The sequence below is a fragment of the Belliella marina genome (assembly GCF_042682445.1).
Taxonomy (GTDB): Bacteria; Bacteroidota; Bacteroidia; order Cytophagales; family Cyclobacteriaceae; genus Belliella; species Belliella marina.
This window is the reverse complement of record NZ_JBHUHR010000038.1, coordinates 218,899-276,569: the sequence shown is the minus strand read 5'-3', so window position 1 is coordinate 276,569 and position 57,671 is coordinate 218,899. Positions and strand designations below refer to the sequence as shown.

The 57,671-nt window shown below is 40.2% G+C and carries 45 protein-coding genes and 1 tRNA gene (1 of these 46 running past the window's edge); 22 read left to right on the top strand and 24 right to left on the bottom strand.

Annotated elements, in window-relative coordinates:
* The 3 genes from ACFSKL_RS13280 to ACFSKL_RS13270 form a co-directional block, all read left to right on the top strand.
* Positions 1–2,622: the end of an amino acid adenylation domain-containing protein gene (locus ACFSKL_RS13280; protein ID WP_376886698.1), read on the top strand. Its footprint begins 3,897 nt before the window's first position; the window shows 2,622 of its 6,519 coding nt (coding positions 3,898–6,519); its start codon lies off the left edge, out of view; it ends in the stop codon at positions 2,620–2,622.
* Between the two features lie 56 nt (positions 2,623–2,678).
* The gene (locus ACFSKL_RS13275; protein ID WP_376886697.1) at positions 2,679–7,865 is read left to right on the top strand and encodes an amino acid adenylation domain-containing protein; all 5,187 of its coding nucleotides are present in this window, start codon (positions 2,679–2,681) and stop codon (positions 7,863–7,865) included.
* Positions 7,866–8,033: 168 nt separating this feature from the next.
* On the top strand, positions 8,034–8,819 hold the full coding sequence (locus tag ACFSKL_RS13270) for a 4'-phosphopantetheinyl transferase family protein (protein WP_376886696.1): 786 nt from the start codon (positions 8,034–8,036) through the stop codon (positions 8,817–8,819).
* Here ACFSKL_RS13270 and ACFSKL_RS13265 read toward each other — a convergent pair.
* Positions 8,809–10,083, bottom strand: coding sequence for a peptidoglycan DD-metalloendopeptidase family protein (locus tag ACFSKL_RS13265; RefSeq protein ID WP_376886695.1), 1,275 nt, complete (start codon positions 10,081–10,083; stop codon positions 8,809–8,811). The two genes, ACFSKL_RS13270 and ACFSKL_RS13265, sit on opposite strands and share 11 nt — an antisense overlap.
* A 1,322-nt stretch (positions 10,084–11,405) precedes the next feature.
* On the opposite strand from ACFSKL_RS13265, the gene aspS reads away from it, so the two are divergent.
* Positions 11,406–13,163: an aspartate--tRNA ligase gene (gene aspS / locus ACFSKL_RS13260; RefSeq protein ID WP_376886694.1), complete on the top strand. Its 1,758-nt coding sequence runs from the start codon at positions 11,406–11,408 to the stop codon at positions 13,161–13,163.
* Between the two features lie 66 nt (positions 13,164–13,229).
* On the opposite strand, the gene ACFSKL_RS13255 is transcribed toward aspS, so the two are convergent.
* Complete coding sequence (locus ACFSKL_RS13255; protein WP_376886693.1) at positions 13,230–13,901, bottom strand: hypothetical protein; 672 nt, start codon at positions 13,899–13,901, stop codon at positions 13,230–13,232.
* A gap of 197 nt (positions 13,902–14,098) precedes the next feature.
* Positions 14,099–14,782 carry a lysoplasmalogenase gene (locus ACFSKL_RS13250; protein ID WP_376886692.1) on the bottom strand — a complete coding sequence of 228 codons (684 nt, stop codon included), beginning with the start codon at positions 14,780–14,782 and terminating at the stop codon, positions 14,099–14,101.
* Positions 14,783–15,140: 358 nt separating this feature from the next.
* Here ACFSKL_RS13250 and ACFSKL_RS13245 point away from each other — a divergent pair, with 358 nt between their 5' ends.
* The 3 genes from ACFSKL_RS13245 (at position 15,141) to ACFSKL_RS13235 (ending at position 20,458) form a co-directional block, all read left to right on the top strand.
* Positions 15,141–18,500, top strand: a complete 3,360-nt coding sequence (locus ACFSKL_RS13245) for a TonB-dependent receptor (RefSeq protein ID WP_376886690.1) — start codon at positions 15,141–15,143, stop codon at positions 18,498–18,500.
* Between the two features lie 141 nt (positions 18,501–18,641).
* Complete coding sequence (locus ACFSKL_RS13240; protein ID WP_376886689.1) at positions 18,642–19,691, top strand: aminotransferase class I/II-fold pyridoxal phosphate-dependent enzyme; 1,050 nt, start codon at positions 18,642–18,644, stop codon at positions 19,689–19,691.
* 386 nt (positions 19,692–20,077) lie between these two features.
* Positions 20,078–20,458, top strand: a complete 381-nt coding sequence (locus tag ACFSKL_RS13235) for a GxxExxY protein (RefSeq protein ID WP_376886688.1) — start codon at positions 20,078–20,080, stop codon at positions 20,456–20,458.
* A 360-nt stretch (positions 20,459–20,818) separates the two neighbouring features.
* Here the strand turns inward: ACFSKL_RS13235 and ACFSKL_RS13230 are convergent, their stop codons facing one another.
* The 7 genes from ACFSKL_RS13230 to ACFSKL_RS13200 form a co-directional block, all read right to left on the bottom strand.
* Complete coding sequence (locus ACFSKL_RS13230; protein WP_376886687.1) at positions 20,819–22,018, bottom strand: CynX/NimT family MFS transporter; 1,200 nt, start codon at positions 22,016–22,018, stop codon at positions 20,819–20,821.
* Between the two features lie 130 nt (positions 22,019–22,148).
* A complete protein-coding gene (gene hemH / locus ACFSKL_RS13225; protein WP_376886686.1) occupies positions 22,149–23,183 on the bottom strand; it encodes a ferrochelatase in 1,035 nt (344 codons plus the stop codon).
* A gap of 277 nt (positions 23,184–23,460) precedes the next feature.
* On the bottom strand, positions 23,461–23,943 hold the full coding sequence (locus ACFSKL_RS13220) for a DUF4252 domain-containing protein (protein WP_376886685.1): 483 nt from the start codon (positions 23,941–23,943) through the stop codon (positions 23,461–23,463).
* Positions 23,944–24,380: 437 nt separating this feature from the next.
* The gene (locus tag ACFSKL_RS13215) at positions 24,381–24,908 is read right to left on the bottom strand and encodes a DUF4252 domain-containing protein (protein ID WP_376886684.1); all 528 of its coding nucleotides are present in this window, start codon (positions 24,906–24,908) and stop codon (positions 24,381–24,383) included.
* Between the two features lie 5 nt (positions 24,909–24,913).
* A complete protein-coding gene (locus ACFSKL_RS13210) occupies positions 24,914–25,345 on the bottom strand; it encodes a hypothetical protein (RefSeq protein ID WP_376886683.1) in 432 nt (143 codons plus the stop codon).
* Positions 25,342–25,830, bottom strand: a complete 489-nt coding sequence (locus ACFSKL_RS13205; RefSeq protein ID WP_376886682.1) for an RNA polymerase sigma factor — start codon at positions 25,828–25,830, stop codon at positions 25,342–25,344. The genes ACFSKL_RS13210 and ACFSKL_RS13205 overlap by 4 nt, the downstream gene beginning before the upstream one ends.
* Before the next feature lie 206 nt (positions 25,831–26,036).
* Positions 26,037–26,109 (bottom strand) — tRNA-Phe (locus ACFSKL_RS13200).
* A 106-nt stretch (positions 26,110–26,215) separates the two neighbouring features.
* Here ACFSKL_RS13200 and ACFSKL_RS13195 point away from each other — a divergent pair.
* From ACFSKL_RS13195 to ACFSKL_RS13175, 5 genes are all read left to right on the top strand, one after another.
* Positions 26,216–27,550, top strand: a complete 1,335-nt coding sequence (locus ACFSKL_RS13195) for a 4Fe-4S dicluster domain-containing protein (RefSeq protein ID WP_376886681.1) — start codon at positions 26,216–26,218, stop codon at positions 27,548–27,550.
* Positions 27,551–27,632: 82 nt separating this feature from the next.
* Entirely contained in the window at positions 27,633–28,424 is a 792-nt protein-coding gene (locus ACFSKL_RS13190; RefSeq protein WP_241413647.1) for a (Fe-S)-binding protein, read from the top strand.
* 411 nt (positions 28,425–28,835) lie between these two features.
* Positions 28,836–30,191: an ATP-binding protein gene (locus ACFSKL_RS13185; protein ID WP_376886680.1), complete on the top strand. Its 1,356-nt coding sequence runs from the start codon at positions 28,836–28,838 to the stop codon at positions 30,189–30,191.
* An 87-nt stretch (positions 30,192–30,278) separates the two neighbouring features.
* Positions 30,279–30,794, top strand: coding sequence for a hypothetical protein (locus ACFSKL_RS13180; protein WP_376886679.1), 516 nt, complete (start codon positions 30,279–30,281; stop codon positions 30,792–30,794).
* A gap of 55 nt (positions 30,795–30,849) precedes the next feature.
* The gene (locus ACFSKL_RS13175; RefSeq protein WP_376886678.1) at positions 30,850–32,772 is read left to right on the top strand and encodes a CHU_0125 family OmpA-like outer membrane integrity protein; all 1,923 of its coding nucleotides are present in this window, start codon (positions 30,850–30,852) and stop codon (positions 32,770–32,772) included.
* A gap of 374 nt (positions 32,773–33,146) precedes the next feature.
* Here the strand turns inward: ACFSKL_RS13175 and ACFSKL_RS13170 are convergent, their stop codons facing one another.
* On the bottom strand, positions 33,147–33,770 hold the full coding sequence (locus ACFSKL_RS13170) for a class I SAM-dependent methyltransferase (RefSeq protein ID WP_376886677.1): 624 nt from the start codon (positions 33,768–33,770) through the stop codon (positions 33,147–33,149).
* Positions 33,757–34,668, bottom strand: a complete 912-nt coding sequence (locus tag ACFSKL_RS13165; protein WP_376886676.1) for a patatin-like phospholipase family protein — start codon at positions 34,666–34,668, stop codon at positions 33,757–33,759. The genes ACFSKL_RS13170 and ACFSKL_RS13165 overlap by 14 nt, the downstream gene beginning before the upstream one ends.
* Before the next feature lie 63 nt (positions 34,669–34,731).
* Here ACFSKL_RS13165 and ACFSKL_RS13160 point away from each other — a divergent pair, with 63 nt between their 5' ends.
* From ACFSKL_RS13160 to ACFSKL_RS13130, 7 genes are all read left to right on the top strand, one after another.
* Positions 34,732–35,154 carry a VOC family protein gene (locus tag ACFSKL_RS13160; protein ID WP_376886675.1) on the top strand — a complete coding sequence of 141 codons (423 nt, stop codon included), beginning with the start codon at positions 34,732–34,734 and terminating at the stop codon, positions 35,152–35,154.
* A gap of 10 nt (positions 35,155–35,164) precedes the next feature.
* Entirely contained in the window at positions 35,165–35,386 is a 222-nt protein-coding gene (locus ACFSKL_RS13155; protein WP_376886674.1) for a hypothetical protein, read from the top strand.
* A 238-nt stretch (positions 35,387–35,624) separates the two neighbouring features.
* Positions 35,625–36,437, top strand: a complete 813-nt coding sequence (locus tag ACFSKL_RS13150) for an alpha/beta fold hydrolase (protein ID WP_376886897.1) — start codon at positions 35,625–35,627, stop codon at positions 36,435–36,437.
* Entirely contained in the window at positions 36,437–37,519 is a 1,083-nt protein-coding gene (locus ACFSKL_RS13145; RefSeq protein WP_376886673.1) for an efflux RND transporter periplasmic adaptor subunit, read from the top strand. The genes ACFSKL_RS13150 and ACFSKL_RS13145 overlap by 1 nt, the downstream gene beginning before the upstream one ends.
* 2 nt (positions 37,520–37,521) lie before the next feature.
* A complete protein-coding gene (locus tag ACFSKL_RS13140) occupies positions 37,522–40,587 on the top strand; it encodes an efflux RND transporter permease subunit (protein ID WP_376886672.1) in 3,066 nt (1,021 codons plus the stop codon).
* On the top strand, positions 40,584–41,930 hold the full coding sequence (locus ACFSKL_RS13135; RefSeq protein ID WP_376886671.1) for a TolC family protein: 1,347 nt from the start codon (positions 40,584–40,586) through the stop codon (positions 41,928–41,930). The genes ACFSKL_RS13140 and ACFSKL_RS13135 overlap by 4 nt, the downstream gene beginning before the upstream one ends.
* Before the next feature lie 299 nt (positions 41,931–42,229).
* The gene (locus tag ACFSKL_RS13130; protein WP_376886670.1) at positions 42,230–43,627 is read left to right on the top strand and encodes an MltF family protein; all 1,398 of its coding nucleotides are present in this window, start codon (positions 42,230–42,232) and stop codon (positions 43,625–43,627) included.
* 28 nt (positions 43,628–43,655) lie between these two features.
* Here ACFSKL_RS13130 and ACFSKL_RS13125 read toward each other — a convergent pair whose 3' ends face one another.
* From ACFSKL_RS13125 to ACFSKL_RS13070, 12 genes are all read right to left on the bottom strand, one after another.
* Positions 43,656–44,555, bottom strand: coding sequence for a T9SS type A sorting domain-containing protein (locus ACFSKL_RS13125; RefSeq protein ID WP_376886669.1), 900 nt, complete (start codon positions 44,553–44,555; stop codon positions 43,656–43,658).
* Between the two features lie 96 nt (positions 44,556–44,651).
* Positions 44,652–45,560 carry a S8 family serine peptidase gene (locus ACFSKL_RS13120; RefSeq protein ID WP_376886668.1) on the bottom strand — a complete coding sequence of 303 codons (909 nt, stop codon included), beginning with the start codon at positions 45,558–45,560 and terminating at the stop codon, positions 44,652–44,654.
* Positions 45,561–45,638: 78 nt separating this feature from the next.
* Positions 45,639–46,091, bottom strand: coding sequence for a hypothetical protein (locus ACFSKL_RS13115; protein ID WP_376886667.1), 453 nt, complete (start codon positions 46,089–46,091; stop codon positions 45,639–45,641).
* Between the two features lie 7 nt (positions 46,092–46,098).
* The gene (locus ACFSKL_RS13110) at positions 46,099–46,569 is read right to left on the bottom strand and encodes a hypothetical protein (RefSeq protein WP_376886666.1); all 471 of its coding nucleotides are present in this window, start codon (positions 46,567–46,569) and stop codon (positions 46,099–46,101) included.
* Positions 46,570–47,013: 444 nt separating this feature from the next.
* On the bottom strand, positions 47,014–47,502 hold the full coding sequence (locus ACFSKL_RS13105; protein WP_376886665.1) for a S8 family serine peptidase: 489 nt from the start codon (positions 47,500–47,502) through the stop codon (positions 47,014–47,016).
* A gap of 314 nt (positions 47,503–47,816) precedes the next feature.
* Positions 47,817–48,317, bottom strand: coding sequence for a hypothetical protein (locus ACFSKL_RS13100; RefSeq protein ID WP_376886664.1), 501 nt, complete (start codon positions 48,315–48,317; stop codon positions 47,817–47,819).
* Positions 48,318–48,939: 622 nt separating this feature from the next.
* The gene (locus tag ACFSKL_RS13095; RefSeq protein ID WP_376886663.1) at positions 48,940–49,362 is read right to left on the bottom strand and encodes an organic hydroperoxide resistance protein; all 423 of its coding nucleotides are present in this window, start codon (positions 49,360–49,362) and stop codon (positions 48,940–48,942) included.
* A gap of 3 nt (positions 49,363–49,365) precedes the next feature.
* Complete coding sequence (locus ACFSKL_RS13090; protein WP_376886662.1) at positions 49,366–49,809, bottom strand: MarR family winged helix-turn-helix transcriptional regulator; 444 nt, start codon at positions 49,807–49,809, stop codon at positions 49,366–49,368.
* A gap of 134 nt (positions 49,810–49,943) precedes the next feature.
* Positions 49,944–50,783 (bottom strand): maleylpyruvate isomerase N-terminal domain-containing protein, encoded by an 840-nt coding sequence (locus tag ACFSKL_RS13085; RefSeq protein WP_376886661.1) that lies wholly within the window; start codon positions 50,781–50,783, stop codon positions 49,944–49,946.
* Positions 50,784–50,862: 79 nt separating this feature from the next.
* Positions 50,863–51,900: an ABC transporter ATP-binding protein gene (locus tag ACFSKL_RS13080; protein WP_376886660.1), complete on the bottom strand. Its 1,038-nt coding sequence runs from the start codon at positions 51,898–51,900 to the stop codon at positions 50,863–50,865.
* 21 nt (positions 51,901–51,921) lie between these two features.
* Positions 51,922–53,559 (bottom strand): ABC transporter permease, encoded by a 1,638-nt coding sequence (locus ACFSKL_RS13075; RefSeq protein ID WP_376886659.1) that lies wholly within the window; start codon positions 53,557–53,559, stop codon positions 51,922–51,924.
* Between the two features lie 9 nt (positions 53,560–53,568).
* The gene (locus tag ACFSKL_RS13070; protein WP_376886658.1) at positions 53,569–54,600 is read right to left on the bottom strand and encodes a Fe(3+) ABC transporter substrate-binding protein; all 1,032 of its coding nucleotides are present in this window, start codon (positions 54,598–54,600) and stop codon (positions 53,569–53,571) included.
* Between the two features lie 141 nt (positions 54,601–54,741).
* Between ACFSKL_RS13070 and ACFSKL_RS13065 the strand changes: the two genes are divergently transcribed.
* From ACFSKL_RS13065 to ACFSKL_RS13055, 3 genes are all read left to right on the top strand, one after another.
* Positions 54,742–55,674: a hydrogen peroxide-inducible genes activator gene (locus ACFSKL_RS13065; RefSeq protein ID WP_376886657.1), complete on the top strand. Its 933-nt coding sequence runs from the start codon at positions 54,742–54,744 to the stop codon at positions 55,672–55,674.
* Between the two features lie 62 nt (positions 55,675–55,736).
* Positions 55,737–56,873 carry a BamA/TamA family outer membrane protein gene (locus tag ACFSKL_RS13060; protein ID WP_376886656.1) on the top strand — a complete coding sequence of 379 codons (1,137 nt, stop codon included), beginning with the start codon at positions 55,737–55,739 and terminating at the stop codon, positions 56,871–56,873.
* Positions 56,874–57,138: 265 nt separating this feature from the next.
* A complete protein-coding gene (locus ACFSKL_RS13055; RefSeq protein ID WP_376886655.1) occupies positions 57,139–57,600 on the top strand; it encodes a transposase in 462 nt (153 codons plus the stop codon).
* Positions 57,601–57,671 lie beyond the last annotated feature (71 nt).

The following is a 57,671-nucleotide window of genomic DNA, read 5'->3' as shown; positions in this document are numbered from 1 at the left end:
GAGGTTATTCAGGAGTTATCATTGAAGCTACAGCTAGGAGGGATACAGTCCAGAATCCTACAAACCAGCCATGCTTTCCATTCCCAAATGATGTCGTCTATTTTGGCGGAATTTGAAGAAGAAGTTTCAAAAATCTCCCTCAATCGCCCAAGACTTCCCATCATGTCTACAGCAACTGGGCAGCTTCTCAAAGATGAGGAAGCCATTGATCCAAAGTATTGGTCAAATCAAATTCTCACGACGGTGCTTTTCTCGGATGCAATAATGTCAATAGAAGAAAATGGTGCTTTCAATTTTCTGGAGGTTGGACCAGGTAATGTACTTAGCTCTTTGGTCAGACAACACAATCTTGGCAGCAATCCTTCGATTATTAATAGTATTTCAATTGGGGAGGAGACACAATCGGAATTCGAATCTTTTTTACACGCTATCGCAAAAGTATGGCAAGCAGGAGTGGAAGTAGATTTTAGTAAAATGTATAAAAGCTTCAGCTTCCAATCTGATCTACCTACCTACGCATTCGATAAGCAAAGATATTGGCTAGACCCACCAATCAAAAAAGAGATCAATAATCAAAACGTATTTAATTCAAATCAATCTGCAGTAAAAATTTCCCCGTCAAATTCAATCAGTAAAATGGAAACACGAGATACTTTTTCACAAAAAATCCAAGAAATAATATTGAATGCTACTGGGGTTCAAATGCCTGATGAAAACACTACTTTTTCAGAAATGGGCTTGGACTCTCTTATTCTTACGCAGCTGGGGTCTAAATTCAGAAATGAATTTGGGATTCAGTTGACATTTAGACAGCTTAATGAGGACTTACAGTCTGTTGGTAAAATTGAGGCTTTTGTAAAAGCAAATATTGCAGAGGAAAACAAGGCTAGGTATATCACTACCGTTGCAGATCAGGTCTCCCCCCGTTCTTCACAGCAATATTCCGCAGAGTCTTTGGTAAACGCTCCCAGTTTTCAACCGGCTGGTTTGGTAGATAATTCTGGGCAAAATATGATGATCAATCTGATTGCCCAGCAGATGGAATTGCTTTCTAGGCAACTCAATCAAATCCAACAGCAAAATTCAGGACTTGTCGGTACTGCTCCTCAATATGTCGCTCTATCGGCTCCAGTGTCTACAAGCAAGGCAGTGACTTCTGAGGAAGGGAACAAAATCCAACTTACAGAAGCCGAGCAGACTGAACTTAAAAAACCCTTTGGGGCAATCGCTAGAATTCAGAAAAAGGATGCGGAATTGAGTGATTCCCAAAAGGAATTTATAGCTGAGCACACAAAGCGCTATATAGCTGCGACAAAATCATCCAAAGCTTATACTCAAGAGCATAGGACATATATGGCAGATCCCAGGGTAGTGTCTGGATTTAAGCCAAGTATGAAAGAAATGATCTATTCTCCAGTAGTAAACAGATCTTTGGGAAGTAAACTTTGGGATATTGACGGCAACGAATACTTGGATGTCTTGAATGGCTTTGGGTCAATCATTTTTGGTCATAGACCAGACTTTATCAATGACAGGCTGAAAGAACAGCTGGATAAAGGTTATGAAATCGGACCTCAACACCCGCTTTCAGGAGAAGTTTGTAAGTTGATCTGTGATATGACTGGTCATGATCGCGCAGCACTTTGCAACACAGGCTCCGAAGCTGTAATGGGCGCTATGAGAATCGCAAGAACTGTGACAGACCGAAGTCTGATTATTTCCTTCAATGGATCGTATCATGGGATATTTGATGAAGCGATAGTAAGGGGTGTCCAGAATAAAAAAGTTTTCCCTGCTGCAAGTGGGATTATGGAATCCTCAGTACAAAATATGCTTGTATTGGACTATGGGACAGAGGAAAGCTTGGAAATCATCAGAAAAAGAAAGAATGAAATCGCAGCGGTATTGGTAGAACCTGTACAAAGCAGGAGGCCGGAATTCAGACCGGTTGAGTTCTTGAAAAAAGTAAGGGAAATAACTGCTGAATCTGGTGCAGCCTTGATTTTCGACGAAGTTATTACAGGATTTAGAATGCATCCAAAAGGTGCCCAGGGTGTTTTCAAGATCAAAGCAGATATCTGTACCTATGGAAAAGTGATTGGTGGAGGCCTTCCAATCGGAGCTATTGGTGGATCCAAAAGGTTCATGGATGCCTTGGATGGTGGCTGTTGGAATTATGGGGATGATTCTCTTCCTGAGACAGGGGTGACTTACTTTGCAGGGACATTCGTGAGACACCCGCTTGCCCTGGTTTCTGCGAAGGCGGCATTGGAATATTTGAAAAATGATGCTGGAAAACTACAGCATAGCCTCACAATGAAAACAAACCAACTGGCAGAAGCGCTCAATCTGTTTTTCGATGAACAGAGCCTCCCATTTGGGATAGTTCATTTTGGATCATTATGGAAATTCAAACCAAAGTATGATGTCAATTATACAGAGTTGATTTTTTCACAAATGAGGGAAAAAGGAATCCATATCTATGACGGTTTCCCTTGTTTTATGACCACTGCGCATACCGATGATGATATAGATAGAATCTGCCAAACTTTCAAAACATGTGTTTTTGAATTGATGAAGGCGGGGTTTTTTATGGAAAATAGAATTCTTGAAAATGCATAGTGACTTTTAGGTTTTGTTTTTTAAAGAAAAATTGGGTACTGAAAAATCGATAAATAATGGAAGGTTTGCGTGAGAAGAAAAATGTGAGGACATTTCAGACAAGTGAATCTCAAAAAGAGATTTGGTTGAGTTGCATCATTGGAGGAGAAGATGCCAATAGGGCATACAATGAGTCTATCAGTATAGAACTGAATGGGTATTTAGATTATTTGAGTCTAAAAAAAGCACTTAACGAGATTCTTGAGCGTCATGATATTCTGAAAAGCACTTTCTCCCCTGATGGCCAATCCATTTATATTGGAAATCAGCAGAGCCTTATTGAAGTTGTTTCTCTATACGATTTGGATATGGAAGCCCAAAAGCAGAGGGTTGCTGAACTCTTGGAAGAACAAGCACTTTTGGTCTTTGACTTGGAATCTGGCCCTCTCACCAAAATCACCATAATACAGAAATCTCCGGAAGAGAATATCCTTGTGTTTACAGCCCATCATTTGGTTTGTGATGGTTGGTCCACTGGGGTTTTTCTGAGGGAATTATGTCAGCTTTACAATTCTTACTATGAAGGATATGGATTCGAATTGGATACGGCCCCCTCGTATTGGGAATATGCCGATTTTGAAAAGGAATTTCAAAACTCAAACCAATTTGAAAGAAATCTTGATTTTTGGAAGAAAGAATTAGGGTCAAAGCCAGTGTCACTGAGATTGGCTACGGATTTTGAAAGGACCGATGACAGATCGTTCAACGGAAAAAGGTTTGATCAAGAGATTGATTTTGGAATGTCCAAAAGACTCAAACAGCTTTCCAAAGATTTGGGTGTAAGTTTTTTCAACCTAATGCTTTCCTCCTTCGAACTTTTGATGGCAAAATCCGCCAATCAGAAAGAGTTTGTAATTGGCCTTCCGGCAGCTGGGCAAGTGATTACAGAAAAATACAACCTGATAGGCCATTGTGTGAATTTATTGCCTGTTCCGGTTTCCATTGATCTGGACATGCATTTTTCTGATTATGTGAAAGGTAGGAAAAAGAAACTCAGTGAAATATTGGACCACCAACAGATCACTTTTGGCACATTGCTCAAAGAACTAAAAATAGCTAGGAAAGTCAATGAAGTTCCAATTGTGCCAGTGGTTTTCAATGTGGATTTGGGAATGGATGACGAAGTGGAGTTTTTGGGACTTGACTTCTCAATTCAAACCAATCCCAGAAAGTTTGAGAATTTTGAGATTTTCCTCAACCTTTTCGAAAGCAAATCAAACTTGGTTTTCGAGTGGTCTTACAATCCCGATCTATACACGGCTTCTACTATCTCAAATTGGTCCGATGGCCTAAACAAGATCCTTTTGGAAATTTTGGACCAGCCGAATTTGAAATTGGTGGATTTGTTGGCTACCCAAGAAGACTCAGAAAGCTATCAATTGCCCGCTTACGGCGAAGAAACCGATGGTTTTATCCCTGTAGTCGAACTTATTGAGCGGAGTGTAGAGCTTTATGCGGACAAGGTGGCTGTTATATTTAAGGACAGGCCTTTGACTTACAGAAAGCTGAATTCGCTTTCCAACAAACTGGCCAGAAATCTGCAGCTCCAGGGAGTAATCAAAGGAGACAAGGTGGGATTGGTCATGGAGCGGTCGGAAAGGATGATCGTCTCGATTTTTGCAATCCTTAAAGCTGGGGCAGCATACCTGCCGATTGATGTGGACTATCCGATTTCACGTATCAACTTTACACTTTCCGATGCAGGATCGAAGCTCGCAATTATTGACAAAAAGAGCTCAGAAAAATTCAAAAATTCTTTTGATTTAATCAGCTATGAAGATGCAATGGCATTCTCGGATGCTGTTGAAGATACCAATTTGGGAATCACGCTTTCCGAAAATGACCCGGCTTATATCATCTATACCTCGGGGTCTACCGGACAGCCAAAGGGTGTAGTTTTGGATCACGGAAACCTTTACAGTTTCCTTCGAAACGTCAGTGAAAAACCTGGGATTTCGAGCAATGATGTGCTTTTGGCGGTGACATCCAATTCTTTTGATATTTCGATATTGGAACTTTTTCTCCCCTATGTCCATGGAGCCCAAAGCTTTTTGTTGGATAATTTCGAACGAAGAGATCCGAAAAAAATGCTAGATGTTATTCAAAAAAACCACATCACTATCATGTTTGCCACTCCTTCCCATTGGAAGATGTTGTTGGACACGGGTTGGCACAACCGCTTTCCGAAATTGAATATCATCAGTGGGGGCGAAGCCCTGGAAGTCCATTTGGCAGATAAGTTAATAGATAGATGTAAGGCACTTTGGAATATCTATGGGCCTACAGAAACGACAGTTTTTTCTACAATCAAGCAAATATCGACTAAAGGAAAGCCTATCTCTATAGGCAAACCTATCAGAGGGACAAATATCTACATCTTGGATGAGAATGGGAAACCGCTGCCAGCAGGAGAGATAGGAGAAATGTATATCTCAGGCCAAGGTGTAGGTCAAGGTTACATCAATAGAAATGATTTGAACTCAGAAAAATTCTTGGTTGACCCATTTGTTGATAAGCCAGGGGTTAGGATGTTCAAGACTGGAGATTTGGGAAAATATGATCATAATGGAGAGTTATATTGTTTGGGTAGGATTGACCAGCAAGTAAAATTTAGGGGGTTTAGAATTGAGTTGGATGAGATTTCGAATAAACTGATTTCCCTTGATAAAATAGCTGATGCTTTGGTCGATGTCAAAGAAGTCAATGGGGAAAAATCACTTGTTGCTTATTTGATTCCCCAAAAGAGTGATTCTAGTTCGGAGTATGAGAACTGGAAAGAAAAATGGGACAATATCTATGTGCAAGGCCAAGAAGAGATAGACGAACATGCTGATCAAAATGAAGATCTGGACTATGTCATAGCGAAAGTGATAGGCAATGAGAAGGATTTTGAATTAGAGGCTTCAGAGTGGAAAAATCAATCTGTCAAAAGATTGAAAGCTATCGGTGCAAAGAATGTATTAGAAGTGGGTTCAGGTGCAGGTCAGATAGCATTGGAGATGATTAATGATGTGGAAAAGTACATCGCAACAGACTTTGCCGAGACTGCTATAGAGAATCTTCGTTCCAAAATAGCAAATATGCCAAACCTTGCAGGAAAGTTTGAAACGAGAGTTTCTGCGGCAGATGATTTTTCATTCGTAACACCAAGTTCCTTGGACTTAGTGATCATTCACAGTGTAGCACAATATTTTCCCAGTTCCAACTATTTCTTGAAAACGATCAAAAATAGCATTTCGGCACTTTCAGATGGCGGATGTCTTTTTATCGGTGATATGCAAAGTGCCTCGACTTTGGGAATGTACCATGCATTTGACCAATTGCGAAATGTAAAGTCCAAGATTAGTATCAAGGATTTTAAAGAAATAATAGAAAGAAGGGTCACAATTGAAGATGAATTGACAGCGGATCCCCAATTTTTCTTTGACTTGATCAATTATATTCCTGAAATCACAGCTGTCGATATTCAGTTGAGAGAAGGATCTGTTCTCAATGAAACCACAAAGTACCATTATGATGTGTGGCTGTATAAAGGAGGCCACAAATCAAATGTTGATTCAGATTTGAGTTATGTTTGGGAAACCGATGTCGATGGTAGAAGCTTGCAGAAAGTGCTGCAAGACAAGCAAGATAAGATTATACAAATCAAAAATATCCCAAATTCACGAACTGCCGAAGATTTTGATTTTTACCAATTTATCCAAAATTCGGAAGAAGGGGGCTTTGTACAAGAATACAAACAAAAAGAATCTGCTATCATCCAAAGTTTAGACCCGGATTTGTTTAGGAAAATTGGGGATGAAAATGGATTCAGAACACACGTGAGGCTTCAGTCTGATGGGGTAGACAATCTTATAGAGGTTTACTTTGTGCCAAATACACCTGTGTTTCAAAACTCCTTGCCAACAATTGGGAATCAGCATGGGAATGTCGATTTGAACAAATATATCCGTGAGCCTTTCAACAATCAATTGGAATTGGATACTTCAATGATCAGGAAAGCACTTTCAGAAAGCCTCCCAAGCTTTATGGTCCCTACATATTTTGTCCAATTGCCCGAATTCCCATTATCCCAAAACGGAAAAATAGTGAAGCAGCAACTGCCAATCCCTATTTTGCAGGAAAACCAAGAAACTGACTTATCTACGTATGAATTAAACCCAAAAGAACAGATCATTGCAGAAATTTGGGGCAAGGCTTTGGGAATCAGTAAAATTGGGCCAAATGATGACTTTTTTGAATTGGGAGGCCATTCACTCTTGGCTGTGAAGGTAATGTCTCAAATAGATGCCAAGTTGGGTGTCAGGTTGCCGATTGCAACGTTATTTCATTACCCGACAATTGCCTCTTTGTCGCAGAAACTTTCAGAGGAAGACAAGCCAAAAGAGTGGTCATGTATAGTCCCCATAAAAACGACTGGATCAAAAAAACCACTTTTCATTGTTCATGGGGCTGGTCTGAATGTAATGCCTTTTCACAGTTTGGCCAAAGTAATTGATGGAGATCAACCGATCTACGGAATACAATCAAAAGGCTTGAATGGGCTTGATAGGCCTTTTGACTGTATCAAGGAAATGGCTGCGTATTATGTGGGTCAGATTTTGGAAGTCCAGCCAAAAGGAAATATTGAGCTTGCGGGGTATTCATTTGGAGGGGTGGTTGCTTTTGAGATGGCCCGAATCCTCAAAGAGAAATATAAAATAGAATTGGAGAAAGTGATCATGATTGAGGCCTATGCCGATCAGGCCCAACTGTACGAAAATAGCATGAGTAAATTTTTCTCAAAGACCAAAGTGTTCTGGAAAAAGCGCTTTTTCAATTTTAAAATCCTGCTGCAAAGCCCGAAAATATATAGGGATGAAAAACTTCATTATTATTCCCAGAACGTTGTCCGCTTGGCAAAGTCTATCCTGGGTATCAAAGAGAAAGTTGTCGAAGATTCTTTGATGGAAACCATCAAATCCATCGAAGCTTTTAATAATGAGGCGATGAGAAAATACACCATCGAACCCCTGGATATTAAAGTTTCCTTATTAAAAACCAAAAACCAATATCATTGGTTGGAAGATTTTGAGTATTATGGTTGGGGGAGGTATTCTAGGGAAGTTGTGTGGGAAGAAATTCAAGGAAACCACAATATGATATTTGAACCGGAAAATATAGGTATCCTTGCAACTGGTTTGGAAAAGATCATCATGAAATAGTTGGGGCTATTTCTGTCATATTCATATAGGTTCAAATATCCGGGAAGGATATTTTACCCAACAAGTATCTAAATGATCCTTTCAAAATAAAATACCTGTCAGATTACGATTCCAATTGCTAATTTGACAAAGATTAAGAATAGTCCAAGATTGTTAGTAGCCTAAGTTATGCAGATTAGTTTGTCCTGTGCTGAAGTTGTTTTTGAAAACAGACCATCTATTCCGGGTATATTGGCAAATGATGAAATCCAAATTTGGGTAATCCCATCCTTTCCTACCATGCCCCATCAGGAACTCATGGAGCTATCGAGGAACAGCGGTTTTGATGCCTTGATTTCCCCTGAGGATAAATTTTCAATCCAAAAATTTGTATTGGATAAGGGCAAAAACAGGAAACTCATGACCATCTTGTCTCGAAAGCTAATCCTAGCGGATCTTTTGGGAATCGAATCCAGTAGCTTGGTTATTGAAATAGATATATTTGGTAAACCTTTCCTACCGACATTTCGGGATGTCCATTTCAACGTGTCGCATTCTGGTGAATTCATAGTTTTGGCTGTAGGAAAAGTTCCAGTGGGCATTGACCTGGAGTTTTTGGATGATTACTTTGATTTTTATGACATGGTGGGTTCGATCTTCCAAGATACTGAAAAAGATAAAATTAAGGAAGATGATAAGCCAGTGTTGAAATTTTTTGATTTTTGGACTAGGAAAGAAGCTTTTTTGAAGGCAATTGGAGTGGGTTTTAGGATTTCCCCTCTAGATATAAAAGTGGCAGGTAAAAGAAATGTTTTTACCCTTTCGAAAATAAAAATTGACCAGACCGGCTGGGTATGCAAGTCTGGTCAAATTTCACCTGGTTACTTCTGTAGTTTGGTTCATCCTGATGGGGTCAGCTCTATGGAGATTAGTATCCATTATTGGAAAAAATTCAGGAATGAAATCAATTCTTAGCGACTAACTTTTCCACAGGTGTGCTGATTGGGATATCGGCCAGCAACTGGAGTTTGTCCATTTTCACCTGCTCAAATGCCATCTTGTTTGCTGGCAAAATTGGATCCGATGGTGGTATTTTTTCTTTCAGCCAATCTTCCTGCTTGCCATTTTTCCAAAATCTAAAACAAAGATGAGGTCCTGTAGCCAAGCCTGTACTTCCTACATAGCCAATCACTTGCCCCTGTTTTACCCTCGTGCCCGGCTTCATGCCCGAAGCGATTTTTGACATGTGGAGGTATTGGGTAGTGTATGTGCCATTGTGTTTGATTTTTACATAATTGCCATTGGCACTGGTGAATCTTGCATCTACGACAGTCCCTTCACCGACCGACCTGATCTCCGTACCGGTTGGTGCCGCATAATCAGTGCCTAGATGAGGCTTATACCTCTTCTGTACGGGATGGTATCTGTTTAGATTGTACCTTGAACTGATTCTTGTGTATTTCAATGGGTCTCTCAAAAATGCCTTTTTGAAACTGTTTCCATCTTGGTCAAAAAAGCTAAGCTCACCATTTTGCTCAAAGGGGATTGCGTGGTAAGGCTCACCCATATGTTCAAAGTATGCCGCTTCGATATCTGTGATCCCCACGACATGGTCATCGACAACTTTTTCTTTATAGACAACTTTGAATTTGTCTCCTTTTTGAAGTCTTTGGAAATCTACCACCCAGCCATACATATCAGCGAACTGATCTATCAAATCAGGTGTGATTCCAAGTTGGGTCATATTGACATAAAGACTGCTTGAGATTTCTCCACCGATTTCTACATCCCTGTATTCTACAGGCTTCTCTTCTTTGTAGATAGAAACTTCATCCAACTTGAAAACTACATATTCGGAAGGGTTTGGCTCGTAGATAAAAAATTGGGCTTCTGAAGAATCGCGACCGGTTAGGACAGTGAATTTTTTGTTGAAGGCGATTTTTCGTACATCAAAAATGTCTTTGGATTTTTTGGCGATTTCGTCGATGATTTGATAGGAAACATTGAAGGGGGCCAAAATCGTCGAGAGTGTTTGGTTTTTCCCAACCACTCCTTCCACTACATCGAGATTATTGATATTTATTCCGTATAGAAGAAGATCTTCCTTCATTTCTTCCTTGAAATCTTCCACCAATACTTTCTCTTGCTGTTGGTTGAAGTCTATCTGATCCCAGAAATAATAAAATCCTCCTCCAAGCACCAGTGCAATCAGACCAGCACTTATCCATTTTTTTTGCATTCTTTATTCAATTAGTTGGGTTTTGTAATACTCAAAGGAATTTAAATTTAAGTCAAATTCCAAATGTTTTGCTATCAGTTTTCGACTTCAATGATACATTACATTTAAAGTGTACGAAGCAACAACTTTACAAGCATCAAACGCCAACACTCCCGGAAAAATTATATGGATAGGAATTAAAGTTATTTGGCAGGGTTTTCTGAGCCGAAGTGAGATATGAGACGAGAGCCAAGAGACGAGAAGCGAGAAGAAAAATGAAAAGTATATATAAATTTCAGTTCGAGATTTCTTCCCGCAATCCTGCGGGACAGGCTCCACGCCTCCCTAAAGTAAGGTAAATTCGAAATGACCACCAAGTCACCTCGACGGCAGGAGAGGTCTCTTTACTTGGACTAAGAGGTATTTAAGAGGATTGAAAACAAAAGTAAAACAATAAGAAAAAGTGTCAAGTAATTTCAGGACGCGACAGACAAAGAAATGAGAATATGCCCTTGAAACCTTCGAACCTTCCAACTAATCTTCCAATTTTCCCAATCTTATAATTTTCCAATTTTTTGTACCAAGTACCAAGTACAATGAACAAAGACCACCTATATCACTAGGCTTACCTAACCTTCCAACTTTCCAACATTGCAACCTTCTAACTAATCCCCAATCTTAAAATTTTCCAATCTTCCAATTTTTTGCACCAAGTACCAAGTACAATGAACAAAGGCCACCTATATCACTATGCTTACCTAACCTTCCAACTTTCCAACATTGCAACCTTCTAACTAATCCCCAATCTTGTAATTTTCCAATCTTCCAATTTTTTGTGCCAAGTACCAAGTACAATGAACAAAGGCCACCTATATCACTAGGCTTACCTAACCTTCCAACTTTCCAACATTGCAACCTTCTAACTAATCCCCAATCTTATAATTTTCCAATCTTCCAATTTTTTGTGCCAAGTACCAAGTACAATGAACAAAGGCCACCTATATCACTAGGCTTACCTAACCTTCCAACTTTCCAACATTGCAACCTTCTAACTAATCCCCAATCTTCCAATTTTCCAATCTTCCAATTTTTTTGTACCAAGTACAATGAACAAAGACCACCTATATCACTATGCTTACCTAACCTTCCAACTTTCCAACATTGCAACCTTCCAACTTTCCAACCTTCTAGCCCCTACCCTCAATAACTATCACCAGGGAACTAGCCCAAAACAAAATTAAATTTTTAAAATCATTGCTGAATTCTGGATATTAACTGGATGGTTTTAGCATACTTCTAAAGTTTGTTTATCTTTGTCCGCTTTAATAAAATCAATCTAAATCATGCTTAGATCTCATACTTGTGGAGAGTTACGTCTCACAGATGTCAATACAGAAGTTACGCTTGCCGGCTGGGTTCAGCGCGTTAGAAATAAAGGGGGGCTTATTTGGGTCGACCTAAGAGACCGTTATGGGGTGACTCAGTTGATTTTTGAAGAAGGTTCGACTGACAAGTCGCTTTTGGAGAAAGCTGCTTCGCTTGGCCGGGAGTTTGTGATCCAGTCCAGTGGAAAAGTAATAGAAAGAACATCAAAAAATGATAAAATCCCAACCGGAGCTATCGAAATCAAAGCAGAAACGCTGGAAGTTTTGAATGCTGCGAAAGTTCCTCCATTTATCATCGAGGATGAAACAGATGGTGGAGATGAGTTGCGGATGAAATACAGATACCTTGATCTGCGTAGAAATGTAGTCCGTGAAAAACTGCAACTGAGACACCGCATGATGCAGGAGACCAGAAAATACATGGATGCCCAGGACTTCATCGAAGTCGAGACTCCAGTATTGATCAAGTCTACACCGGAAGGCGCAAGGGATTTTGTGGTCCCTTCCAGAGTCAATCCGGGGGAATTTTACGCTTTGCCACAATCCCCACAGACTTTCAAGCAACTGTTGATGGTCAGTGGTTTTGATAGATATTTTCAGATCGTCAAGTGTTTCAGGGATGAAGATTTGCGTGCAGATAGACAGCCTGAGTTTACACAGATAGATTGCGAAATGTCCTTCGTGACCCAAGAAGATATCCTCAACACTTTTGAAGGTTTGGTGAGGCACTTATTTACCAATGTCAAAGAAGTTCAGTTGGGTGAAGTGGAAAGGATGACCTTTGCAGATGCGATGAAGTACTACGGTAATGACAAGCCTGACTTGAGGTTTGACATGAAGTTTGTCGAGTTGAATGATGTCGCCCAAGGGAAAGGTTTTTCGATTTTTGACCAAGCAGAGTTGGTTGTCGCAATCTGTGCTACGGGAGCTGGGGAATATACAAGGAAGCAGATAGATGCATTGACAGAATGGGTCAAGAGGCCACAGATTGGAGCCAAGGGCTTGGTTTATGTCAAATGCAACGAAGATGGAACATATAAGTCATCAGTTGATAAATTTTATAACCAGGATGATCTGAAAGCTTGGGCTCAAAAGACGGAGGCAAAAGCAGGTGATTTGATTTTGGTATTGTCAGGGGATGCAAAGTCCACCAGAAAACAAATGTCAGAACTCCGTCTGAAAATGGGCGAAGATTTGGGATTGAAGGATAGGAATGTTTTCAAACCACTTTGGGTAATGGATTTCCCCTTGTTGGAATGGGATGATGAAACCCAAAGATTCCATGCGATGCACCATCCGTTTACTTCTCCAAAGACTGAGGACATTCCATTGTTGGAAACAGATCCAGGCGCAGTCCGTGCCAATGCCTATGATTTGGTCATCAATGGGGTGGAAATCGGTGGGGGTTCTATCAGGATTCACGACAGGCCAACCCAGCAATTGATGTTCAAACATCTTGGGTTTACCGAAGAAGAAGCGCAAAAGCAATTTGGTTTCTTAATGGAAGCATTCGAATATGGAGCACCGCCACATGGGGGAATCGCATTCGGTTTTGACAGGTTCTGTGCTATTTTTGGTGGATCAGATTCCATTAGGGATTATATCGCCTTCCCAAAAAACAATTCGGGCAGGGACGTCATGATCGATTCGCCAAGCACCATCGCTGACGAGCAGTTGAAAGAATTGTCGATTCAGATAGCGGCGAAAAAGGAGTAAAGGCCTTTAAAAGTATATTGGGAAAAGGAGTAGGTTGATTTTCACCTACTCCTTTTTTATTGAAGTTTATTCAATCTCAACGCCAAGGAGAGACATGGATGTCCCCTTGATATTCTCTTTAAAAACCAACAGTCTATTTCCTTCAGAGGCGACTATTTCATATAAATAGCTACCTTCGTATCTTCCACTTTTGGGATCCCCATCTTTATTCCTGAGTTTAATGTATACTTTGCCATTTTTTTCTTCCAATGGAGCATTCAGATTTATGTTGATAAAATCGTTCACCTTGTAGACTGATGCTTTCCAGCCATTTCTTGAATATTTTGTCTCCATTTTTATCAAAAGCTTTTTGCCTTCGATGGCCTTTTTGACTTCAGCTATGGAGACTTGCTCCTGTTTGTATATCCTCGCTGAGTACATGGAAGATTTGGAAACGACTGAATTCTCAATATTTCTATAGTCTATAAAGATATGGCTTGCTCCTCTCAAGGATGCTTCACTTTTCAATTTTAAGAGAGCACGGTTATTTATAGTATTTATTGGAGAAATGGAAAATACACCTTTGGCTTTGGCGAAAATCAATTCACCTTTTTGGAGATTTTCAGCTTCACTCAGGTCATCTAGAATTTCGACTTCCCCGGCAGGTGTAAACCCCGCTAAATTCCAGTTGTCTGATTGTGCAAAAGAAAAATGACTTAAAAGAGTCACAATTATCAAAAGAAGAGTTGGTTTTTTCATGTTGTATCTTGTTTATAGCAAATTACGGTAATGATAGTTTAAAGTTGTTGGAAAATCTGAAAAATCTTGTAAATATTTTTAAAGAAACTTCTTAAATACTTAAAAAAACACCTGATGATTCTTCTTGTTATAAAACATCATTGGTTCAAGAAACTCTTCAAGGGTTGATAGCCTTGAAGAGTTTTCAATATAGCGAATCAATCAACATAATGCGCCCTTATTCCCATTACAATTAATAATTGGGCAAGCAGATATGTCCCCATCACCAAGACGGCAGATTCTGGAAAGGGCTCGAAAAACATATTTAAAGCCAAAATCCCATCAGAAACCATAAAAATAAATGCGCCAATAAATACTAGCCAGAAGCTTTCTGGCTTGGTTTTTTTGAAACGTTCACGTGCTGTGGTGGCCATGGTCAAGATGACCAGCATATAGATGATGACAGGGATTTTCATTTCCCCTAGGTTGGGATTGATCAAATAATAGACCAAGGCTGCCGGGAGGTATATGGGGAGGTTGTAAAGAAACAACCTGATAAAATTCACCTGTCCAATTTCAAATGGTTTGGACTGGCTAAGCTTGAAGCTGATCACATAACAAATATGCGCCATCAGAAATGCACCAAGCCCGTAAAGAAACAATTGGGGAAACAGGAGGACTATATCACCAATCCAAGAAAATAGCAAAGCAGCTACCATGGTTTTTCTCAAAATTGAACCAGCTAAGTTTTTGCTGATTTGATAGAAGTATATGGCAAGCGGAATGATGATCAAAGGTTTGGAATAAAGTCTCATGTCATTGTTGCCTTGTGCAGTCAGCGCCAGGTCTACAATTCCTACTATTAGATACAGGTAAAGCCAATAGATGTTTTTATTTTTCATGAGAAGGCAGAATTAGATCAAAGACCTCAATATTGCGATACATTTCCGGATTTCAAAACCAATCGGTAGCTGTTAACATTACCATAAAGAAAACTTAACATAAAAAGTGTCATGCAAACTAAATTTCAAAATAAGCGGGATTCAACTGGGTTTAAACCGTTTGAAATTCAAAAAATCAGTCAAAAAGAAAATTTCCTTCTTTTTTCAATGTTAAGAAATTGTTAAGTATTATTGTGAAATAATGTTAAAACTTAACAATTACAAAAAAAAATACTTGTATAAGTCCTATACATTTGTACTCGGAAAACCTAAGTAATCCTAAAACTGAATTTCAAATTTTCCACAAAAAACAAAAATTATGAGGCAATCATTACTAAAGAGTCTTTTTGCATTTGTACTTGTCGTATTTGCGATGGGTACAGCATTCGGGCAAGTGACAACGAGTTCTGTACAAGGAATTGTTTCCGATGAATCAGGGGAAACACTTCCAGGTGCAAATGTTGTTGCTGTTCATGAGCCATCGGGCACACGTTACGGTGCTGTCACCAACTTAGATGGTAGATTTACAATGCCAAATCTAAGAATTGGTGGACCTTATACTATCCAAATAAGTTTTATTGGATATAGAACCCAGTCTTACACAGATATCAACTTAAGGTTAGGAGAGCCTTATTCATTGAATGCAGTATTAACTGATGATAGTACAGACTTATCTGAAGTTGTGATTACTGGTTCCAGAACTGGTGACTTTGATTCAAACAGAACTGGTACTGCGACTAACATTTCTCAAGAGAAATTAAATGCACTACCTCAAATTAACCGTTCTGTTACAGAATTTACAAGATTGACGCCACAAGCTAATGGAACTTCATTCGCTGGTAGAGATTCAAGATACAACAACCTTCAAGTTGATGGATCTAACTTCAATAATGGTTTTGGTTTAAGTGGAAATCCTTTGCCTGGTGGTCAAGCACAACCAATTTCTCTTGATGCAATTGAAGAAATAACAGTAAATATAGCGCCTTTTGATGTAACGCAATCTGGTTTTACAGGTGCTGGTATTAATGCAGTTACAAAATCTGGTACAAATACATTCCAAGGATCTGCATATTACTTTGCTAAAAACCAAGATCTGCAAGGAAATAAAATAGGTGATAATGAGATTCCAGTAGTAGATGCTGGGACTGAAAACTTTGGTTTTAGACTTGGTGGACCGATCATCAAAAATAAACTATTTTTCTTTGTTAATGCTGAAAGAGAAAATCTGACAGGTGCGAATGCTTCAGGTACAAACCTTTGGAGACCATCTGAAAATGGAGTGGCAGATCCTGATAATAACATTTCTAGAGTAAGAAGATCTGAATTGGAACTTGTAGGAAATCATCTCAGAGATGTATGGGGTTACGAACCAGGGAGATATGAAGGATATGCAAATGAAGCATTTCAGTTTAATACAAAAATACTTGCAAGAATTGACTGGAATATCAGCGATAAACATAAGCTTGCAGTAAGATATAACCAAGTTGTGGGAAATTCAAATCAACTAGCTAATGGAACATCAGGACCTTTCCCTAGAAGCCCAAATGATGCTTCTAGGGTTTCTCAAAACTCTATTACTTTTGAAAATGGAAATTTTGCTTTTGAAAACTCAGTAAGATCGGTAACTGCCGAATTGAACAGTTTTATCTCACCTAAAGTGTCTAATCAATTATTGGCAACTTATTCAAGAATTCAAGATACTAGAATTCCTACTAGTTCTACTTTATTTCCTTTTGTTGATATTTGGGATGGTGGAAGAGGTGATGGTACTAGAAACTATATTTCTTTTGGTACTGAGTTATTTTCTTTCAACAATGATGTGATCAATAATAATGCTTCCATTATTAACAACTTGACTTATATTGAAGGAAAGCATACAATTACTGCAGGTGTTGCATTTGAATTGCAAAACTTTGGCAACTCATTTGTAAGATTAGGTTCTTCCTATTATAGATATGCTTCTGTTGAAGACTTTTTGACCACCGGAACTCCTAATGAAGTTGCTCCAATTATGTTTGGTGTTACTTATCCTTATGAAGGTCAAGAAACTTACGCTAGAGTTAATTTTGGTTTAGCATCTGCTTACATTCAAGATAGATACAGTGTTAATGATAGATTGACCGTTACTGCAGGTTTGAGAGCTGAATTGCCTATTTATATGAATGAATTGACTCCTAACTTGTCTATTAACGCAATTACGTTACAGAACCAATTTGGTATGCCTACGAATTATGATTCTGGAACATGGCCAAAATCTAGAGTTATGTTATCTCCAAGGTTAGGTTTTAACTATGATGTAAATGGTGATAGATCTTTGATTATAAGAGGAGGGACTGGTGTTTTCTCTGGAAGAGTTCCTTTCGTATGGTTGACAAATATGCCAACAGCTTCTGGAGTACTTCAAAATTCAGTTGAGCCAGGAAGTTATGCAGATGTAGCGCCGTGGATTGGAAATATTACTTTCAATACTGACCAATACCACTGGGTTAATAATCCTCCTGCAGGTGGAGAGAATGTATTTATTAGGACTCCACAAGGAGGTGCTCCAGGATCATTCTCATTGGTTGATAGAAACTTTAGAATGCCGATGGTTTGGCGATCTAGCTTAGGAGCTGATTACAAACTTCCTGGTACTCCATTTGTTTTGACAACAGACCTACTTTACACAAGGGATATCAATGCAGCTTTCCAATTTGGTGCTAATAGAGCAAGATCTATAAATAGAATGAACTATGGTGCCACCGGCCCTGGGGATTATGGTGATACAAGGGAAGTAGTTCTTCCAGGTACTTCAGTGGCATATAATTCAGTAATGGGAGCTAACAATGCTACTATATTAACAAACACATCTATCAAAGGATATGCATTTAGTGCAACAGCTGGTATTACTGTGCCTAACTATAGGGGCTTTTCAGCAGGTGTTTATTATACTTATTCAGCAGCTGAGGAGGTGTCTGCTAATGCAGGATCTTCTGCACAGTCTGCATGGGGTGGTAGCCCGACAATAAATAGTCCAAATGATCAAATGCTTCATATTTCAAACTTTGCGTTACCTCATAGAGTAGTTGCGGATTTGAATTATAGAGTTGAATATGGTAATAACTTTGCAACTACTTTCGGTGTATTCTACAATGGTTCACACCAAGGAAGATTCTCTTATGTGTATGGAAATGATTGGAATGGTGACGGAATCAATGCTGATTTGTTGTTCCTTCCAACAAATACTTCCTCTTTAAACTTTGTTGACATTGTTCAAGATGGAAATGTTGTGTTCACAGCTGCTGAGCAAAGAGCTGCATTCGATGCTTTTGTGTCTGAAAATGGTCTTGAGAAATATAGAGGGCAATATGTGCCAAGAAATGCTTTCCTAAGGCCTTGGTTGAACAGATTTGATGTTAGAGTTCTTCAAGATATTTATACAAATATCGGAGGTAGAAAAAATACATTACAAGTATCTTTGGATATAGTTAATTTTGCTAATATGTTGAATAATGAGTGGGGGATTCAAGAAAACCTAAATGGCGCTCAAAGCCTATTGTCAAGATCAGGTGCTGTTAGCGCTAATCCAAATGTAAATATGAACAGAGTTTCAGGTGCATTACCTACTACTCCTTTCAACAATGCCTTTGGATTCCAAACTACATGGAGTATGCAAATAGGTCTTAGATATATATTCTAATATTTCAACAATAAACTTTTATATCAAAAAACCCTCAAGCAATTGAGGGTTTTTTTTATGCTCTTTTTCTATTCATTTCCAAAACTGCCACTTTTCATATGACCATTTTCATTGCAATTTCATATCTTCACACCCTAAGCTATGGATCCAATTTTTCAAAATCATAAAATCAACCGCAGCATCTGGGTGGATGGACGGGAGTGCCTCTACTTTAGTGGGACATCCTATTTGGGAATGTCGGCATCTGATGGTTTTGCCGATTTTGTCAATATGGGCATGCAGCATTTCGGTGTCAACCATGGGCTGAGTAGGATCAACAATGTGCGGCTAAGCATATACAGGGAGTTTGAAGACTTCTTTGCAATGCAAGCTGGTGCAGAGATGGCTCTGGTTTTTAGCAGTGGTTTTTTGGCTGGACATGCAATTACATCATTATTGGAAGATGAAGCCGATGCGGTTTTTATCGCACCTGATACCCATCCGGCAGTACTTCCCAAAGCCTATCGCCAACATATTTACCCCAATGCCAAAGATTGGATAAAAGCCTGTCAAAAATACGCCGACAGCAATAGTGGAAAAAAGATCCTCATCCTTGCCAATGCGGTAGATGCACTCAAGCCTGAAATCCACGATTTCTCATGGATTGCCCAGTTGCCCCAATCAAACGAATACAACCTGCTGATAGATGATAGCCATGCTTTTGGTACAGTAGGGGTAGATATCTTCGGAACTTACCCATTATGGAAGCGGTTGCCTGTCCGTTTGATCATCTCTGGATCCTTGGGGAAAGGATTGGGCATTCCTGCTGGAATAGTGCTGGGTGACCAAGAGGTGATACAGAAGTTGTCCGGGCAGGCTGTTTTCCGTGGAGCTTCGCCACCACCACCAGCATACCTTTGGGCATTTTTGAATGCGCAGGAGATTTATAAGTATCAGCAGGAAAGGCTAAATAATAACATTGTCTTTTTTAAATCAATCGCAAATGGCCTGGATTTACATTCCAGCGGTCAGGACTTCCCGGTTTTTCGGTCATATGATGATCGCATCGTACAAAATCTCCTGGATAGCAATATTGTCATCTCTTCTTTTTCCTACCCAACACCAAACCACCCTCCCGTCCACAGAATAGTCATTTCAGCGTGGCATGAAGAAAAAGATTTACTGGATTTGAAGGATGCTTTGATGAAGTAGTTTTGTTGTACAATGTACCAAGTATGATGTACAAAGAATGGGGGAGGATAACCACGGAGATCACAAAGCTTTCACTGGGGTCACAAAGTTTAACCATAGAGGCAGTCTCCTAGTGCTCTTTGTGCCACCTTGGAGTCCTTCGTGGTAAAATGTTCTAGTGTTTAACCACGGAGATCACAAAGGTTTCACAGGGGTCACAAAGTTTAGCCATAGAATCAACCTCCTAGTGTCCTTAGTGCCACCTTGGTGTCCCTTGTGGTAAAATGTCCTCAAGTTTAACCACGGAGTTCACAAAGGTTTCACAAGGGACACAAGAAAAATGTCAGTTAGAATTCTAGGATTGTTTTTTATTTTTGTTAAATTCCTGAAACATTTTTTTAAAGGTTATGAATGAAAATGAGATAGCTAGGATAGTTTTTGATTCTGCTTTAAAGGTGCATAAAAATCTTGGTCCAGGATTACTTGAAAGTGCTTATGAAGAATGTCTTTATTTTGAACTTAGGAAGTGCAATCTCAATGTTGTTAAACAAAGGGCTTTACCATTAATATATGAAGATGTGTTTCTTGAAGTAGGATATAGAGTTGATTTGATGATCGAAAACAAATTTGTTGTTGAAATCAAATCGGTTGACGCACTTAATGATATTCATTTAGCACAGGTTTTAACTTATTTGAAATTGTCGGGATGTAAACTTGGTATGTTGATAAATTTTAATGTCACCTTACTAAAGCATGGGGTAAAAAGGGTGATCAATGGTGATTTATAAGATTGTTTTTGTCCTTCGTTTAACCTTGGAGCCCTTTGTGGTAAAATGTCCTCAAGTTTAACCACGGAGTTCACGAAGGTTTCACAAGGGACACAAAGTTTCACCATAGAGACGGTCTCCTAGTGCTCTTTGTGCTACCTTGGTGTCCTTTGTGGTAAAAATTTCTAAGGATTAACCACGGAGTTCACAAAGCTTTCACAAGGGTCACAGAGCTTAACCCATAGAATCAACCTCCTAGTGTCCTTAGTGCCACCCTGGTGTCCTTTGTGGTGAATTTTATTTTGCGTCAGCCAACCTTACAATCCACCACGGCGACCAAGCTCTTTCAACAATTCCAGAATCTTCCAATTTTCCAATTTTTCAATCCCTAATTCCAATCACCCTCGCCCTTCCGCTCTTTACTCCAAAAAATGTAAACAACAATGTACACGCAAGCATCAGATAGATAAGGTGATCCCAGTTACCAAAGATGTCAAAGGCAACGCCAAACAGTAAAGGCCCCAAGGCAGCCAAATAGTAGCCCGCGGATTGGGACATTCCGGAGAGGGAGGCGGTGACTTTTTCGCTGCCTGTTCTCAGGCCGATCAAGGTATACGCTAGGGAAATGCTGGATCCCATCCCTAAGCCCACCAATGTCAGCCCTACATAATTGACCCAGAGGATATGGACGAAAAGCGAGCTGAAACCAATCAAATACATACTTCCCAGCACCAGTATGATCCCCACTTGGTTTTTGAATTTGACTGCGATGATAGGCGAAATAAAAGTGCCAATCAGGCCTATTAACTGTATCAATGACATCAATACACCAGCTTCTACAGGACTCAGACCTCTTGTGATCATCATATCGGGAAGCCAAGCAACTATTGTGAAAAACAATAAAGACTGAATTCCCATAAATAGACTTACTTGCCAAGCAAGCCTGGATTTCCAAACATTGATCTTTACTTCATTGGCATGCATATTGATATTCGGTTTGGGAAACTTGGCTTGTGGCGACCAGATGATGATCCCAAGTATGATCAACCCAGCCCAAGGCAAAAGAGAACCTTGCCAGCCCAGGTTCAGATCAATGGCCAGAGGTGCACTGATACCTGAAGCAATGGCTGCTGTCAAAGTCATTCCGGTAGTATAGGATGCAGTGACAATACCGATTTTTTTGGGCAGACGGTTTTTTATCAAAGGGATGAGCAAAACATTGCAGATGACAATGCCTATCCCTGTGAGCCCCGTACCAATGTACAGCCAATGCGGACCTCCCAAAACCCGTACAATTGAACCTATCAGTAGGATAAGTAGTGCCAATAAAATAGCCTGTGAATTGCCCAGTTTTTTTCCAATAGCTGCCGAAAACAGTGAAAATGTGGCAAAAGTCAATAATGGCAATGTCGTCAAAAATCCTGCCCAGCCATTCGATAAGCCCAAATCTTCCCGGATCATAGGAATCAATGGTCCGATTGCAGTGATGGAGGGACGGAGGTTGAAGGCCACCAGCATGATGCCTAAGAATAGGAAGCCCGGTCTGCTGTAAAGTGCTTGTTTGGTTTGTTTTTCAGGCATGGTATGTAATTGATCCGCAATTTGGGAAAGATTAAAGGTTTGTGCTAAGCTTTTACTTCATTCACGAACCTTTTTTTATTGAGGGCTTTTCTGTCGACCGTTGACCGTCGACCGTCGACCGTCGACCAATTTAACTATTCGTCTCCACCAAATCCTTCACACATGCCACCCAAGTGTCGCTTGAATTCAAACTTGGCACCAAATCCCATTTCTCTCCTCCCAATTCCTCAAACTCTTCTTTGTACTCCTCTCCAACCTCTACGGTAGTCTCTAGGCAATCTGCTACGAAAGCAGGGGAGAATACAAGTACTTTTTTGATGCCTTTTTCAGCCAATTCTTTGATCACGTCTTCGGTATATGGTTTGATCCATGGATCTTTGCCCAGCCTGGATTGAAAGCATGTCATAACTTTTTCTTCAGGCAAGCCAAGCTTGGCCGCGAGCAATCTCGTCGTGTGGAAACACTGCCCCCGATAACAAAACTGGTTCTTTTTGGTGTAGTTGCTGCAACATTTATCGGAGAGTTGGCAGTATCCGTCCACAGAGCCTTTTTTGATCTGTCTTTCCGGTAAGCCATGGTAAGAGAATAGATACATGTCGTATGCATCCTTTTCCATCATTTCCCTTCCCAATTCTGCCCAAGCTTCCAAGAATAATGGGTGCTCCACAAAATTGTTTACAAAAGTGATGTTTGGGATAATTTGCCATGTCCTTGCTATTTCCATCACGCGATCAGCTACCGAACCGTTGGTGGCAGAGGCATACTGGGGGAAAAGGGGCAAAACAATGATTTTTTGGACATTGGCTTTATTCAGCTTTTGGAGTCCATCCTCGATGCTTGGGGTCTGGTAGCGCATGGCTATTTCGACGAGGTATTTCTCGGGGTCTAATTTGGGGATCAGTTTATCCCTTAGGTCTTCGGTATGAAAAAGCAATGGAGAGCCCCTCTCAGTCCATAATTTACGGTATTCCTTGGCAGATTTCGGTGCCCGAAAAGGTGCAATAATCAAGTTTACCAGCATCCATCTTGGGATATAGGGAATGTCAATCACCCTCCCATCCATCAGGAATTCCCTTAAATATTTTCTTACATCTCCAGTGGCAGTACTGTCAGGTGTACCAAGATTTACTAAGAGAACGCCGATTTTTGCTTTGTTTTTAGTCATAATGAAGGTATATACGAAAAGAATTCATATTCAGAACCAAAAATACATCCTTTGGTTAGAATAAAATAATCGAAAAATTCAAAGTCCCATTGACAAATCAATAAAACAAAAAAAAAGCAGGCTCCGGAGAGCCCACTTACAACTAAACTAAGATTTTGTCTGATGAAGCAAAAAGTAAGGTGTAGAATGGTTTGGCGGACAGTACAATATTTCTCATGCCATTGATTCCTATGAGATGCCTTTCTTTTCTGGATAGATCTCAAATATCGAAGAATGTTTACTTTATTTTTTTACCTACATCGGAGAGCATCTTCGAATCAAAGTCCCCTTTGAGTTCGATAATGATGAAGTCGCTGTTTTTGTCATTTACCATCAGGACGATGTCATTGATTTTTGAATTGCCTTTGGTATAGATCATCACATTGTTGTTTTTTTCGCTCATTTCCATCATCAGGTCAAATTTCTCTTTCTCCAGCCCTTTTTGAAGCCCCATAAATTCAGCTTTGGAACTGGCTACCGCTGGAAGTTTGAAAAGCTTTACTTTTTCGAGGGATTTTGTTAGCAGGGAGGATTGGTCTTCATCAAGGTTGATGTTGAAGCCTTTGGCAAAATTCATAAAATTCCCCCCAAGGTCCATGTGGAAGAAGTCGGGGTTGCCTTTATGTTTTTGGTACAAAGCCTCTACCGATTTGCTCTGGGCAAAACTGTTCTGGGCGATTAGCATTAATAAGGCTGCTATTAAAATCAAGTGCTTTTTCATATTGTTGGAATTATTTGTTTGATGTGTTTTGTAAATGAGATTCTATTTTCTTTAGTATTCTCGCAAATCCTCTCACGTAGAATTACGCAATACCGCAAAGGCGCAAAGACCGCAAAGACTTTATTTATTCTTTTTATTTTAATATCTAGGATTTACTTGCCTCTTTTTTCTCCAAGTAAAGAGACCTCTCTCCGGAATGCTTTCGGGATCGATGTGACCTGGTGGTCATTTCGAATTTACCTTACTTTAGGGAGGCGTGGAGCCTGTCCCGCAGGATTGCGGGAAGAAATCTCGAATTGATATTTATATATACTTTTAATGTTCCCACTTCTTTGTACAAAGAAGGAAGGAGACCTCTCCTGTCGTCGAGGTGACGTAGTCGTAAAAAGCACACTCGTTTTTTTCTCGCCTCTCGCTTCTCACCTCACGCTTCTTCCTCACTTACCTCCTTTTTTATACTTGTCCATCCCCGGAATATTGGTCTTGTCAGCCAAGATATTGAGGTCTTCATAGGTGAAATTCCCCAGCATGCTGAGCAGGGTGAAGTTTTCTGCCGAACCTGTGATCATCAGCAGTTCCCGAACCCTGCCACCTTCTTCACGCACCATGAACTTTACACTGGAGGATTTGTCCTGGATATCCATCAGCTCTTCATATTTGTTTTTGCTCAGCGTTGACATGGCTTCGCTGTAGAGTGGTTTGCCATTGATTTTGTCAGCGGTGAGAATTCTTATCCCCCTTACTTTGGTGATTAGTTCTCCCAGATCAGCGGCCTCTTTATCTGTATTGCCATCGTTTGACTTGAGAAATCCTCCAGCCATCTGCATCATTTTTGGGCTGATGTAGACTCTTGAAAAGCGGTCATCATCCATGTATTTGGAGAAAAACTTGACGATTGCATCATCTTGTGCCTGTAGTCCCGAGACGATCAGGAATAGAGGCAGGATTAAAATAATTCTTTTCATAATGCTTAATTTTCTTCTTTTGTCTGAAATAATTCTTGGGGAGCATTCAAATGCTTGAAATCTTGCATCACCTGCATGCTACTGGTTCCTTTTTCCAGTTGGGAATTGATCAAAGCAAACGCCTGCATGACTTCCCTATAGGCTTCTTGTTCCGCTTTGTGTTGCTGTGCTTGATAGATGGCCCAACCCGAAACAATGAATATGATCAGGCCTGCCGCAATATTCATCCAAAATGGTAACCATAGGTTCTTCTTTTGGCTTGGATGAGGCAATCGGCTCTCTTTCATTTCTGAAATATCTTCTATTCCCAAGAAAAATGCTTTTTCGGAATCGTAGCCTTCTGCATTGGCAAGGAGTTTTCGGAGTGTTTTCTCCTCTTCTACCGAGGTTTCTCCATTCCAATATTTATCCATCAATATCTCTAATTCCTCTTTCATCTCTGGTTCATCAAATATGTCCGTAATGATTTTCTTGCTCTGTGAAGGTTTACTTTCACTTGATCCAAACTTACTTCCAGGTATTCGGCGATTTCCTCATAGCTCAGCCCTTCCACTTCACGAAGCTGGAACACCTCCCTTTGTTTGTCGGGCAGTTTCTCAAGAAACCCAAACACCAGCTTCAACTGTTCCGGGATATTTTCATCTTGTTCGATGTGCTCATCTTCAAACTCAATTTCTCCTTCTCCCAAAGGTTCCAGTCTTTTGTTTGACCGGAAATGTTGTAAGCTTTCGTTTTTCAGGCTTCGTACCATCCATCCGGTTGGATTGTCCATTTTCTGAAGATCATTTCTTTGGAGCCAAGCCTTTTCAAAAACCTGTTGCAGCATATCATTGGCGACATCTCTGTCTTTTACCCAGAGATAAGCCATGCGGTATAGCTTGCTTTTTAGAGGCCAGATATGTGCTTCAAAAAATGTCTTCATTCAGGTAGGTAATACATTGGTTTTGGAAATGTTACAGCAATTTGAAAAAAAATATCAACTTAGACTCAATTTAAATTATTGGAATAAATAGTATGCATGCCTACTATTTATTATTTTGCACTGTCAACAATGGAAACAATGAACCCTAAAAATCAACAAACAGAAAGAAAAAGGCATAAAAAAAGCCCCGACAGAATCGAGGCTTGTGGTGATGAGTGGATTCGAACCACCGACTCACGGATTTTCAGTCCGATGCTCTACCAACTGAGCTACATCACCTTTACCGTTTAAAGTGATGCAAAGGTAGATATTTGTTGCTTTCTTGCAAATGAATCGACCAAAAAAAATATAAATATTTCAATCAAAACACACTAATATAAACAATATGAGCATTTTACCTCAGATAGTTTTTTTGCTGATATTTGCCATGGCAGGTTTCATTCTGTATAAGAGAGTCACCTATCTCAAAAGAAACATATTTCTAGGCAAGGCAGAATTGAGAAACGATCAGCCGGAAGAGCGTTGGAAAACGATGCTTTTGGTGGCTTTTGGACAGAAGAAGATGTTTAAGCGAATCATCCCGGCCTTTCTGCACCTGTTGATATATGTCGCTTTTATTATCATCAATCTGGAAGTATTGGAGTTTGTCATTGATGGCATCACGGGAAGCCATAGAATCTTTGCGCCTTTCTTGGGAGGTTTTTATGGCGTTGCCATGAATATCTTTGAGTTTTTGGCAATAGCTGTATTGGTTTCGTGTTTTGCTTTTTTGATTAGGAGAAATGTCACGAGGGTGGAGCGCTTGACCAAGGCGGAATTGATCGGCTGGCCAGCATTGGATGCCAATCTGATTTTGATTATAGAAATCGTATTGATGTTTGCCATCTTGACCATGAATGCCACAGATCAAATATTGGCAACCAGGGGAGTGGAGGGTTATACTTTACTGAATGGCCTTTTCTTTAGTGACATGATCCAGCCCTTCTTTATCAATATGGGAGATACGGCATTGGTGATTATAGAGAGGTTTGCTTGGTGGTTTCACATTGTTGGGATTTTGGCATTTGCCATTTACGTGACGTATTCCAAGCATCTACATATTTTCTTGGCGTTCCCCAATACTTGGTATTCGAACCTGAAGCCAAAGGGGGAGATCAACAATATGCCTGAAGTGACCAATGAAGTGAACATGATGTTGGGGATTCCTGTTGAAGGAAGTCAAGAGCCGCCTGCCGAAATCAGCAGGTTTGGTGCTAAGGATGTCAATGATCTGAGTTGGGTCAATGTGATGAATGCCTACAGTTGTACCGAATGCGGTAGATGTACAGCAGAATGTCCAGCCAATATCACTGGGAAAAAATTGTCGCCGAGGAAGATCATGATGGATGTCAGAGACCGGGCGGAAGAAGTGGGCAAAAGTATTGATGCAGGTGGGCCAGGTTTGGAAGATGGAAAGTCGCTTTTGGGAGATTATACCACCAAAGAAGAAATCAATGCATGTACTTCCTGCAATGCCTGCGTGGAAGCTTGCCCTATAAATATAGACCCATTGTCAATCATTCTTCAAATGAGAAGATATGTGGCCATGGAAGAATCAGGTACACCTGCCCAATGGAATGCCATGTTCCAAAATATGGAAACGAGCTTTTCCCCATGGAAATTTTCCCCATCTGACAGGTTCAACTGGGCAGAGAAAGTAAAGGAAGAAGAAGTAAAATAAATAGACACAAGACAAAAGAAGTGAGACATAAGAAAACCTTTTTTAGTCTCATATCTAAAGTCTCATATCTCATATCTAAATTATGTCAACATATAAAGTACCAACCATGGCCGAGATGGCCGCATCAGGACAAAGTCCCGAAATCCTTTTTTGGGTAGGATGTGCAGGCTCATTTGATGATAGATACAAGGCCGTCACCCAGGCTTTTGTGAAAATATTGAATAAAGTAGGGGTAAGCTTCGCTGTATTGGGAACAGAAGAAGCCTGTACAGGAGATCCGGCAAGGAGGGCTGGGAATGAGTTTCTTTTCCAAATGCAGGCAGTTGCCAATATTCAGGTGATGAATGGTTATGAAGTCAAAAAAGTTGTCACAGCTTGTCCCCATTGCTTCAATACCATCAAAAACGAATATCCAGCTTTGGGGGGTAATTATGAAGTGATCCACCATTCACAATTTCTCCAACAATTGATCAATGAGGGTAAAGTGGCGCTCCAGGGAGGTGGAGAGTTCAAAGGAAAGAAAATCACTTTCCACGATTCATGTTACTTAGGCCGTGCAAATGACGTCTACGAAGCCCCCAGGGATGTAATCAAGGCATTGGACGTAGAATTGGTAGAGATGAAGCGTTGCAAGACAAAAGGTCTTTGCTGTGGTGCAGGTGGCGCACAGATGTTCAAAGAACCTGAGAATGGCAAAAAAGACATCAACGTAGAGCGGACTGAGGAAGCATTGGCAACAGGAGCATCTGCCATAGCAGTGGGATGCCCATTCTGCCTGACTATGATGACGGATGGTGTCAAAAATAAAGAGAGGGAACATGATGTCCAAGTCTATGATTTGGCAGAAATGATCGCCAAGGATATGGGAATCTGATTTGAGAATACTCGATTTAGTGTCCAGTTAGTGCCCAGACCTGGCAGGTTTTCAAAACCTGCCAGGTCTTTTATTTATATGAAGAAAATGCAAACTTTTGAAAGTGGGGGTAGCCCAGGATTTGCCTTGGTCTGTGTCTCCACAGAACAAAAGATTTACCTTGGTCTGTGCCTCTACAAACCAAAAGGTCTATAACTATAATTGAAAAATCCTAGAAGTAATCCTCGCTTCGAAATGATTACAGTGTAAATCGAGAATCATAAGAGACTCTATTTGGGATAAGAGCATCCAAAAATAGAGCGAACAAGAGCATTTGCCCTGACTTTGTTACAAGAATCTGAAAAATTTACCCTTACTTTGTTACAATAAATTGAAAAAAATGCCCTTACTTTGTTACAAACAAGAAGTGGTATGCGTTTTAAAAGGCATGTTTTCAGTCATTTAATTAGCTGGAAAGAGAGTGTAGATAGAAAGCCTCTAATTATAAGAGGTGCAAGACAAGTGGGGAAGACCACTTTGATCAAGCAGTTTTCGGAATTGTTTCCATATTTCATTTCTATGAATTTGGAAAAGGAATCCGACAAATCATTTTTTGATGACTTTGATGATGTCCAAAGCATTGTCGAAGCAATTTTTTTGACAAATAATTTAAAGATTGAACACTTAGGAGAAACACTTCTCTTCTTGGATGAAATTCAAGAATCGCCAAAAGCAATCAAGTTGCTTAGGTATTTCTATGAAGAAATGCCTAAGCTTCATGTGGTTGCCGCAGGTTCTTTATTGGAATTTGCCATGAAAGAGGTTTCGAGTTTTCCTGTTGGAAGAGTTCAATTCCTTTATCTTCATCCATTGAATTTTCCTGAATACCTAGAAGCTATTGGGCAGGATGTGGTATTGGAGCAATTGAATCAACTTCCGGTGAAGCAAATCGCACATAAGGTATTGATGGACTTGTTTCACAGGTATGCGATTATTGGAGGTATGCCAGAAGTAGTAAAGACAGATATTGAGAAAAATAACCTTGCAAACCTTACTGCAACCTACGAAAGCATTTGGGGTACGTACAAAAATGATATTGAAAAATATACCTCAAATGAAACCGAGCGGAAGATTATCAAACACATCATGAATGCAGCTCCATTAGCACTTGATCAAAGGATTAAATTCCAAGGTTTCGGCAACTCTAATTACAAATCAAGGGAAATTGGTGAATGCTTTAGGATTCTGGACGATGCAAGAGTTATTAAGTTGATCTATCCAACTACTGATTTGAAACCTCCTGTTCAGTACGATTTGAAAAAATCCCCCAGATTGCAGTTTTTGGATTCTGGTTTGGTAAATTACTCTTTGGGGATTCAAGGACAGCTGTTGAAAATGGAAGATTTGAGTCCTGCATTCAAAGGGGCGTTGATTCCACATTTGGTAACACAAGAACTGTTGTCAGTCCAAAACATCACAGACCAAAAGCCTAATTTTTGGGTAAGGGAGAAAAAACAGTCAAGTGCCGAAGTTGATTTGGTCTATGTTTATGAGGATAAGTTAATTCCAATTGAAGTCAAATCTGGGGCAACAGGCTCTTTGAGGTCATTGCATCAATTTATCGATGCTGCAGACCATCATTATGCAGTGAGGGTTTATGGTGGGAAATTGTTGAAAGAAGAGGCTATTACGCCAAGCGGGAAACCATACCTCCTTCTGAACCTCCCGTATTATTTGGGGACAAGACTTGGAGTGTATGCCCAAATGTTTGTTGAGGGTGGGATTTAAATTTCAAAGAATGAAATTATTATGTACCCAAATATTATATTTATCCGTTAAGGAAAAGAACTAAAGTAAGGATAAAAGCCTTATTCTTTGGAACAATTAAATCGCTTTGAAATGTATCTGGAATTTGAAAATATAGCTGCTCATTCAAGGGTATGGATTTACCAGTCTGACAGGAAATTTACCGCTGAGGAATTGACTTGGGTCAAATCACATTTGAAGGCTTTCTGTGAACAATGGAATTCCCACGGAGCTTTGATGCCTACTTCTTTTGAGATCAAATTTGACCAGGTTATCATCCTTTCTGTGGATGAAAGTAACTTGGGAGCCAGTGGCTGCTCCATTGACAGCTCGGTGAGAATACTTCGGGAAATTGAGCAGAAGCTGGGAGTCAATCTACTCGATCAGGGAAAAGTTGGGTTTTTGGATTCAGAGGACAATTTAGCAATCAATTCCGTCTTTGGTATCAAGGAAAGTGTGAAGTCGGGTATTGTAAACCCTGAAACCCTCATACTCAACCCCCTCGTAAAAGAGAAAGCAGATTTGGACAATAATTGGCTAATTGCTGCTAAAGAAAGCTGGTTAAACAAATACTTTGAAAATTAATTATTATAATTATCCTATATTTAAGAATTAAGACCTAATCCGATTAATTATACTAATGAAGCGAAGTCTCATATTTATCATTTTTGTTGGACTACTCGGCGTTTCTTGTACGAGCTTGTTCAAAAAAGGCCAAAAGCAGTTTTCTTCTGGTGAATATCAATATGCCATTAGCACCTTTTCCAAGGTATTGGAGAAAGAACCGGACAATAAAGAGGCGAATTTTTATGTGGCAGAAAGCTATAGACTTTCCAATAGAATCGAAAAATCGGCGGTCTATTATGAGAAATTGACTGAATTGGATGGCTCCTTTGACAATTATTATCGATTGGGGCAAAGCTACAAGAACCAGGGGAAATCTGAAGAGGCGATGGAAGCTTTCAAGCAGGCAAAAGGGCTTACATTGGAGGACGGGAATTTGAATGAATTGGATAGGGAAATTGCAAACCTTCAGAAAACGGAAGAGATAGAAGATTATTGGCCCTATGTTGAATTGCAAAATTATGCATTGCTGAATACTCCCGGCCCAGATTATTCGCCTATAGTGAATGAAGGGTTTTTGTATTTCACCAGTTCGAGACAGGCATCTGGGATTTATCCAGCCACAGGTGTGCCTTATACAAAACTTTTCAGAACGAGAGCAGATGGGATTAAAGTCGATGTCCAAAACATCCAGGCTATGCCAGAATTCAAAAATGAAGAAGGCCTGAACCAAGGTGCAATTGCAATCAGCCCAGACGGAAACACGATTATCTACGCAAGGGGAAACTCTACATCCAACAAAGACTTGCCTGATGTGCATTTGTTTGCATCATATTTTAGGGGTGGAGGATTCACACAGCCTATTTGGATGCCATTGAATGAAGATGAATTTTGGTGGAACAGTACGCCTGCATTCAGTCCAGATGGCTCCGTGCTTTATTTTGCCTCCAACAGACCTGGCGGATACGGTGGGATTGATCTTTATAAAGCGACAAAACTTGCCAATGGAGACTTTGGAAATCCAGTTAATTTAGGCCCCGAAATCAATACTCCTGGGAATGAAATGTTCCCCCGCATGATGCCTGATGGGAAATTTTTCTTTGCTTCTGATGGCCATCCCGGTTTTGGCAAATTAGACCTGTTTGTTGCTGAGCCTTCAGAGGATGGGACAGTAGTGAAAAATCTTGGAGCCAACATCAATTCGGTAGCTGATGATTTTGGGATATTCTTTACCAGATATCCACAAGATGGATTTATCACTTCCAATAGAGAAGGAGGGGAAGGGGATGATGATATTTACTATTTTGAAGACAAAACACCCAAGCCTAAAGTTGTCAATGTTTTCCTCAATGTGACTACCAAAGAGAAGAAGGACGATGGTTCAGAGGAGATTTTGCCCCAGACTAGGGTGGCATTGTATGATGCATCCAACAAAATGACTGGCGGGGACTTTACCAATCAGAATGGGCGCGTAAGATTTACCCTTGCCCCAGATGAGAACTTTTCCCTGATAGCTTCCAAAAGTGGCTATTTCTCAAAAAGTATCACATATGATACCCGGGGGAAAACACCAAAACAGGAAGACCTGATTCAGGAAGTCACCAATATCACATTGGATACCACAATCATATTGGATGCCTTGATTTTGGAAAAATCCATCGTATTGGATAACATCTATTATGATTTGGATAAAGCCGATATCAGGCCAGATGCAGCTGAGGAGCTGGATAAATTGGTGACGATTTTGAAGGATAACCCTACCATCTCAATAGAACTGAGTTCGCATACAGATGCACGTGCTACTGATGCCTACAATGATGCTCTTTCCCAAAGAAGGGCTGAGTCGGCAGTCGCTTATATTGTGTCGAAAGGGATAGATGCTGAGAGATTGGTAGCCAAAGGCTATGGCAAGCGACAATTGATCATAGAAAATGCCAAGACTGAAGAGGAGCATCAAGTCAATAGAAGGACGGAGTTTAAAGTCATAGAGATAAAATGATTTTATTCTCCTGAATTTTCAGGATCAATTATTTAGCCCAAAGTCCGATATTGATTGATATACAATCGATATCGGATATTTTTTGGATAGAATTTATTGTTGCTTTCTTCCAATTGAGTCTAAACTTATACCTCGTCAAGAAAATGATTGGCACTTTATTGTTAAGACTCAATTTAAGCCTCGAAGGTCCCAATTATTGTGTCAATTTGAAATCAGAAATAATTGGAGCTTATCTTGAAATAGCTATTTGCCAAAGAAATGTGATTTTCATGGATATTCCCAAACCTTCCAACGTTCCAACCTTCCAATTCAATATTACAAGCGAACTCCCCAACCGTAATTTTCTGATTTTAAAATCCGCAATATTCTAATTCCTAATTTTTAGCTTTCTCCCACACAAATACCCCCATTGCCCTCTGGCTATGGACTAACACGCTTTTAGGATTCTCTAGACTGCTCAAACCATATCTTAGTTCAATTTTTTCCAACAATTCCTCGGTAAGGATAAACCGCTCGCTGCCGTCGGGAAGGGCATACACGCCATCACCCAAATTGGGGGAGGTTTCTTGGATTCCTCCAAACCCTGTGGCCATTCTCAAGAAAAAGATCCCGCCAACTTTAAGCACACGCATCATTTCATCCACCATCTTGAAGAATTGCTTTTCATCGTTGGCAAAGTGCAATACAGCTGAGCTGATGATGACATCAAATGCTCCTTTGTGAAATGGCATATCTTGTACAGTAGCTGTCTGGAATCTTTGGATATCATAATCGGGCTGGATCGTTTGGGCATAAATCCTGGCCATCTGTATGGCAATCGGATTGGCATCGATACCAAAGATTTGATAACCTTGATTCAAAAAATAGATACAGTTTCGGCCCTCACCACATCCTGCATCCAAGATCTTCATTTCTTTGGTAAATCGCCCTTTGAGGATTTGGTCCAAAAGGTAGATGTCAATATTTCCGAGCAGTTCGTTTAGCTTATTGATTTCCATTTTCCAGGTTTTTGATGGCTTCCATTGTTTTCTTTTTCCCTATTTCGATCAGTTCCGATGCCCTATGGAATTCCAATGTGCCGGCTTGTATCCTCGAAATCTCAATCAACACATCAACTTTGTATTTGTTGAGCATGATGGAAGATAGCTTGTCTTGGAGAAGGTCAAACGAAAAATTCATCAACTCCAGGGAGCTCATTCCTTTGTACTTTTCCTGCTTTACTCCCGAATCAAAATACTTGGAAAATTTTGATTTGTATTCAGTGACCCATAGGGGGATTTTGATTCTGCTTTCAGATTCTTTTTTGATGGTTTTTTCTATAATCTGGGTGACAAGTTTGTCTTTGGAAGCATTCAGGTCAACTGCTATCACAAATTCGCCCTTGCTCGTTTTTGGTAATAGACTTAAGGGGATTGGATTAATGATCCCTCCATCGACAAATTCCTTTCCGTGGATCTTGGCTGGAGTAAGGACAGTTGGGATCGAGACTGATGCCCTTATGGCATCAAATAGAGAACCTTTGTCAAATATTTTTTCCTTTCCCAATGGGATTTCTACTGCATTGCAGATAAATGGTATTTGGAGCTCCTCGATTTGGCAATCGCTGATAAATTTTTTGATTTCATTGAATACTTTGTCCCCTTTGATAAAGCCTTTGCTTGACAATGTGAAATCCATCAATGAAAACACATCAATCCTGTCAAGGTTACAAATCCAGTCTTTGAAGACGGGGAGTTGTCCCGCAGCATGGATCCCTCCAATCAAAGCTCCAGCAGATGAGCCTGCGATGGATACAATCTCATATCCGGCTTCCTCGATTGCCTCGATTACTCCAATATGGGCCATCCCTCTTGCGCCGCCACTTGAAAGAACCAATGATACTGTTTTTTTACGCATAATATAAAAGTGACACAATTATTTATATTTGTAAATTAACTTTCGCAAAAATAATCAAATACCATGAATCAAAGTAAGCCATTCCATCTCGCTTTTCCGATTAGGGACATTGAAGAAACCAGAGAGTTTTACGGCAACCTTCTTGGTTGCGAGATCGGTAGAAGTACTGAAAAATGGATTGATTTCAACTTTTTTGGTCATCAACTTTCTGCACATGTCAAACCAGACGAGCTTCTGGAGGCAAAGAAAAATGAAGTGGATGGCAAAAATGTCCCAGTTAGGCATTTTGGGGCAATATTGCCTTGGGAAGAATGGCATGGTCTTGCCGATAAGTTGAAAGCGAATGGGGTTGCGTTTGTCATCGAGCCATATATCAGGTTTGAAGGAGAAGTAGGGGAGCAGGCGACTATGTTCTTCTTGGATCCGGCAGGAAATGCTTTGGAATTCAAGTCGTTTCAGGATCCAAGCCAGATATTTGCGAAGTAAAGAACAGGCTATGAAAAATACATTGACAATCATCAGTGCACTCATGCTGATAATTTCGGCATTAATCATTCAATCCCTGATGGAAGGATCAAAACCGCTATTTGATCTTGAAATGATCAGATTTTTCACCGGGCTTTGCTGGGGGACTGGTGTCGGACTTCTGCTTTTGATTGTTTTTGGCAATAGAAAGAAAAAGAACATATTGTCAAAAAGTAATGGTGATTTGGAATAACTGCTTCCCATTTTCCCCAAAATAGGGGCACTGCTAAGCTAAATTCACAAATGGAAATAGGCTTGCCATAGATAAGCAGAAAATCAGGTGGAAATAATAATATGTTGAAACCACTGATAGATTTCTGTCACCATCTATATCTTATTTGATTTTTTACAGCTAAAATTTGATTTAGTTTTGGAACGGGTAACTTTATTTGGATCTTTTCGGTTATACCAAGACTATGGCGAAACAAGAAATGTTGTATTATAAAACCTATGAACATCCGACGAGCAGGGAGTGGGTTGTATTTATACATGGGGCAGGAGGTTCTTCGTCAATTTGGTATAAGCAAATCCGGGAATTCAGAGAAGATTTCAACTTGTTGTTGATAGACCTAAGAGGGCATGGAAGATCCGCCAATTCCATCAAGAATCTTTGGAATGAGAAATATACATTTCCCAATGTGACCAAAGATATCATAGAGGTCTTGGATCATCTGAATATCCCGCCGGCGCATGTGATGGGGGTTTCTTTAGGGACCATTTTGGCAAGGCAATTGGCTGAAATGGAGCCTCAAAGGGTGAAGTCTATGATCATGGCAGGGGCAATTACCAGACTGAATTTCACTTCGAGAATATTGGTCATATTGGGGAATGCCTTCAAAAGTGTACTTCCATATATGTGGTTGTACAGTTTGTTTGCGTTTATTATCATGCCGAGAGGGAATCATGCTGAATCAAGAAGCCTATTTATCAGAGAAGCAAAAAGACTATGCCAGAAAGAATTTATAAGGTGGTTCAAACTTACCAAGGATATCAATCCCCTTCTGAGATATTTTAAGGAAAAAGACCTGTCCATCCCTACTTTATATATCATGGGAGAGGAAGATGTGATGTTTTTGGAATCGGTCAAGAACATTGTGAAAGATCATAAAAAGTCTTTTCTGGAGGTAATCAAAGCCTGTGGGCATGTAGTCAATGTAGAACAACCAGATATATTCAACAAACTTTCTTTAGAATGGCTTAAAAGCCGATATAATCCACTTCAAAATTCCTTGGAGCATCCATAATGAAAAAGCAAACCAAAACAATTTTAATCGTAGCCATCCTAGTAGTGGTTGCCATCATTTTTATCTATCCAAGATTAGACCTATTTGTTTCCAAAGAAGGCGAGTCTTCCAGTAATGTCGGTACACAAGCCCAAGGTAATGAAATACCAGTCAATGTGGTGGAAGTCCGGTCGGAAAGACTGGAGAATAACCTGAATATCACAGGCACTATTATTCCGAATGAAACTGTAAACCTCAGGTCGGAGATTTCGGGATTGGTTGAGAGGATCGCATTCAAAGAGGGGGAGTTTGTCAAAAAAGGAACACCGCTGCTCTATCTCAACGATGATGAGCTGGAGGCCCAATACCAAAGGTTGGATTACACGAAAAAGTTGTATGAAAGCCAGGAGAACAGACAAAAACAACTTTTGGAGCGTGAGGCGATCAGTCAGGAAGAATATGATATCTCGCTTAACCAGTTCAATACAAATCTTGCGGATTTGAAGTTGGTAGAGGCGCAATTGAGCAAAACTGTCATTAGGGCACCTTTTGATGGGGTGTTGGGTTTGCGGCAGATTTCGGAAGGATCGGTGATCGGGACTTCTGATGTCATCGCGAGCATAGTGAACATTGACCCGATCAAGATAGAATTTTCCATCCCCGAGAGATATGCCAATGCAGTGGAAATCGGATCGAAGATTTCTTTTTCAAATGATGGAGGAGGAGAAAATGGGGTAGGGGTTGTCTATGCTTACGAGCCTACAATTGATGCCGCCACAAGGACTTTGAAACTCAGGGCTACAAGTCCAAACAAAGATCGAAGATTTTTGCCTGGCATGTTTATCAGAATCAAATATACTTTGGGAGTGGAGGACAATGCATTGTTGGTTCCTTCCGAATCCGTCATCCCCGAACTTAGTGGCTACAAAGTGTATGTGGTCAATGCCCAGAATCAAGCCGAAGAAAGGGTGGTTACGATTGGGACTAGAACAGAAAAGCAAGTGCAGATCTTGGAAGGGCTTAAAGTAGGGGACTTGGTCTTGACGACAGGTGTGTTGCAAGTTAGGGTTGGATCACCTCTGAATCCTACGAAAATTAATTAACCATGGCGAGTTTATCTACCATAAGTATCAGAAGGCCTGTATTGGCGATAGTGATGTCCCTCACAATTACATTGTTTGGGATTATCGGTATTAGTTTTTTGGGGGTTAGGGAATTTCCGAGTGTTGACCCTCCCATCATCAATGTAAGGACTACCTATGTCGGTGCCAATGCGGATGTCATAGAAGCGCAGATCACTGAGCCACTTGAAGAAGCCATCAATGGTATCGCTGGGATCAAATCACTGACCTCAACGAGTAATGATGGCACAAGTAATATTACAGTGGAATTTGACGTGGGAGCTGACTTGGAAGCCGCTGCCAATGATGTCCGGGACAAAGTGTCTGGTGCACAACGTAATTTGCCACCTGATACGGATCCCCCGGTAGTTTCCAAAGCTGATTCCGATTCGCAACCCATTGTATTCCTGAATGTCCAAAGTAATAAGAGAACACTTTTGGAACTTTCGGAATTGGCCAATAATATTTTCAAAGAAAGACTGCAAACCATCCCAGGGGTAAGTACTGTACAGATTTGGGGGGAAAAGGAATATGCCATCAGGTTGAGAATGGATCCCTTGAGGATGGCTTCCTATGGAGTGACTCCCTTGGATGTGCTGAATAAGGTTCAGAGCGAAAATGTCGAATTGCCATCAGGAAGAATAGAAGGGTCTACCATTGAGTTGTCTGTAAGGACTAAGAGCAGGTTGGGTTCCCCACAGGAATTCAACAACCTGATCATCAAGGATGACCAAAACAATATTGTAAAATTTCAGGATATAGGAAATGCAGAACTGGCCGCACTCAATGAGAGGACAGTATTGAAGCGTGATGGGATTCCGATGGTAGGGGTGGTGCTCATACCATTGCCGGGATCAAACAATATCGAGATTGTAGATGAATTTTACAAAAGATTGGAGACCATCAAAAAAGACCTTCCGGAAGATATTTTGCTTGACATTGGGTTTGATTCGACGAGTTTTATCCGGTCATCCATCGCTGAGGTACAGGAGACAATCATCCTCGCATTTATCCTAGTGGTGCTGATCATCTTCCTCTTTTTGAGGGATTGGAGGACGACTTTTATTCCAGTACTGACAATACCCATTTCCCTGATAGGGGTGTTTTTTATCATGTACTTGGCGGATTTCTCGATCAATGTGCTGACTTTGTTGGGGATTGTGTTGTCTATTGGCCTTGTGGTGGATGATGCCATTGTGGTATTGGAGAATATCTATTCCAGGATAGAGAAAGGTGAAAGTCCGGATATAGCTGCTGAAAAAGGAGCAGAAGAGATTTTCTTCGCAGTAATAGCTACGACTGTTGCTTTGGCGGCTGTGTTTTTGCCAGTGATTTTCTTGACAGGTACCACCGGTAGGCTCTTTAGGGAGTTTGGTGTGGTTGTGGCCGGTGCGGTTATTATTTCTTCTTTTGTAGCTTTGACAATGACTCCGATGTTGAGCTCTAAGCTCTTGAAAAAAAGGGAGAAACAAAATTGGTTTTACAATAAAACAGAGCCGGTTTTCCTTTGGTTGAATGAGAAATACAGCCATGCTTTGGAAGCTTTTATGAAATTCAGGGGGATTGCCTTTTTGGTAGTTGTCTTGGTGGCTTTCGGGATCTATCAGCTTTTCCAGATCATTCCAACGGAACTTTCCCCCATAGAGGATAGAGGAGAAATGAGGGTCAACCTGAGTGGACCTGAAGGTGCTACTTTTGAGTTTATGGATAGGGTTTTGGATGATATGACCCATGAATTCATGACGGAGATACCGGAGGAAGAAAGGGTAGGTATCATAACGGTTACTTCTCCGGGATTCGGAACTGCGAGTACCAACTCGGGATTCTTGAGGCTGATTTTGACAGATGCATCTGAGAGAGAGCGCAGCCAGCAGGAGATTTATGATGAGGTCTCCAAGAGGTTGACAAAGTTCACTTCCGTGAGGGCCTTTGCCACCCAAGCGCCATCTATTGGCGATAGAAGGGCTGGGTTGCCAGTTCAGTATGTGCTGCAGGCACCTACTTTGGATAAGCTGAAAGAGGTGATCCCCAAGTTTATGGAGCAGGCCAACCAAAGTCCCATATTCAGCTATGCTGATATCAATCTGAAATTCACCAAACCTGAAATTGAGGTCGAGATAGACCGTGAAAAAGCTAGAAATGTGGGCGTTTCGGTTCAGGAAATTGCCAGGACATTGCAGCTTTCTTACTCCGGCCAGCGCTTTGCCTATTTTATCATGAATGGGAAGCAGTATCAGGTAGTAGGTGAGATGCAGATTGAGGATAGAAATGAACCGATCAACTTACGGACACTTTATGTGAGGGCTGAAAACGGAAGCTTGGTGCAGTTGGACAACTTGGTGACAATACGGGAAAACAGTACCCCACCTCAACTTTATAGATTCAATAGATTCGTCAGTGCGACAGTTTCTGCAAACCTTGCACCCGGATACACAATTGGATCAGGATTGGATGAAATGGATAGGATCGCTTCTGAAGTTTTGGATGAATCATTCAGTACAGATGTGGCAGGCCTTTCCAAAGAGTACAGGGAAAGTTCCAATAGTTTGATCTTCGCTTTCATCTTTGCCTTGGTTCTGATTTACTTGGTATTGTCGGCACAGTTCGAAAGCTTCATGGATCCTTTGACGATAATGTTTACGGTGCCATTGGCATTGTTTGGAGCTTTGGCTTCTTTGTGGCTATTTGATTTTACCCTGAATATCTTTAGCCAGATTGGGATTATCATGCTCATAGGCTTGGTGACGAAAAACGGAATCTTGATCGTGGAGTTTGCCAACCAAAGAAAAGCACAGGGACTGTCGGTGGACGAGGCGATCATAGGTGCGGCAAGCGCAAGGTTTAGACCTATTTTGATGACTAGTTTATCGACCATTCTAGGGATTCTCCCAATTGCCCTGGCTTTGGGGGCAGGATCTGAAGGCAGAGTACCTATGGGGGTGGCAGTGATTGGAGGCTTGGCATTCTCTACTGTATTGACCTTATTTATCATTCCAGCAATTTATACTTTCCTTACATCCAAAAAAGGAAGATTAGCAAGAGTACAATGAGAAGAATTATTTTAACGATATTGTTTTTATCTCAAATTTCTGTATTCACTTTCGCTCAGGAGAGTGAAATGTTGAATTTGGAAAAGGCCATCATGATTGGTCTTGAGAAAAATTATGGTGTGAAAATAGCCGTCAACAATGTGCAGTTGGCAAATTATGACAAGGAAATTGGTTTTGGCACTTCCTATTTGCCTGTAGTTGATGCGAATTATGCGCAAAGTTACAGTAAGGAAGATGTAGAACAATTATTCCAATCATCCCCTGCGCCAAACGAAATTCTTGGTGCCACATCTGATACCGAGAACTTTACCGTTTCTGCCATCTATGGATTCAATCCCGAGGTGGTCGTGACGATGAGAAGGTTGGGGAAATTGGCGGAGATCAGCGAGCTGGACGCAAAGATTGCCGTCGAGAATTTGGTGGCGGCAGTTTCATCTTCTTACTACAGATTGGTATTGGAGCTTCAGAGGCAGAAGGTTTTGGAAAAGACATTGGAATTTTCCAAATCAAGGCTTGAAATAGCCGAAGCCCGCTATGAGTTGGGGGGGGCAGGGAGACGGGACTTCCTGACTGCACAGGTGGATTACAATACGGATTTGTCACTGACTGTGAATCAGGAACAGATTATCAGGACAGCACAGATCAACTTGAATGAATTGTTGGCTTTATCTCCTTCTGATCAATTTACCGTGAAGGACACAATCCTCATCTCCGATAATTTAAGATTGGAGGATTTGATGGAGAATGCATACTTGAACAATAAGCAATTTCTGGTCGCTCAGAGGCAGGAAAATGTCGCGTTCTTGCAGATCAGGGAATTACAGGCACAAAGGTTGCCTTCTGTCAATCTGAATGCTGCATATGTTAACAACACTTTAAATGCCCAGGCTGGTTTTCTCCTTTTTAATCAAAGGGAAGGCTACAACTATGGGGCTGGTGTGACATTGAATTTGTTTAGTGGTTTTACTTTGAACAAACGAATTCAGGCTGCAAAAGTCCAAAGATATAATTCTGAACTTGCCCTTCAGCAATTCGAAATCCAAATGCAATCTGACCTCCATAGGGCTTATACTTCTTATGAAAATAACAAAAGGCTGTTGGAGATAGAAAGAAAAAATTACGAAGTGGCTGTAGAAAATACGGATATCGCTTTGGAAAGATTTAGGCTTGGGATTGCAAATTACCTTGAGTTCAGGGATGCCCAAGTGAATCTCCTTACCGCTGAGGACAGATTGATCACAGCTCTTTTCAATATCAAGGAAATGGAGATAGAGCTGTTGAGGCTCTCCGGTAAAATCTATTACCAAAACAGCGAAGAAAGATTGGACCTTTTGGATAAATAGATTGTCAAACCTGCACCATTGTTAGGTTTTGGTCTTTTCTGATAGTTGAGAAATACAAAGTGCTGTCCTGGAAGTAGTAAAAATCTTATCTCAAAAAGATATAAATCGTTGCGTTAATCCACATAAGGTAGAGGTCAAAGGAAAAAGAAGCTAGACCATTCACTTTTTGCATTGTCCCTAGAGATTTTTGGGTCTTCTCCCCCTTGTTTTATTGTTTTTGACTTTGGTATATTATTTGCTAAAGGTGGTGGTTGATACCATTTTAGCGAAACGTTTCTCTATATAATGGGATGCTATATATGCGCAGAATACTGACTTCATTTATATTTATCTCTCTCCTCCTAGTCTTTGGGGTTCAGTGTACTTTTTTGGAAAAAGAGAAAAATAAGTCTATTTGGGATAACCCTGTTGCTTTGGATCTAGACGAAATCGTCAAGAGGGGATATATCAGGGCAGTTGTAGACAATTCTTCCACGAGTTATTATATCTATCGGGGAAGAAGGATGGGTTATGAGTTTGAGTTGCTCAGGAATCTCGCAAGTAATTTGGGAGTTCGCTTACATTTGATCGTCAAATCCAATATCGAAGATGCCTTTGTGTTGTTGAACAAAGGCAAAGCAGATATCATTGCGATGAATCTTGAGGTATCAGACGAAAGGAAAAAGTATGCGAATTTTACGGAAGCTCTTGGTGAGGTAAGCACAGTTTTGGTACAGAGGAAATCGGGACAGATGATCCGGAATATTGAAGAGTTAGATGATAAAGTCATCCATATTCCCCAAGGTGCCATCTATAAATCCCAGCTTTGTGACATGCAGGTGGATAGTACTTTTTCAATTTCGATCATGGAAGTGAGGGAAGGCCGAGAGCAACTGATTTCTCAGGTTTTGGAAAGAAAGATTGACTATACGGTAGTCGACAAAGACTTGGCTTTGGTCAATGCCACCTATTATAGAGATCTGGATATCGCATTTGAGATCAGCGAAAAATCACCTGTTGCTTGGGCTGTCAGACCGAATGCGCCCGAATTGGAAACGGCCATCAATTCATGGATTTCCAAACGTAAAAAATCAGGTTATTTGGCTACACTCTATTCCAAATACTACCTTAATTCAAAAAACAGCTATTTCAGATCAAACAGCGCTTTCTCATCCTTGGGTGGGAATATGATTTCGGAATACGATGATATTATCAAATCTGCGGCAGAACATCTGGGATGGGATTGGAGGTTGTTGGCGTCTTTGGTTTACAAAGAATCGGCTTTCAACCCTGCGGCTACTTCCTATGCGGGGGCTACCGGATTGCTACAGTTGATGCCTGTGACCCTCGAAAGGTTTGGTGTAGAAGATCCCAACGACCCCTACCAAAGTCTAATGGGTGGAGTCAATTTCCTGAAATACTTGGATAAATTCTGGAGGGAAAGAATCCCTGAATCCAATGAGCGGATAAAATTCATCCTCGCTTCTTACAATATAGGGCATGGACATGTAGAAGATGCCTGGAAACTGACGATGAAATATGGCAAAAACCCACAATACTGGGAGCATGTATCACATTTCCTCAAACTAAAAACAGACCCCGAATATTATCGTGATCCAATTGTGCGGAGTGGTTATGCCAAAGGTCACATTGCAGTCAACTATGTTGATGATATTTTGATTTTGTATAACTCCTATCGGGTATTGGTGGAGCCGTAGAATTGTTATTGAGTCTTTTCTTTTTTTCTTACTCCACTTTGATCTGCTTTCGGATGACCGCTTCTTTGTAGTAGATATGGATATAGTAAAGTCCTTTTTTGAGTTTGCTGAGGTCTAAGGTAGTCTCAATATCAGCTTGGGCTCTATTGATGATTTCCTGTCCCCTTTGGTCAAATAGACTTACCTGAAAAGGTGTTTGATTTCTTTGTAAATCATCATTTTGTGTGTCATTGGTGAATCTACTAATCGTAACGTAACTACTAGTAGGGTTTGGATACACTATAAATGGATAGTCATCATACCCAGTACAATCGACGTACTCTATTTCATAGTAAGATACCCAATCAGACGGATTACAACCGTTGATGTTTCGCATCTCAAATACATAATAGCCATTATTTATGGTTGGAAAAGGGGGGATATAATACAGTTGATGGGGACCACTGCCTGTATAAACATAAGAAGATGTATATGCAACAGTGAGGCTAGGCCAATGCAAGAGCCTAGCCTCCCACTGCGCATTGTCAGGAGACATCTGGTAATGAATATTAAAGATGTTGCCATCATGACTAGAACACCATTGCTCAAATTCATTGGCACTATTTGAAAATTCTATCCAACTAACTGTAGCTTCACCAATCCAAATACCTTTTTCTACATTCACAACCCCACAATCTGTCGTGAGACTAAAAGTGAGGGTGGCTGCTCCTGAAACTAAACTGTTAGCAGGATTTAGATTGGCTATGGTACCTGTCCCTGAGGTAGCTCCAGAGAACAAATGCGTAGGAGAAACAGACCAGGAGACCTTACTTCCAACAGGTGGGTTCTGAATAGAATAGATTGAGGTGGAGCAGAGGTAGTCGGAGCCGGAGATGGTGGGTAAGGCTGCTTTTACAGCTTTTTCAGCATTTACTCGACCATAACCCATTTGATTATTCCAAGTGAGATTGGTGTTTTCTCCTGCTCCTAATGTGTAGTTATACCCACCTACTTTGTCTGCAGTAATCTCAATTATATTTCTGACTTACTGTTGGGTTAGGCTAGGATTCACCGAAAGAATTAAAGCGGCAATTCCGGCAACTTGAGGCGCAGCAAATGATGTTCCGTCAACAGGTGTATAGTCTCCATTCGACCCAACAGTTTGATTGTAACCCAATGCTCCCTGCCTGTCCGTCGTGCTTATACTAACGCCAGGTGCAACTACGTCTATCCCTGCTCCAAAATTTGAAAAGCTTGCACGACTTTGGGTGCGATTTATTGCACCAACTGCAATTGTTTGTGGGTTATTAGAAGGAAAAGCGATTGAACTGGCACTATGATTATGAGTTATACAAACCACGATCGTACCCAAACCATCTCTATCTTGAGTTACTGCATTATTTATAGCATCATTAATCAGCCCTTGTTGTTCAATGGAATTACTCCCCCAGCTATTATTTATTATTGCCGCCCCACTTTGCCAAGCAAAATTAATTCCGTTTGCGAGTCTTTGGCTTAACAAAGGTGCAAGGACCAGACTACTGCTTATTGACATCAATTGTACTTCAGGCGATACTCCTGATACACCTAAATTATTATTCTGTGTAGCTCCAATAACTCCCGCAACAGGTACACCGTGATCACCTCTTACCACACTTGGAGTCGTTCCATTTTCAGTATCAAAACTTATCGGACTAATATTAATAAAATCAGGATGATTAAACTCAAGACCATGATCTAAAACAGCAACTACTACGTTAGCGCATCCCGTAGTTATATTCCATGCCTGACAAGTCCTAATGTCATTACCAACAGTGCCTCCAGCCTGTCCAGTATTATTTAAATGCCACTGTTCAGCAAACAATGGATCATTTGTGCAACCCATTAAAAATTCCTCCATTAAGTCCGGTTCAGCAGACTCAAAATACCCTAATTCATAAAAGAGATTAGCCATTTCCAGCGCATTACCCTTAGAGTTTTTGTCACATGACAAAATGTACCATAAAGGCATAGAACTATCATTACCAACAATTTACACCATGTTTTCCTTAGCCAACAATTTTAAAACTTCTATATCCTTCTCCTGTTTTAGTTTCACATAAAAATAGTGAGACAGTCCAATTTCTTTACCGTTTACCAGGAATAAAGGTGCGACATAAATAATATCAGATGATGGGACTTTCGCTTTGTCGATTGAACTATTAACAAAAGCCCAATATTGATCGCTTTCAAGGGACTTGCTAGCTCTGTCTGTATTAATTGTACTGCTAATGATAATAGGTTTTAGTTCCGAAATACTTTGCTCTGATACTTCCAATTCTTGTGCTATTGCTATTTTATTTTGCCCCTGCATTAAAATGTATTGCTTGTCTGAATACAGTTCTAAAGAGTGCTTCTCTCCATTAGCCCAGTAATAATACTCCTGTACATGTGCTATGATTGAGCCGAGAAAAAGGAGTGAGAAGAAGATAATTGACCTCATCATAATCGTATTAATTTGAGAATTTAACATCGAATACAACGGGTAGATTTTCATACTGTTTATCAATGACGACAAAATAAGATACATTGGTTAAGGCAGCGCAGATCTGTTCAAGTAGCCCAACTTTGTAAACAATTCTATTATTACACAACACCACTTGCTGACTATCAAATACCGCACATTGATGGTGTCTATACATACCAGCCAATATGAAATACTTATCAAAGTCAATGTGCAGTTGTTCCGAGCAGGTAAAAAATTTTTCAAAATCTGCTTGAGTGGTTATCACAAGATTCGTTTCCTTTTCGTTGCCCTCAATATTTTGAAGTCCGCAGGGTGTACTTTCAAATTCATCAACATAAAATAACTCAACCTGCTGTGCATTATCTCCTTCACAGTCTGGATTTATTTCATTCTGACAACTGCATGTTAACGCTGCCAATAGCAACAAAATTGGCGTCATTTTTAATATGTTTTTCATTATTTCTACAGTTTTATTGCTTTCGAACCTGACTCTGGTAATTCAATCACTAATCTCAGGACGTTTCTCAAGTCTATCATGTCTTCAATTTAATAAATAGTTTTCAATAAACAAGAATTCTATAATAGCATAAAACACTGCGTATCAAGCAAATATGTTCAATTGTGCATTTTACTATCGAAATAATCAAAAAATACTTTTTTAAAAGCAATTACTCTGCCCCCCCCTCATCCAACCAACTCCTCAAAACATCTCTTACATAAATCATATTTCTGCCCAACTCGACCCTTTCAATGAAACAGCTTACATTGCGATTGATTTTTCGGAAAATATTGATACTAATGCCTGTCCCATAGTTTGAAAAAGAGGCTCTTTGGTCGTTTCTATTCGTGCAATTACATGGGGATTTGTCGAAGGGTAACCAATTGAATTATTAGCATCATTTCAAGTAGCAAAAACGACGATCGATCCTAAACCATTTCTTCCATTGATTACAGCATTTTCTATGGCTTCATCGATAACATCATATATAACACTTGAACCCCAGGAATTATTTATTACGCTTGCTTGGTTTTCCCAAGCCCAATTTATTCCATCTGCTCTAGCGATCCTTGAAGCTGGAACTGACAATAAACTGTTAGCTATATCCATTAATGGACTATCATAACTTACGCCTGCAATACCAATAGAATTGTTTCTTTCCGCTCCAAGAATTCCACTTACTAGCATTCCATGATCTCCAAATGGGGGGATTCCAAACTCTGTATTAAAATTTAGAGGTAGAATATTATTCAAATCTTCATGGGGCTCCATTCCTGATCGAGCACTGCAACAATTATATCTTCGCATCCGGTAGAAATCTCCCACGCGGGACATATTTTTATATCCGCACCTGCTGTACCACCATTCTGACCTGTATTTAACAATGACCATTGGGTATTGAATTGGATATCCTTTTGAGTAATTCAGGCTCTCGTGAATCTGAAACCACAGCCCATTGCATCTCCACGTCAATACCTGGATTTCTTTTTAAATATTAAAAAAAGCAGTTGTACGGAATTCTTTTATTTGAGAGTTTTCTATTTTCAAGAGCTTCGCAAAGCTCTGTCTGTCGTTTTTTTTTATCTAAAAGAATATGTTTTTTGTTATCCATCAGTTCCAAAGGTTGCTTCAGACCCTTGTAGTAATAGTACTGACCATATAGAGAAAAACAACAAAGTATGTCAAAATAAATGTAAATAAATTTTTCAAGGCTCCAAGTAAACAATTTCAAATTCCAAGTCATTGTTTATGTATTCTATAGGTAAAGAAACAAAAAATAAAACATCAGTAATACCAGTGCAGTCTTGTGGCTGAATATTCACTCCAATTTTGATTTTATTACATTTTTTTTCAGAAAACGCTTCTTTAAAACTCCCACATTGATAAGATTTCACTTGACCTCCAACAATAAATTCATTTTCAAAATCTATTTTAATTTGAGGGGATTGGCAAGTCAAGAGTTCTTCAAATTCACTTTGTGATGTGATCTTAAATGTTGCTAAATCCTGTTCATTTTGTTCTGCCAAATTACATTTGTGATTATCGACCAAGAGATCTGTAACGTCTGAACCTATTGGGATTGACTCGTCGCATATTTGGTTGTTTTGCTCCATACAGGCAGCAGATAAAAATATTACTAGTGATGTTGAAGCCTGAAACTTTAATTTTCCAACTTGGTGTAGTATCTTTTTATATTTTCCAATCATTTTTTTAAATTAAAATGGAGGCAAAATTAAATTATATGACAAATTAAGTTACTCATCAATTGATTGTCGCTTAAAACTTTCAAGATGTCTCCTAAATATTGAGACGTACCTCAACGTCAACATGTCTCAATCTAATAAATAGTTTTCAAGAATCAAAAACGAATCCTTAAACAATGGAGTTACAGATTCTTGGGAAAGTCAGGTGTATAGAGAATCTACATACAGTTGGTAAATTGTAGTTTTTATAGTTTTTCACCTGAGGAATGTAAGTGCTTGCCCCTGAGCGTAGATTGCATCTACGATATCATTTCCATGGAACATGTGATTTTTGGGTACTAAGACTTAATAGAGAATAAACCTTGTAATCCACGAATGCACCAAAGCAAAAATACATGAATTCATTAAGCCATTGGTGAAATTAATTTATCAAAAAAACTTCGTGTCTTTGCGTCTTCGTTGCAAACAGAATTCGTAAGCCACGAATTCACTTAGAAATAAAAAGACCCGGTCAATAACCGGGCCTTTCCACTTTTCACCTTTATTCTAGGAGGTGTTGATTCTTAGAATACAGTTCTATGAAATAATGTGATCTTGGCTAATTAAATAGTCTATTTGAGTATCTTTAAGCTACGGCTTTCACATTTACCTCAATGTTGCCTCTAGTGGCTTTGGAGTATGGGCAGACTTCGTGGGCTGCTTCTACCAACTTCTGTGCTTCTTCCAGTGATTTTGCTTGTGGGATTTTGCAGATGATATCCACTGCCAATCCAAATCCACCAGCTTCTGTTTTGCCAAGATGCGCTTTCACTGTGATCTCGGCATCATCCAATTTTACTCCTTTGGCTACGGCACCCAAGGCACCACCAAAACAAGCTGCGTAGCCTGCTGCAAATAGTTGTTCGGGATTCGTTTTCCCTCCTGTACCTCCAATTTCTTTTGGCATAGCCACGTCAAAGTCCAATTGGCCGTCATCTGTTTTTACATGGCCTTTTCTTCCACCTGTATTGACCGCTGTAGCGGTGTAATCGATTTTGATCTTTTCCATTTTTTAAGGTTGGTTTAAAGTTTCTACTAATTTGTTGACTTCATTTTTTAAATTTATTAACGTCTCAGGCTCCCAGCTGTTCAGGCATTCCAATACCTTTCCTGGGATTTTTTCTGCCTTAGATTTCAATGATTTTCCTTGAAAGGTTAGCTGGATTTCAACTTTCCTTTCATCTTGCTCACTACGTACCCTCTTGATGAGATTGTGGCTTTCCAATCTTTTGAGCAAGGGGGTTAGTGTTCCTGAATCTAGGAATAATCTCTTTCCTATTTCATTGACCGCCAAACCATCATTCTCCCAAAGAATCATCATCACAAGATATTGTGGATATGTAATCCCCAATTCTTCCAGCGGCTCTCTGTAAGCTTGAATTATCATCCTTGATGCTGCGTATAAGGGAAAGCAAATTTGATTTTCCAGCAGTAATAAATCGTGCTCTTTTGTCATTCTTTTTAATTGTGAACAATTAAATTTAATACAATTTTATTAAAAGAAAAAATTTCGGGTGATTTTATTTGTTTACAGCCCTATGTTTCTCCAAACTCTCCATCGGATACTGATAGAAATCTTTGCGATTTGTTCTATGCCATTACCGCTACCATACTTAAAGCATGTTTGGCTAAAAATCCATCCCCCTTGATTTCAACTTCAGAAATGACTTGTTCTGGTTTCCAACTCTTTGAAAATAGCTTCCAGGCGATTTCTGGCTTGATGATTATTTGTGCACTTGGGTTGGGTTGCCTGTCTTTGTTCAATTCCCAGCCATTTTCAGTATTTACAATATTCCACATGCCGCCGATTTCAGAAGGGATAACCATAGATACCACAGTTCCAGATTTTGCCGAAATGTTCTGAAAAGTATAAGGGAAAGCGTACATAAGGGTGTCAATAAATGGATAAAACAACTCCTTAGTCATCAGTCCCGGTTTGTTGACGGCATCCCTTATTTGTTGCTGGTGGAGAAATTTCTCAGTGTATTCCCTTGCAATATGGAACCAGTTTGGTGAAACATCCTCTCCTGCCCAAGCAACCGAAAAAACAGCTTGGTCTGATGGGTTTAGCGTTTGGAGATGTTCATAGTATTCCTTTCCGCTTGATTCTAATAAGTTTACTAATACTCTTGTACTAAGTCTTTTTGTGGCATTGGTCCATGCAAGGTTTAAACCGTTCAAATATGAAACAAGATCTTGGTATGAGTTGATATTTTCTGGTTTTTCTCCGACAAACCCATCTCTTGATATGGAAAGTGCCCTTAAGTTGCCGTCTAAAAGATGGGAGGCTACATCCTTTACCTTCCAGAGTTTTGCCACGGTTTGGACTTCCCATTCTTCTTCAGTCAAAGAAGACAAAAGTTCGATCAACATCCTATCCAAAATAGGGAAAAGTGCTAAAGTGTCTATTCTTTTAGATGCATCAGGCATATTGTTTCATCAAATTTTGTGTTTTCTCAAGGGTCAGCATCCGTAGATTGTCCAACCCTATCAAATATACAAAATGATGTTAAAATGCCTCTTCAATATCATATTTCCACAAATAGAAAAATGCACTTTCAGCTTCATCGAAGACTCTTCCCGGGTTGGTTCTGATGGTCACACGAAAGCCCTCATCATCAGAAATCTTTACCAATTGATGGCTTCCAAAATATGATACTTTGACGATTTTGCCACTGAGTTGTTGCCCTTTTCTCTGCACTACCTCGCCATGTTCGGGTCTGAACAATAGCTTGACTTTGGATTTGAATTTTTTCGCTTCTGGATCGGAAACAAACCCAAAGGTAGTATAGAACCCATCTTCACTTGGGGTGGCCAGAATTTCGTTTCTCTTTCCAAAGAAATTGGCTACATAAGGATTGATTGGGTTTTCATAAAGCACTTTTGGAATATCTATTTGCTGTAAGAACCCTTTGTGAAGGATGGCGATTCTGTCGGCAGTAGAGAGTGCGTCTTTGGTGTCATGGGTGACGAAAATCGCTGTTATGCCTGTTTTTTTGATGATTTGACGGATTTCTTCACGAACTTGATCCTTGAGCATGGCGTCCAGGTTGCTGAAGGGTTCATCCATCAAGAGGATTTTTGGATTGGGGGCAATGGCCCGTGCCAGGGCGACTCGCTGCTGCTGTCCACCGGATAGTTGGTGTGGGTATTTGTTGTGGTCTTCCTTTAAGCCAACCAATTTGAGGGTGTCTTTTGCGATGGTTTCCGGGTTGCCTTTTACTTTTTGGATTCCAAACTTGACATTCTCCAATATGGTCAAGTGGGGAAAAAGTGCATAATCCTGAAATACCATCCCTACTTTTCTGGTATGGGCAGGCACTGTTTTTTTGCCTTCCACGATCACCTGCCCAGATAGGGAGATGATCCCTTGGTCGGGATGTTCAAGTCCGGCAATAAGTCTCAACAAAGTGGTTTTTCCCGATCCACTCTCTCCAACCAAAGCCAAAATCTCCCCCTCAGTGACATTGAATGAAATGTCATTGACGGCAAAGTCATTGGCATTGCCATATTTCTTATAGATGTTTTGGAGTGATAAAATTGACATGCCTGTTTGGGATATATTTACCTATACTTCTCTTTTTTTGATCATTCTGTTGAGGAAAATGATCGGGATGATTCCTGTCAAAATGATGATGAGGGCTGCATTGGCAGATTCTGCAATCATTTCATTTGTCGCCATGTCAAAGGCCTTGGTAGCCAATGTCTGATAATTGAATGGACGAAGGATCAAAGTTAAAGGTAATTCTTTCAACACATCAACAAAAACGAGTAAGATACCCGAAAATATACTTGACTTGATCAATGGAAGGTCTATTTTCCAAAGGGTTTTTGAACTTCGGACACCAAGAAGCCTGCTCGCCTCATTGACATGGATGCCGATTTTTTGAAATCCTGCTTCTACAGGGTTGTAGCCTACAGCCATGAATCTGACGATATACGCAAAAGTAAGGGCAAAGAGTGTCCCCGACAAAAATAATCCTGCCACACTGTTGGAGAAAACTGTGTTGTAGATCCATTTGTCAAAGGACAACAATGGGATCATTACCCCGACAGCAATCACAGCACCCGGGATGGCATAACCCAACGTTGCTATTTTTGTAATGCTCTTTACCCACTTGAACGGGCTTAGTCTAAGTGCGTACAGCAGGATGATCGAAAGGATGACGACCAATATCCCAACGACTGCAGCCAGTCCAAAACTTCTGAAAATGAGTAGGAAAAACTCTTGGTTCACTACTTTTTCATAAGTCATGAATACCCACTGGAGTAATTGCAAAAATGGAATAAAAAAACTGATCAGGAAGAGGGCAGTGCAAATTCCTGTATACAGAACTTTGTTTTTGGTTGAGACTTCTTTTCTGGCTTGGGGCTTATTGAGTCCATTGACGGAGGCATATTGCCTGTTTCCCCGTTGGATAGATTCCAAGTATAGGATTACAAAAACAAATAGCATCAAAATCGCAGCCAGGTAGATGGCTGTAGTTGCATCGCCCATTGAAAACCAAGCCCTGAATATCCCGGTGGTAAAGGTGTTTACACCAAAATATTTGACCGTACCATAATCATTCAAAACTTCCATGGAGGCCAAGGCTATACCGGCTACTATTGCAGGCCTTGCCATTGGAAGGGCTACCTTGAAAAAGGTTTTTGTCCTGTTTGCACCCAGGAGTGAGGAAGCTTCCTGCATAGTCTTGGATTGCTGCAAAAAAGAAGATCTAGCAATCAAAAACACATAGGGGAATAGTGTGATGGACAGTATAAAGATCGCGCCAGGAAGATTCATGATGTCAAGCAGGCTGCCCTTGACTTGGATTCCAAAGGTATTCCTCAGGAATGTCTGTATCGGGCCAGTATAATCCAAGAGTCCAACATAGGTGTAAGCCATGATATATCCTGGAAATCCCAAAGGGAGAATCAAAAGCCACTCAAAATATTTTCTACCTGGGAACTCATAGTTGGAAACGAGCCAAGCGGTACTCACCCCCAATACAAAAGTACTGAAAGCTACCCCCAGTAGAATCAAAAGGGTATTTTGAAAATAGCCAAAAAGGAGGTTGTTGGCTATATGTGACCAACTACCTCCCGGGCTAGTGAATAATTTGAATAAGATGGTGAAAAGGGGAGTTGCAACAAATAATAAAATCAGCAGTGCAAATCCAGTCCATTTATTCCACCAATAATACTTTTTTTCAATGGTGTCCAATACTTCTTGTTATTTCCATCCAACACGGTCAAAGATGACGACTGCCTCTTTGTTGTTTTTGCCAAGTTCTGACAAGTTGATTTCGTCAGCTTTGAAATCACCCCATTTTTTCAGCAAATCAGAATGCTCAGCTGCGGTATTCACTGGGTATTCAAAGTTGATGCTTGCAAGGAAATCCTGCGCCTCTACTTCTGACAAAAACTCGATCAAAGCTATCGCATTTTCTTTGTTTGGTGCAAATTTAGTAACTGCTGCTCCAGAAATATTGATATGTGTTCCTCTATTTTCTTGATTTGGGAAAAATAATCCAACTTTTTCAGCTGCTTTTCTTTCTTCTTCATTGGAATCATTCAACATGATGCCTATGTAGTAGGTGTTCACGATAGCGACATCCCCTTCACCGGAAGCTACTGCTTTCACTTGGTCTCTGTCACTGCCTTTTGGGTTTCTTGCCATGTTGGCAAGCAATCCGGAAGCCCAAGTCTGTGCAGCTTCCTCTCCATTATGTGCTATGATGGATGCCAATAATGATTGGTTGTATATATTCTCGGAAGATCTTGTGAGTACTCTTCCTTTCCATTGTTCTTCGGTCAATGCTTCATAGGTGGAAAGCTCTTCTGGATTTACCCTTTCTTTGCTATAGGCGAAAATCCTAGCTCTGAAGGTTAGCCCAAACCATTTGTTTTCCGGATCCCTGAATTTTGAGGGGATATTTTTATCCAATACAGAAGATGATACTGATTGTACCAAATCCTTGTCTACAGCTCTTTGAAGCCTGCCTGCATCTACCGTAATCAAGACATCGGCTGGGGAGTTTGCTCCTTCCAGTTCTAGTTTTTGGATCAATTCATCTGCACTTGCACTCACTACATTCACCTTGATCCCTGTTTTTTCGGTAAACATGTCAAAAAGCTTTTGATCTGCTTCATAATGCCTGTGGGTATAGACATTTACTTCATTTTTGCTCTCCGAAGAGCCTCCACAAGCATAAAATGAAATTGCTATAATCGCTAAAGAAACAGCTTTTAGGAAGTTTTTCATATTAGTTTTTTTGATTGACAAGGGCAAAAATAACCATTATTTAAATCAAATCTAAATAAAAAGAAAAAGATTTTTATATTTGCACCAAGCTTCTGACGTGAAGTGAAATAGTGGTTTTTCAGGTTTTAGATCAGAAAAAATATGACGATCCAACAATTGGAGTACATTTTAGCAATAGATAAATTCAGGCATTTTGGTCAAGCTGCCGCATCTTGTTTTGTGACACAGCCGACTTTGAGCGCCCAGGTGAATAAGCTTGAAAAGGAACTGGAAGTCATTATTTTTGATCGTACAAAAATGCCAGTGATCCCAACTGAGTCTGGTGCGCAGATCTTGGAGCAAGCCAAAAAAGTGGTGTCCCATAGCAAGGGGATCTATGAGATTGTAGCACAGCTGAAGGGCGATATCAGCGGGGTCATAAAATTGGGAATCATACCCACCCTGGCACCTTACTTATTGCATAGGTTTATCAGGAATTTTTTGGAGAAATATCCCAACGTACAGCTTCAGGTAGAAGAAATGGTAACCGAAGAGATTGTGCGAAAGCTGAAAAATGATGAACTTGATTTGGGGGTGGTGGTCACTCCCTTGGAGGAGAATGGCTTGTTGGAGAAGCCCATGTTTTATGAGAAATTCTATGCTTACCTATCGGAAGACCATCCCTTATTGGCAAAGGAAAAGATAAATGTCCAAGATTTTGAGACTTCGGATATGTGGGTTTTGCAACAAGGTCACTGCTTTAGGGATCAGGTTTTGAATTTATGCAATAAAGCTAAATTCCAAAATATGAATTTCCATTATGAGAGTGGCTCTTTGGAAGGGTTGAAATATATGGTAAATGAATACAAGGGTGTGACTTTGCTTCCCGAATTGGCGACATTTTCTTTGACACCACAGGAGAAAAGCAGGCTGAGGACATTTGTGGGTGAGGAGCCGACTAGGGAGGTAAGTATTATATTGACCAGAAGTTTTTTGAAGCAGAAATTGGTGGAATTGCTCTACAAAGAAATTACGGCTTCAATCCCGCAGGAGATGACTTCCAAAGCCCATGGGAAAATTGTGAGGTTTAAGTAATATTTTTGTAATTTTCTCGAATAAAGCGGAAACTCTTTTCCACTTCAAACGTTTCTGCATTGATGAAAAAAACTGCATTTGCCACAATAGTTCTTTTGTTTTTTTTTGGGACTAGTTCTGGGAGTTTTGCTCAATCTTTTGTCAAAAAATATATCAACAGTCTTATAAATGACACCTCAGATGTGAGCAAGCCTCAGTTTTTGGTTTATCCGACATTGGCTTATGCACCGGAGACTAGCTGGGAGATCGGTTTGTCTTCGCTTTATGTCTATTATGCCAATAGGGATACTGCCAATAGGTTGAGTGAAATCAATGGGTTTACATTTTTCACTTTGGAAAACCAATATGGTTTGTGGTTTGACCATGCGATCTATTCTGATCAGAGCAAATGGTTTTTTTTGGGCAGAATAAGGTTGCAGAGTTTTCCACTCAAGTATTATGGGATAGGTATGGACTCACCATCAGAATACCTTGCATTGGTAGATGCCAACCAGATATTGATCAAGGAAAGAGTACTTAGAAAAATCAAAAACAATTTGTTTTTTGGTCTGGAAGTGGACTATCAAAGGCTTGCGGGGACTGAATTTAAGAGGGCTCCAGATAGTCCGACCTTCGAATTGCCACGTGGGAGTGAGGGGTCTACAAATATTGGGATAGGCGCAGGCTTGGTTTATGACAACAGGCACAATGTACTGAATGTCAGAAATGGTTTTTTCTCCGAATTGGCCTATCTCCGCTATGCTTCAGCAATCAGTACATTTGGGTTCAACTCGGTTGTCTCGGATACAAGGTTTTACAGGCCAGTCAGCAAAAACACCGTTTTCGCAGCCCAGTTGCTTGGTCATTTCAATTCCGGTGATGTGCCCTTTAATCAACTCGCACTGATGGGGGGAGAATCAATGATGCGGGGGTATTACACAGGTAGATTCAGGGACAACAATCAAATAGCAACCCAGGCGGAACTTAGGTTTTTGCCACTTCCTTTAGGTTTTACCGACAGGATTGGAGCGGCAGCTTTTGGAGGGATAGCCACTGTTTTTCCGAATTTTGACAATCTAAACCTCAACAAAATCGTCTGGTCAGCAGGTGGGGGATTGAGGTTTTTGCTCTTCCCCAAAAAGGATATCTATACCAGGATTGATTATGCCTTGACCAAGGAAGGCTCGGGCTTTTATTTGTTTATAGGAGAGGCGTTTTGATCATTACATGTCTTCCAGCGAAAGTGCCAGGTAAGTAGATGTGTAGTTTGGCAATTGGGAAAGGACTGCTTTTGATTTTTCCATCAAAAGGGGGATACTTATTTTTTCTTTGTTAGGGCTTCTTGTTTAATCCCTAAATAACTGAAGGTCAATTGAATAATTAACAAAAACATAACACAAAAACCCCGAATTTGGCTGTATTCAGCTTTTTTCGGGGTTTTCTTTTTTGTATTTTAAGGTTGCAGAATAAAATACGATACAAGATATGATTCAGCTTCCAATTTTCAAAGACTTTGATGGATACTCTCCAAAATATCACTTTTTCAAGAATTCATTATTGGGTCAGGTTCATGGCAGCATCCCTTGGGACGAACTTGTCGCCTGTCTTCCCGACGAACGTGTTGGTAGGGGTGCGCCAAGCTGGTTCGGTTCAAAGGGCATGTTTTCGCTGATGTTTTTAAAAGCATATTTGAATGTCAGTGATAGACAGCTTCTGGAACGTTTCAATACTGATTGGTCTCTTCAATATTTTTGCGGAAAAGTACTGGCGGAAAACCAGCAGATTAAGGATATGACCATTATGACCCGTATTAGGGCTTATATTGAAACTCACTGTGAATGGGAAAAGCTTCAGGAGATCCTGATTAATCACTGGAAATATGATGTCAACAACAGCCATGTTCTGCTGATGCCTGCCTGCTGCAGGCAGGGATGCCACCTGCTATGAATCTTATATTCGTTTTCCAACCGATGTAAAACTTCTCTGGGAGTCCTGCGAATGGATTTTTGAGAGTCAGC

Coding starts and splice junctions, on each gene's coding strand:
- ACFSKL_RS13275 (WP_376886697.1), top strand. CDS start 2,679: ATGGAAGGTTTGCGTGAGAAGAAAAATGTGAGGACATTTCAGACAAGT.
- ACFSKL_RS13270 (WP_376886696.1), top strand. CDS start 8,034: ATGCAGATTAGTTTGTCCTGTGCTGAAGTTGTTTTTGAAAACAGACCA.
- ACFSKL_RS13265 (WP_376886695.1), bottom strand. CDS start 10,083: ATGCAAAAAAAATGGATAAGTGCTGGTCTGATTGCACTGGTGCTTGGA.
- aspS (WP_376886694.1), top strand. CDS start 11,406: ATGCTTAGATCTCATACTTGTGGAGAGTTACGTCTCACAGATGTCAAT.
- ACFSKL_RS13255 (WP_376886693.1), bottom strand. CDS start 13,901: ATGAAAAAACCAACTCTTCTTTTGATAATTGTGACTCTTTTAAGTCAT.
- ACFSKL_RS13250 (WP_376886692.1), bottom strand. CDS start 14,782: ATGAAAAATAAAAACATCTATTGGCTTTACCTGTATCTAATAGTAGGA.
- ACFSKL_RS13245 (WP_376886690.1), top strand. CDS start 15,141: ATGAGGCAATCATTACTAAAGAGTCTTTTTGCATTTGTACTTGTCGTA.
- ACFSKL_RS13240 (WP_376886689.1), top strand. CDS start 18,642: ATGGATCCAATTTTTCAAAATCATAAAATCAACCGCAGCATCTGGGTG.
- ACFSKL_RS13235 (WP_376886688.1), top strand. CDS start 20,078: ATGAATGAAAATGAGATAGCTAGGATAGTTTTTGATTCTGCTTTAAAG.
- ACFSKL_RS13230 (WP_376886687.1), bottom strand. CDS start 22,018: ATGCCTGAAAAACAAACCAAACAAGCACTTTACAGCAGACCGGGCTTC.
- hemH (WP_376886686.1), bottom strand. CDS start 23,183: ATGACTAAAAACAAAGCAAAAATCGGCGTTCTCTTAGTAAATCTTGGT.
- ACFSKL_RS13220 (WP_376886685.1), bottom strand. CDS start 23,943: ATGAAAAAGCACTTGATTTTAATAGCAGCCTTATTAATGCTAATCGCC.
- ACFSKL_RS13215 (WP_376886684.1), bottom strand. CDS start 24,908: ATGAAAAGAATTATTTTAATCCTGCCTCTATTCCTGATCGTCTCGGGA.
- ACFSKL_RS13210 (WP_376886683.1), bottom strand. CDS start 25,345: ATGAAAGAGGAATTAGAGATATTGATGGATAAATATTGGAATGGAGAA.
- ACFSKL_RS13205 (WP_376886682.1), bottom strand. CDS start 25,830: ATGAAGACATTTTTTGAAGCACATATCTGGCCTCTAAAAAGCAAGCTA.
- ACFSKL_RS13195 (WP_376886681.1), top strand. CDS start 26,216: ATGAGCATTTTACCTCAGATAGTTTTTTTGCTGATATTTGCCATGGCA.
- ACFSKL_RS13190 (WP_241413647.1), top strand. CDS start 27,633: ATGTCAACATATAAAGTACCAACCATGGCCGAGATGGCCGCATCAGGA.
- ACFSKL_RS13185 (WP_376886680.1), top strand. CDS start 28,836: ATGCGTTTTAAAAGGCATGTTTTCAGTCATTTAATTAGCTGGAAAGAG.
- ACFSKL_RS13175 (WP_376886678.1), top strand. CDS start 30,850: ATGAAGCGAAGTCTCATATTTATCATTTTTGTTGGACTACTCGGCGTT.
- ACFSKL_RS13170 (WP_376886677.1), bottom strand. CDS start 33,770: ATGGAAATCAATAAGCTAAACGAACTGCTCGGAAATATTGACATCTAC.
- ACFSKL_RS13165 (WP_376886676.1), bottom strand. CDS start 34,668: ATGCGTAAAAAAACAGTATCATTGGTTCTTTCAAGTGGCGGCGCAAGA.
- ACFSKL_RS13160 (WP_376886675.1), top strand. CDS start 34,732: ATGAATCAAAGTAAGCCATTCCATCTCGCTTTTCCGATTAGGGACATT.
- ACFSKL_RS13155 (WP_376886674.1), top strand. CDS start 35,165: ATGAAAAATACATTGACAATCATCAGTGCACTCATGCTGATAATTTCG.
- ACFSKL_RS13150 (WP_376886897.1), top strand. CDS start 35,625: ATGTTGTATTATAAAACCTATGAACATCCGACGAGCAGGGAGTGGGTT.
- ACFSKL_RS13145 (WP_376886673.1), top strand. CDS start 36,437: ATGAAAAAGCAAACCAAAACAATTTTAATCGTAGCCATCCTAGTAGTG.
- ACFSKL_RS13140 (WP_376886672.1), top strand. CDS start 37,522: ATGGCGAGTTTATCTACCATAAGTATCAGAAGGCCTGTATTGGCGATA.
- ACFSKL_RS13135 (WP_376886671.1), top strand. CDS start 40,584: ATGAGAAGAATTATTTTAACGATATTGTTTTTATCTCAAATTTCTGTA.
- ACFSKL_RS13130 (WP_376886670.1), top strand. CDS start 42,230: ATGCGCAGAATACTGACTTCATTTATATTTATCTCTCTCCTCCTAGTC.
- ACFSKL_RS13125 (WP_376886669.1), bottom strand. CDS start 44,555: ATGGGTTATGGTCGAGTAAATGCTGAAAAAGCTGTAAAAGCAGCCTTA.
- ACFSKL_RS13120 (WP_376886668.1), bottom strand. CDS start 45,560: ATGGCTAATCTCTTTTATGAATTAGGGTATTTTGAGTCTGCTGAACCG.
- ACFSKL_RS13115 (WP_376886667.1), bottom strand. CDS start 46,091: ATGATGAGGTCAATTATCTTCTTCTCACTCCTTTTTCTCGGCTCAATC.
- ACFSKL_RS13110 (WP_376886666.1), bottom strand. CDS start 46,569: ATGAAAAACATATTAAAAATGACGCCAATTTTGTTGCTATTGGCAGCG.
- ACFSKL_RS13105 (WP_376886665.1), bottom strand. CDS start 47,502: ATGGTCATTGTTAAATACAGGTCAGAATGGTGGTACAGCAGGTGCGGA.
- ACFSKL_RS13100 (WP_376886664.1), bottom strand. CDS start 48,317: ATGATTGGAAAATATAAAAAGATACTACACCAAGTTGGAAAATTAAAG.
- ACFSKL_RS13095 (WP_376886663.1), bottom strand. CDS start 49,362: ATGGAAAAGATCAAAATCGATTACACCGCTACAGCGGTCAATACAGGT.
- ACFSKL_RS13090 (WP_376886662.1), bottom strand. CDS start 49,809: ATGACAAAAGAGCACGATTTATTACTGCTGGAAAATCAAATTTGCTTT.
- ACFSKL_RS13085 (WP_376886661.1), bottom strand. CDS start 50,783: ATGCCTGATGCATCTAAAAGAATAGACACTTTAGCACTTTTCCCTATT.
- ACFSKL_RS13080 (WP_376886660.1), bottom strand. CDS start 51,900: ATGTCAATTTTATCACTCCAAAACATCTATAAGAAATATGGCAATGCC.
- ACFSKL_RS13070 (WP_376886658.1), bottom strand. CDS start 54,600: ATGAAAAACTTCCTAAAAGCTGTTTCTTTAGCGATTATAGCAATTTCA.
- ACFSKL_RS13065 (WP_376886657.1), top strand. CDS start 54,742: ATGACGATCCAACAATTGGAGTACATTTTAGCAATAGATAAATTCAGG.
- ACFSKL_RS13060 (WP_376886656.1), top strand. CDS start 55,737: ATGAAAAAAACTGCATTTGCCACAATAGTTCTTTTGTTTTTTTTTGGG.
- ACFSKL_RS13055 (WP_376886655.1), top strand. CDS start 57,139: ATGATTCAGCTTCCAATTTTCAAAGACTTTGATGGATACTCTCCAAAA.